This window comes from Clostridium sp. CF012 (genome assembly GCF_018861755.1).
GTDB lineage: Bacteria > Bacillota > Clostridia > Clostridiales > Clostridiaceae > Clostridium_AD.
In genome coordinates, this window is sequence record NZ_JAHLEF010000032.1 from 1 (window position 1) to 55,921 (window position 55,921).

Annotated in this window: 55 protein-coding genes, 2 tRNA genes, 1 rRNA gene, 1 pseudogene and 1 other annotated feature; of the genes and pseudogenes, 14 read left to right on the top strand and 45 right to left on the bottom strand. The window is 29.9% G+C overall.

Annotated features, from left to right (window positions below):
- Window positions 1-309 (bottom strand): ATP cone domain-containing protein (locus KPL50_RS20590; RefSeq protein ID WP_253200739.1); only part of this gene is annotated, 309 nt, incomplete at its 3' end.
- A 539-nt stretch (window positions 310-848) separates the two neighbouring features.
- Here KPL50_RS20590 and KPL50_RS20595 point away from each other — a divergent pair.
- Both KPL50_RS20595 and KPL50_RS20600 read left to right on the top strand, forming a co-directional pair.
- On the top strand, window positions 849-1,049 hold the full coding sequence (locus tag KPL50_RS20595) for a cold-shock protein (RefSeq protein WP_071611001.1): 201 nt from the start codon (window positions 849-851) through the stop codon (window positions 1,047-1,049).
- Between the two features lie 227 nt (window positions 1,050-1,276).
- Window positions 1,277-1,453 carry a hypothetical protein gene (locus KPL50_RS20600; RefSeq protein ID WP_216300416.1) on the top strand — a complete coding sequence of 59 codons (177 nt, stop codon included), beginning with the start codon at window positions 1,277-1,279 and terminating at the stop codon, window positions 1,451-1,453.
- Window positions 1,454-1,517: 64 nt separating this feature from the next.
- On the opposite strand, the gene KPL50_RS20605 is transcribed toward KPL50_RS20600, so the two are convergent.
- From KPL50_RS20605 to KPL50_RS20665, 13 genes are all read right to left on the bottom strand, one after another.
- A complete protein-coding gene (locus tag KPL50_RS20605; RefSeq protein ID WP_216300417.1) occupies window positions 1,518-2,351 on the bottom strand; it encodes a hypothetical protein in 834 nt (277 codons plus the stop codon).
- Between the two features lie 274 nt (window positions 2,352-2,625).
- A complete protein-coding gene (locus tag KPL50_RS20610) occupies window positions 2,626-3,210 on the bottom strand; it encodes a hypothetical protein (RefSeq protein WP_216300418.1) in 585 nt (194 codons plus the stop codon).
- Window positions 3,211-3,321: 111 nt separating this feature from the next.
- Window positions 3,322-4,599: a hypothetical protein gene (locus KPL50_RS20615; protein ID WP_216300419.1), complete on the bottom strand. Its 1,278-nt coding sequence runs from the start codon at window positions 4,597-4,599 to the stop codon at window positions 3,322-3,324.
- 77 nt (window positions 4,600-4,676) lie between these two features.
- Window positions 4,677-5,513 carry a 16S rRNA (adenine(1518)-N(6)/adenine(1519)-N(6))-dimethyltransferase RsmA gene (gene rsmA, locus KPL50_RS20620; protein ID WP_216300420.1) on the bottom strand — a complete coding sequence of 279 codons (837 nt, stop codon included), beginning with the start codon at window positions 5,511-5,513 and terminating at the stop codon, window positions 4,677-4,679.
- Window positions 5,494-6,057, bottom strand: a complete 564-nt coding sequence (gene rnmV / locus KPL50_RS20625; protein WP_216300464.1) for a ribonuclease M5 — start codon at window positions 6,055-6,057, stop codon at window positions 5,494-5,496. Before rnmV ends, rsmA begins: the two co-directional genes overlap by 20 nt.
- A 161-nt stretch (window positions 6,058-6,218) precedes the next feature.
- Window positions 6,219-7,259, bottom strand: a complete 1,041-nt coding sequence (locus KPL50_RS20630; RefSeq protein WP_216300421.1) for a 3D domain-containing protein — start codon at window positions 7,257-7,259, stop codon at window positions 6,219-6,221.
- A 293-nt stretch (window positions 7,260-7,552) separates the two neighbouring features.
- Entirely contained in the window at window positions 7,553-8,320 is a 768-nt protein-coding gene (locus KPL50_RS20635; RefSeq protein ID WP_216300422.1) for a TatD family hydrolase, read from the bottom strand.
- 68 nt (window positions 8,321-8,388) lie between these two features.
- Window positions 8,389-9,909 (bottom strand): DUF445 family protein, encoded by a 1,521-nt coding sequence (locus KPL50_RS20640; protein ID WP_216300423.1) that lies wholly within the window; start codon window positions 9,907-9,909, stop codon window positions 8,389-8,391.
- A gap of 185 nt (window positions 9,910-10,094) precedes the next feature.
- On the bottom strand, window positions 10,095-12,035 hold the full coding sequence (gene metG, locus KPL50_RS20645) for a methionine--tRNA ligase (RefSeq protein ID WP_216300424.1): 1,941 nt from the start codon (window positions 12,033-12,035) through the stop codon (window positions 10,095-10,097).
- Between the two features lie 149 nt (window positions 12,036-12,184).
- Window positions 12,185-12,419, bottom strand: a binding site (T-box leader).
- A gap of 86 nt (window positions 12,420-12,505) precedes the next feature.
- Window positions 12,506-14,170, bottom strand: coding sequence for an ABC transporter permease (locus tag KPL50_RS20650; RefSeq protein WP_216300425.1), 1,665 nt, complete (start codon window positions 14,168-14,170; stop codon window positions 12,506-12,508).
- Window positions 14,163-14,888, bottom strand: a complete 726-nt coding sequence (locus KPL50_RS20655; RefSeq protein ID WP_216300465.1) for an ABC transporter ATP-binding protein — start codon at window positions 14,886-14,888, stop codon at window positions 14,163-14,165. The genes KPL50_RS20650 and KPL50_RS20655 overlap by 8 nt, the downstream gene beginning before the upstream one ends.
- A 240-nt stretch (window positions 14,889-15,128) precedes the next feature.
- The gene (locus KPL50_RS20660; protein WP_309245202.1) at window positions 15,129-15,665 is read right to left on the bottom strand and encodes a spore maturation protein; all 537 of its coding nucleotides are present in this window, start codon (window positions 15,663-15,665) and stop codon (window positions 15,129-15,131) included.
- 57 nt (window positions 15,666-15,722) lie between these two features.
- The gene (locus KPL50_RS20665) at window positions 15,723-16,298 is read right to left on the bottom strand and encodes a nucleoside recognition domain-containing protein (RefSeq protein WP_216300426.1); all 576 of its coding nucleotides are present in this window, start codon (window positions 16,296-16,298) and stop codon (window positions 15,723-15,725) included.
- 211 nt (window positions 16,299-16,509) lie between these two features.
- Between KPL50_RS20665 and KPL50_RS20670 the strand changes: the two genes are divergently transcribed.
- Both KPL50_RS20670 and KPL50_RS20675 read left to right on the top strand, forming a co-directional pair.
- Window positions 16,510-17,370: a putative ABC transporter permease gene (locus KPL50_RS20670; protein ID WP_216300427.1), complete on the top strand. Its 861-nt coding sequence runs from the start codon at window positions 16,510-16,512 to the stop codon at window positions 17,368-17,370.
- 106 nt (window positions 17,371-17,476) lie between these two features.
- Window positions 17,477-17,662 carry a hypothetical protein gene (locus KPL50_RS20675; protein ID WP_216300428.1) on the top strand — a complete coding sequence of 62 codons (186 nt, stop codon included), beginning with the start codon at window positions 17,477-17,479 and terminating at the stop codon, window positions 17,660-17,662.
- 93 nt (window positions 17,663-17,755) lie between these two features.
- Here the strand turns inward: KPL50_RS20675 and KPL50_RS20680 are convergent, their stop codons facing one another.
- The 3 genes from KPL50_RS20680 to KPL50_RS20690 form a co-directional block, all read right to left on the bottom strand.
- On the bottom strand, window positions 17,756-19,435 hold the full coding sequence (locus KPL50_RS20680) for a PAS domain-containing sensor histidine kinase (protein ID WP_216300429.1): 1,680 nt from the start codon (window positions 19,433-19,435) through the stop codon (window positions 17,756-17,758).
- Between the two features lie 249 nt (window positions 19,436-19,684).
- Window positions 19,685-20,422: a tRNA pseudouridine(38-40) synthase TruA gene (gene truA / locus KPL50_RS20685; RefSeq protein WP_216300430.1), complete on the bottom strand. Its 738-nt coding sequence runs from the start codon at window positions 20,420-20,422 to the stop codon at window positions 19,685-19,687.
- Window positions 20,423-20,517: 95 nt separating this feature from the next.
- On the bottom strand, window positions 20,518-22,050 hold the full coding sequence (locus tag KPL50_RS20690) for a YiiX/YebB-like N1pC/P60 family cysteine hydrolase (protein ID WP_216300431.1): 1,533 nt from the start codon (window positions 22,048-22,050) through the stop codon (window positions 20,518-20,520).
- 213 nt (window positions 22,051-22,263) lie between these two features.
- Here KPL50_RS20690 and cls point away from each other — a divergent pair, with 213 nt between their 5' ends.
- A complete protein-coding gene (gene cls, locus KPL50_RS20695) occupies window positions 22,264-23,718 on the top strand; it encodes a cardiolipin synthase (protein WP_216300432.1) in 1,455 nt (484 codons plus the stop codon).
- A gap of 109 nt (window positions 23,719-23,827) precedes the next feature.
- On the opposite strand, the gene KPL50_RS20700 is transcribed toward cls, so the two are convergent.
- Complete coding sequence (locus tag KPL50_RS20700) at window positions 23,828-25,387, bottom strand: hypothetical protein (RefSeq protein ID WP_216300433.1); 1,560 nt, start codon at window positions 25,385-25,387, stop codon at window positions 23,828-23,830.
- A 111-nt stretch (window positions 25,388-25,498) separates the two neighbouring features.
- Entirely contained in the window at window positions 25,499-26,845 is a 1,347-nt protein-coding gene (locus tag KPL50_RS20705; RefSeq protein ID WP_216300434.1) for an ATP-binding protein, read from the bottom strand.
- 187 nt (window positions 26,846-27,032) lie between these two features.
- On the opposite strand from KPL50_RS20705, the gene KPL50_RS20710 reads away from it, so the two are divergent.
- The gene (locus tag KPL50_RS20710; RefSeq protein WP_216300435.1) at window positions 27,033-27,605 is read left to right on the top strand and encodes a hypothetical protein; all 573 of its coding nucleotides are present in this window, start codon (window positions 27,033-27,035) and stop codon (window positions 27,603-27,605) included.
- 28 nt (window positions 27,606-27,633) lie between these two features.
- On the opposite strand, the gene KPL50_RS20715 is transcribed toward KPL50_RS20710, so the two are convergent.
- A complete protein-coding gene (locus KPL50_RS20715) occupies window positions 27,634-28,803 on the bottom strand; it encodes an N-acetylglucosaminidase (protein WP_216300436.1) in 1,170 nt (389 codons plus the stop codon).
- Window positions 28,804-29,078: 275 nt separating this feature from the next.
- Here KPL50_RS20715 and rluF point away from each other — a divergent pair, with 275 nt between their 5' ends.
- Window positions 29,079-29,864 carry a 23S rRNA pseudouridine(2604) synthase RluF gene (rluF, locus tag KPL50_RS20720; protein ID WP_216300437.1) on the top strand — a complete coding sequence of 262 codons (786 nt, stop codon included), beginning with the start codon at window positions 29,079-29,081 and terminating at the stop codon, window positions 29,862-29,864.
- Window positions 29,865-29,995: 131 nt separating this feature from the next.
- On the opposite strand, the gene KPL50_RS20725 is transcribed toward rluF, so the two are convergent.
- Window positions 29,996-30,541, bottom strand: coding sequence for a hypothetical protein (locus KPL50_RS20725; protein WP_216300438.1), 546 nt, complete (start codon window positions 30,539-30,541; stop codon window positions 29,996-29,998).
- 804 nt (window positions 30,542-31,345) lie between these two features.
- Here KPL50_RS20725 and ispF point away from each other — a divergent pair.
- Window positions 31,346-31,813: a 2-C-methyl-D-erythritol 2,4-cyclodiphosphate synthase gene (ispF, locus tag KPL50_RS20730; RefSeq protein WP_216300439.1), complete on the top strand. Its 468-nt coding sequence runs from the start codon at window positions 31,346-31,348 to the stop codon at window positions 31,811-31,813.
- Window positions 31,814-31,884: 71 nt separating this feature from the next.
- Here ispF and KPL50_RS20735 read toward each other — a convergent pair whose 3' ends face one another.
- From KPL50_RS20735 to arcC, 5 genes are all read right to left on the bottom strand, one after another.
- A complete protein-coding gene (locus tag KPL50_RS20735) occupies window positions 31,885-33,798 on the bottom strand; it encodes an EAL domain-containing protein (RefSeq protein ID WP_216300440.1) in 1,914 nt (637 codons plus the stop codon).
- Window positions 33,799-34,167: 369 nt separating this feature from the next.
- Window positions 34,168-34,374 (bottom strand): hypothetical protein, encoded by a 207-nt coding sequence (locus KPL50_RS20740; protein WP_216300441.1) that lies wholly within the window; start codon window positions 34,372-34,374, stop codon window positions 34,168-34,170.
- A gap of 227 nt (window positions 34,375-34,601) precedes the next feature.
- Window positions 34,602-35,603 (bottom strand): ornithine carbamoyltransferase, encoded by a 1,002-nt coding sequence (gene argF, locus KPL50_RS20745; protein ID WP_216300467.1) that lies wholly within the window; start codon window positions 35,601-35,603, stop codon window positions 34,602-34,604.
- A gap of 36 nt (window positions 35,604-35,639) precedes the next feature.
- Window positions 35,640-36,848, bottom strand: coding sequence for an arginine deiminase (gene arcA / locus KPL50_RS20750; protein ID WP_216300442.1), 1,209 nt, complete (start codon window positions 36,846-36,848; stop codon window positions 35,640-35,642).
- A gap of 27 nt (window positions 36,849-36,875) precedes the next feature.
- Window positions 36,876-37,820: a carbamate kinase gene (gene arcC / locus KPL50_RS20755; RefSeq protein WP_216300443.1), complete on the bottom strand. Its 945-nt coding sequence runs from the start codon at window positions 37,818-37,820 to the stop codon at window positions 36,876-36,878.
- Window positions 37,821-38,262: 442 nt separating this feature from the next.
- On the opposite strand from arcC, the gene KPL50_RS20760 reads away from it, so the two are divergent.
- On the top strand, window positions 38,263-38,445 hold the full coding sequence (locus KPL50_RS20760; RefSeq protein ID WP_216300444.1) for a hypothetical protein: 183 nt from the start codon (window positions 38,263-38,265) through the stop codon (window positions 38,443-38,445).
- 94 nt (window positions 38,446-38,539) lie between these two features.
- Here the strand turns inward: KPL50_RS20760 and KPL50_RS20765 are convergent, their stop codons facing one another.
- Entirely contained in the window at window positions 38,540-39,130 is a 591-nt protein-coding gene (locus KPL50_RS20765) for a DUF1836 domain-containing protein (protein WP_216300445.1), read from the bottom strand.
- Between the two features lie 325 nt (window positions 39,131-39,455).
- Here KPL50_RS20765 and KPL50_RS20770 point away from each other — a divergent pair, with 325 nt between their 5' ends.
- Window positions 39,456-40,100: a PspA/IM30 family protein gene (locus KPL50_RS20770; protein WP_216300446.1), complete on the top strand. Its 645-nt coding sequence runs from the start codon at window positions 39,456-39,458 to the stop codon at window positions 40,098-40,100.
- A gap of 279 nt (window positions 40,101-40,379) precedes the next feature.
- Here the strand turns inward: KPL50_RS20770 and fsa are convergent, their stop codons facing one another.
- On the bottom strand, window positions 40,380-41,024 hold the full coding sequence (gene fsa, locus KPL50_RS20775) for a fructose-6-phosphate aldolase (protein ID WP_216300447.1): 645 nt from the start codon (window positions 41,022-41,024) through the stop codon (window positions 40,380-40,382).
- A 681-nt stretch (window positions 41,025-41,705) separates the two neighbouring features.
- Between fsa and KPL50_RS20780 the strand changes: the two genes are divergently transcribed.
- Entirely contained in the window at window positions 41,706-41,951 is a 246-nt protein-coding gene (locus tag KPL50_RS20780; protein WP_124996827.1) for an AbrB/MazE/SpoVT family DNA-binding domain-containing protein, read from the top strand.
- Window positions 41,952-42,115: 164 nt separating this feature from the next.
- Here KPL50_RS20780 and KPL50_RS20785 read toward each other — a convergent pair whose 3' ends face one another.
- From KPL50_RS20785 to KPL50_RS20795, 3 genes are all read right to left on the bottom strand, one after another.
- Window positions 42,116-43,216, bottom strand: coding sequence for an NlpC/P60 family protein (locus tag KPL50_RS20785; protein ID WP_216300448.1), 1,101 nt, complete (start codon window positions 43,214-43,216; stop codon window positions 42,116-42,118).
- A 237-nt stretch (window positions 43,217-43,453) separates the two neighbouring features.
- Window positions 43,454-44,296 (bottom strand): 16S rRNA (cytidine(1402)-2'-O)-methyltransferase, encoded by an 843-nt coding sequence (gene rsmI, locus KPL50_RS20790; protein ID WP_216300449.1) that lies wholly within the window; start codon window positions 44,294-44,296, stop codon window positions 43,454-43,456.
- Window positions 44,297-44,477: 181 nt separating this feature from the next.
- Window positions 44,478-45,221, bottom strand: a complete 744-nt coding sequence (locus tag KPL50_RS20795; protein WP_216300450.1) for a tRNA1(Val) (adenine(37)-N6)-methyltransferase — start codon at window positions 45,219-45,221, stop codon at window positions 44,478-44,480.
- A gap of 363 nt (window positions 45,222-45,584) precedes the next feature.
- On the opposite strand from KPL50_RS20795, the pseudogene KPL50_RS28020 reads away from it, so the two are divergent.
- Together KPL50_RS28020 and KPL50_RS20805 are read left to right on the top strand one after the other, a co-directional pair.
- Window positions 45,585-45,761: pseudogene (locus KPL50_RS28020) on the top strand (LrgB family protein); the annotation flags it as partial.
- Window positions 45,762-45,926: 165 nt separating this feature from the next.
- Entirely contained in the window at window positions 45,927-46,583 is a 657-nt protein-coding gene (locus KPL50_RS20805; RefSeq protein WP_216300452.1) for a PIN domain-containing protein, read from the top strand.
- A gap of 71 nt (window positions 46,584-46,654) precedes the next feature.
- On the opposite strand, the gene KPL50_RS20810 is transcribed toward KPL50_RS20805, so the two are convergent.
- From KPL50_RS20810 to KPL50_RS20850, 9 genes are all read right to left on the bottom strand, one after another.
- Window positions 46,655-47,308 carry a LysM peptidoglycan-binding domain-containing protein gene (locus KPL50_RS20810; RefSeq protein ID WP_216300453.1) on the bottom strand — a complete coding sequence of 218 codons (654 nt, stop codon included), beginning with the start codon at window positions 47,306-47,308 and terminating at the stop codon, window positions 46,655-46,657.
- A gap of 194 nt (window positions 47,309-47,502) precedes the next feature.
- The gene (locus KPL50_RS20815) at window positions 47,503-47,754 is read right to left on the bottom strand and encodes a YkuS family protein (RefSeq protein ID WP_216300454.1); all 252 of its coding nucleotides are present in this window, start codon (window positions 47,752-47,754) and stop codon (window positions 47,503-47,505) included.
- A 166-nt stretch (window positions 47,755-47,920) separates the two neighbouring features.
- Window positions 47,921-48,124: a heavy-metal-associated domain-containing protein gene (locus KPL50_RS20820; RefSeq protein WP_216300455.1), complete on the bottom strand. Its 204-nt coding sequence runs from the start codon at window positions 48,122-48,124 to the stop codon at window positions 47,921-47,923.
- Window positions 48,125-48,134: 10 nt separating this feature from the next.
- Window positions 48,135-49,046 carry a stage 0 sporulation family protein gene (locus KPL50_RS20825; protein ID WP_216300456.1) on the bottom strand — a complete coding sequence of 304 codons (912 nt, stop codon included), beginning with the start codon at window positions 49,044-49,046 and terminating at the stop codon, window positions 48,135-48,137.
- Between the two features lies 1 nt (window position 49,047).
- Window positions 49,048-49,992 carry a DNA polymerase III subunit delta' gene (locus KPL50_RS20830; protein WP_216300457.1) on the bottom strand — a complete coding sequence of 315 codons (945 nt, stop codon included), beginning with the start codon at window positions 49,990-49,992 and terminating at the stop codon, window positions 49,048-49,050.
- 57 nt (window positions 49,993-50,049) lie between these two features.
- A complete protein-coding gene (locus KPL50_RS20835; protein ID WP_216300458.1) occupies window positions 50,050-50,379 on the bottom strand; it encodes a cyclic-di-AMP receptor in 330 nt (109 codons plus the stop codon).
- A 14-nt stretch (window positions 50,380-50,393) separates the two neighbouring features.
- Window positions 50,394-51,014, bottom strand: coding sequence for a dTMP kinase (gene tmk / locus KPL50_RS20840; RefSeq protein ID WP_216300459.1), 621 nt, complete (start codon window positions 51,012-51,014; stop codon window positions 50,394-50,396).
- Between the two features lie 52 nt (window positions 51,015-51,066).
- On the bottom strand, window positions 51,067-52,515 hold the full coding sequence (locus tag KPL50_RS20845; protein ID WP_216300460.1) for an aminotransferase class I/II-fold pyridoxal phosphate-dependent enzyme: 1,449 nt from the start codon (window positions 52,513-52,515) through the stop codon (window positions 51,067-51,069).
- A complete protein-coding gene (locus KPL50_RS20850; RefSeq protein ID WP_164960105.1) occupies window positions 52,494-52,706 on the bottom strand; it encodes a sigma factor G inhibitor Gin in 213 nt (70 codons plus the stop codon). Before KPL50_RS20850 ends, KPL50_RS20845 begins: the two co-directional genes overlap by 22 nt.
- 328 nt (window positions 52,707-53,034) lie before the next feature.
- On the opposite strand from KPL50_RS20850, the gene KPL50_RS20855 reads away from it, so the two are divergent.
- Window positions 53,035-54,180 (top strand): M20 family peptidase, encoded by a 1,146-nt coding sequence (locus KPL50_RS20855; RefSeq protein WP_216300461.1) that lies wholly within the window; start codon window positions 53,035-53,037, stop codon window positions 54,178-54,180.
- 80 nt (window positions 54,181-54,260) lie between these two features.
- Here KPL50_RS20855 and KPL50_RS20860 read toward each other — a convergent pair whose 3' ends face one another.
- From KPL50_RS20860 to rrf, 5 genes are all read right to left on the bottom strand, one after another.
- Window positions 54,261-54,752 carry a hypothetical protein gene (locus tag KPL50_RS20860; protein WP_216300462.1) on the bottom strand — a complete coding sequence of 164 codons (492 nt, stop codon included), beginning with the start codon at window positions 54,750-54,752 and terminating at the stop codon, window positions 54,261-54,263.
- 442 nt (window positions 54,753-55,194) lie between these two features.
- On the bottom strand, window positions 55,195-55,407 hold the full coding sequence (locus KPL50_RS20865) for a hypothetical protein (RefSeq protein WP_216300463.1): 213 nt from the start codon (window positions 55,405-55,407) through the stop codon (window positions 55,195-55,197).
- Between the two features lie 113 nt (window positions 55,408-55,520).
- Window positions 55,521-55,595, bottom strand: a tRNA-Cys gene (locus KPL50_RS20870).
- Window positions 55,596-55,600: 5 nt separating this feature from the next.
- A tRNA-Phe gene (locus KPL50_RS20875) sits at window positions 55,601-55,676 on the bottom strand.
- Between the two features lie 5 nt (window positions 55,677-55,681).
- Window positions 55,682-55,798, bottom strand: a 5S ribosomal RNA gene (gene rrf / locus KPL50_RS20880).
- Window positions 55,799-55,921: the final 123 nt, after the last annotated feature.

Genomic DNA, 55,921 nt, shown 5'->3' on the forward strand with positions numbered 1-55,921 from the left:
AGCTTTCATAAGGTCTGATTTTATTTCTCTAATCTTGTTACGTTCACGCCTATAATTAGAATAAGCCACTCCAATAGGCTTATGTCCATTTTCTAAAAGTTTATCTTCAACTATATTTTGTATTTCCTCCACAGAAAGTTGCTGCTTGTCCAAATCCTCAATTCTTTCTAACACCTTTTGAGTTAGCTCTATAATTTCACTTTCTTTTAAATTAAAAGCTATCTCATCCGCAGCTCCTCTTATGGCATTTGTAATTTTTATCGAATCAAATTGAACCTCTCGTCCATCTCTTTTGACTACATGTAGCATAACTAGGCCTCCCTAAACACAATATCTTGTACTTTGCTTATTATACCCTAGTAAAAATTTTATATCAATTTCAGAATTAACTTCTATCATATAATACGCCCATTTAGGTTTGGGTTATCTCAATATCCTTTGATTTTTTATCCTTATTCTCCTGTTGACATTATATTTTAACCTCTAAACTTATTTTTATTAATATCTGCATCAAAAAAATTAAAAAATAAAATAGTATAAAAAAAACATTAAAAGCCAAACTATATTTAGAACATAAAACAACCATTATTAAAATTATTATAAATAATATACTGTCTTAAGTTAAAATAGTTTTATAAAAATAGCTAAACTATACGCATTTTAAATTATGCTATAATGTAATTAAGTTTAGAGAAATTTTTAGTAAATAACTAAAAAGATACACAATTTTTTATTTTATTTTTGAAAAACTATTTAAAAATTCAGCAAAGTGTAGTATCATAGTACTTATGTTACAAATGTTTTATGTTACAAATGTTACAAATTTTTTTATTCAGGAGGAAAGTTATATGAAAACAGGTACAGTTAAATGGTTTAACTCAGAAAAAGGGTTTGGATTCTTATCCGTAGAGGGAGAAGAAGATGTATTCGTACATTTTTCAGCTATTCAAGGAGACGGATATAAATCTTTAGAAGAAGGACAACAAGTTCAATTCGAAATAACTACTGGAGCTAGAGGACCTCAAGCTTCTAACGTTACTAGATTATAATTCAAAATCTAAAGTAATCTATAATATACATCAATTATAGATAAGCCACCTATCACTTTGTGATAGGTGGTTTTTAGTTTATATCTATTGTCCGCGATAAAACGAATTACTGCTCTGTACTTTGTTTTATTATTGCATAAAAACATTATCGTCTCATGAATATAATAGTGATTTTTGCTAAAACTATACAAGAACTAGTTTATAAACCATGAAAGGATGTTTTCATAATGTTTGGAAAAATAATAGATATGGACAATACGGATGCTTTTATAAATTTTTTAGATGGAACTACTATGGATGTAAGTATTGCTCGTTTACCTAAAGATTCAAAAATAGGAGATTCTGTTGATATTAATATTGGGACCACTAGTTTTCTTAACGATAAAATGGAAAGTTTTTTCTAATAAACTTAAAATAATAAAAGACTGTATTTGTACAACAAATACAGTCTTTTATTATTTAGGCATCTTAAAATTTATCAGGTTTTTTGTCTTCATAAGTTGCAATATTCCATAGCCCCTTGTCATATTTAGCAATCACGTAATATACCTTCTCTTTCTCACTAAGTTTAGTCCTAATTGTAACAGATGACTTGTATATAGTAGCTTTATAACCTTCTGTTTTAATCTTTATTAACACATCGTAATCTGTGTTTTCACCTTTTATTAGTACAGCATTATAGTCATTTAGCAATTTACTTTTAAAGGACCCTAAATCAGTTGATAATACAAATTTAGCTACACTACTATCTTCGCTTACATCAACGCCTATTTTTTTACCTTTACCCTCACCCTTTACATACTTATCCAGTACATTTGATATTGAATCATAATACACGGTTTTAAAATCTATGGGCTTTCTAATATTCCAAAAATTTTGTATTATGTCATTATCAATTCTTTTAGATACAATATAGCTCTTATCTGCACTGTACAAATTAGCTCCATCTTTTTCATCCAGGCCTGCTATATAATTAAATTTGTGAACTTTATCTATGCCCTCATACATTTCAAATATATAATCAGACTCTAATGTTGACTTTTCACTAACTTCCTTAGACGCCGATAAAATTTCATACAAGTCTTTTATGGCTATTTCATCTGTAACCACAAACCTAAAACTTTTATCCCTAGTACTTTGTATTATTATCTTTTTTATTCTGCCCTGCTTAATATATTCAAAATCATTATTCTTCACTCCAAGCTTTACTTTAATTCCATCAAGGCTTTTACATCCTGTAAATATAAATGCGGCCATTATTATAAATGAAAATATAAGGAGCTTATTTTTATTTTTATGCATTTGTTATCCTCCTCACTACTCTCTGCTGGAAATAACAATAATCAATTGTTATCCTAACTCTCAGACGTAATTTTATATTTATTAGTTAATTCTCTAAATAGCCTTAATCTCATTATTTAAGCTGCCAACCACAAATAAATTTTTAAGAGAAGATAATACTCCTCCCAACTAAAGACTCGTTAAAAACGCTTTATGCGCTCATAATGCACCTATGGATTGCACTTTTAAAATCACATTAACTAAATTATAATACTTTAAAAAGGTTTAAGCAACTTTAATTAATTTTAAAGGTCTCCACTATACTTTCGTAAATAGCCCCATAAGCTTCTTTAAAATTAACATTTCTTGCGAAAAATGAAAATCTATAAAATTCACTTCCATCATCAATAAAATATTCATATACCTTGTACCAATTATTATCAGTTACATTAATTAAGTATTGCACTAAATATGTTTTTTTACCATTTATACTAATACTGTCTAATTTATAATTTTTAATTACGTTTTGCTCCTGAGATATCTTTTTACTATTATCTAAAAATGTTTTCAAATCCTGTTTACTCCTCCACACTTCCACAAATCCATGGATTATTGCATCCGATGATTGAAAATCATTGTGATATATAATCTCCCCACCAGTAAATTTTTTTTCTTTAGTTGTCCATCCTTCTGGTAACTTATAGCTTACTTTTCCATTTAAAGCTTGGAAATCATTTAGTAAACTAATATTATGCTCTACAAGAATGGTGGTTTTTATCTGTTTATCGAATCCTTTTGATATCCCCAAAAGTGTTATCATAAGGCCCATTAATATCACTATGATTCCAACTTTTTTTCTATTTATAAATATAACCCTCAATGTACCCCTCCATTTATTAATATTAATATACTATATGATATATATTAAAAGAATATTAAAAAATTAAATGTGCGACTAAATTATATAGTCGCACATTTAATTTCATACATATTATTTTTTTAAAGGGACAACAATTGTAGATTTTTTGAAATCATAAAACATCAGCCAATGTCCCATTTCGTCATTTTCACTATCCGCAATCCAAGTTACAAAACCAGTTTTGCCTCCATAGGGCTGGTGAACTTTAGCTTTGCTTCCTGGTATTCCATAAACGATATATTTCATTTTACCAGTGGAGTCACATTTATATCCTAGCATAAAAGAACCGTAGTTCCTAATATATGGATAGTAACAGATCATAGGATAAAATGCTATTGTATATTTATTATAGTCACTGAGGTCATACATATTCTCTAAACTACTCACAGGTACTTTATACCATTTGCACCATTTGATCTCTTTAGAAAAAATAGGTACTTCATCAAAACCTATTGCTACTGTTTTAAAGAAATCTCCCATAGCACCTTTAGGATATTCACCTTTATCATAATCATCTTTCTTATCATGGCACTTATACTCTTCATCTTGTTTTTTATCCTTATTTCTATTCCCACCTAAAATATCTTCAGGTTCTTTGGTTTCAGGCTCTCTAGCTTCTGGTTCTTTCGCTTCAGGTTCTTTAGCTTCAGGTCCTCTAGCTTCTGGTTCTTTAGCTTCTGGCTCTTTAGCTTCAGGTCCTCTAGCTTCAGGTCCTCTAGCTTCTGGCTCTTTGGCTTCTGGCTCTTTGGTTTCTGGCTCTTTGGCTTTAAGCTCCCTCGCTTCTAATACACCTGCCGTTTTAATTAATCCATCAGCATCCAATTCATCGCTTTTAATTTTAATTAATTCAATATTTTGTTCATATTCATCAAATTCATTAATTATATCATCTGTTCTTGTTTCACTCTTTCCTTTATTGAAATCCGCTAACTTATAGTTTCTCCATTCATTGGGTTTGTCTGTTGTTGAAAATCCGCTCATTATCGAAACCACATTGGTATCGAGAAATTTTACAATTGCAGCCCCAACGATCTTTTCAGCTGATATTCCAGTGTCTGCTATATTTTCCATGTCATATTCATTAGAAATGTCTACCCTACCATAATCGTCTATGTTCAATTTACCCAGTTTTATTATTTTATTTACATCTTTCTTACCACATATTAAAATCATGTAATAAGGTTGTTTTTCTTTCCTTAGGTTCTGCACGTAGTATGAAATCTTGCATTTATTATTTTTCATTTCTAGCTTTGCATATCCAGAAGGAATTTTATCAGAGTCTAAAGAATAGCCTTTTTCATCTTCTTGTAATATAATAAAGTACCTACTATAACTTTTTTTAGGTGTCACCTTCTTTTACCTCCATATAAAACTTATTCATTATACTATATGAAGTATATAATAAAAAGTGAACAACATTCGAAAATTTATTTTATAGACCACATTTCATCTGAAAGCTTTGCGAACTCTTGAAGAGATAGTGTTTCCCCTCTTCTTTTAGGATCAATGTTCGCTCTTTCAAAACATTTTAGAAGCTCTTCTTTATCAATACCCAAATCCTTGACCCCATTCCACAAGGTTTTTCTTCTCATATTAAAAGATTTCCTTACTAAAGAAAAGAAGAAGGCCTCGTCTTTAACCTTAACTTTAGGCTCCTTTAATCTATCCAATCTAATAACAATAGATTCTACCTTAGGCTGTGGTATAAATGCTGACGGTGGCACTAATCGTATAATTTTCGTATCACAATAGTATTGAACTAATATTGAAAAAGCTCCATAAGCCTTGCAATTGGGCTCAGAATCTATCCTTATCCCAACTTCCTTTTGTATCATTATAGTTAATGATTTAAAATCGTAGCCTTTAGTAAGTAAGTTAACGATTATAGGAGTTGTGAGATAATAAGGTAAGTTAGCTACTAGTTTTACGGATTTCTCCTCACCCATTAACTCATTAAAATCTACTTTAAGAGCATCCTTATGAATAAGCTCAAAATTATTGAAATCTTTAAGCTCTTCTTCTAAAATAGGAAAAAGTTTTTCATCTAATTCTATGGCACAAACTTTTTTAGCTCTTTTTAAAAGTGCTCTAGTTAATGTTCCGAACCCTGGTCCTATTTCAATAATAAAATCCTCTTCATTAACCTCTGCTCCATCAACTACATCTTCAAGCACAGAGTCGTCTATCAAGAAATTTTGGCCGAGCCCCTTTTTAAATTTAAAATCATATTTCTTTGCAACCTCACTAATTGTCAAATTTTCCATAGTTCATCTCCTTATCTACCTTTTTCAAGGCTTCTATAAATTCTTCCTTTATAATTCCGTAATTGTTTAACCTAGTTATAAATTGTGAGGAATTGCCGTATCCTATACCTAATTCTTTTCCTAGCGCATCCCGTCTTTCTTTTGCACGACTATCAGCTGTTAACTTGAAAAATATCATGTCCTGTATATTAAATTCACTTCTTTTCTCTTGAACTTCAAACTTTGCCGTTTCCAGAGCTCTTAATATTGTTTCAGGGGATGCATTTTCAACGCCTATATCTCCATCTTTAGTACCTTCCTTTTGAGATATATATGCATGCTTTACATCAGCTACTCTTTTGGAAATAATTCTTCTTATTTTTTCTCCAGCAAAGTCTGGATCAGTAAAGATTATTACACCTTTTCGCTTTTGAGCTTCTCTTATTTTGTTAATTATCTTTTCGTTGATTCCAAAACCTCCTACAGAGATCAGCTCAGCATCTACTGCTCTTTTAACTGCTGTAACATCGTCTCTTCCTTCAACTACTATTACTTCTTTAATCATAATATTATCCATATTTTCCTCCATACTTATACTAATCTAAGACACTTACTATTAATGAAAAAGAAAGATATCCTTTAGTATTTCTTTTTATTACTGTATCTATAATATCATTTTACTTATTATTAGTGAACTGTAAAGCAAAAAAAAAGGAGCTAATGCTCCTACTTTAAAATATAAATATCTACACTCCGTGATCCCCAATCCCACATTTCATTACTTGAATCGAAATATAAATCTATATGATTACCTTTTATTGCTCCACCAATGTCTTCTGCGATGGCAAGTCCATATCCATCTACCCACAGCTTGGTTCCCAGTGGAATAACTCTAGGATCCACAGCTATAGTGCTATAGCCCTTAGTGTTTCTTTTTGCACGTGCTCCAGTTGAAGTTATACCATAGTAAGGATCACCAGGGCTTTTACCAGTGCTATCAAAATCAGCATTATATGCTGTTGCCCTAACCCTTAGCTTCTCAGTATAACGAATGTCTCCTCCACGCGATGGTGAATATACACCAACAGTACCTAGTGCAACTATTTGTTTAACTGGCTTCGATTTAAGCTTTTCACTTACTAAATTTCTAGCTACCTCTTTGCCATTTTCATAGACAACAGATGAAGTAATAACCTTCTGGCCCACTTTTCCTGTTTGAATAACTTTTTTTACACCTTTGTCCAGTTCATTGCTGTTTTTAAATTCAGTTGCAAAGTCAATCGTTTTAATTTCTTGAAGAACATCAGTGTTTACTCTTGTTATTTGTACTTGTAACCCTGATTTTAACGAATCACTTTTTAATGGGGTAATCTTATCCTCACTACTTAATACAATACTTTCTGCTTTTAGCATATCCGCTACTGTATTTTCAGCAGTTTGAATATTCAATTCTTTCCCATCAACTTTTACTTTAACATTAACAGCCTTTTTTATATATATTTTGTCTCCGTCTTTTACTTCACTGTCTAAACTAACTGTTATTTGATCTTTTGCCCCTAGTGCTATATTATTAGTTTTTAGTATTTGATTAACATTGCTTTTTAAAGTTATAACTTGTATGGATTTACCATCAACAATAACCGATATAACTTTTTTCATGTTAAATATAGTCACCGTAATACATGTTAATATGAGCATTGCTATAAAAACTGTCTTGGGGCCGTTTGAAAAATAGTACTTCAAATTATTTTTCGCGCTTTTCATCATAAAAATTCCCTCCCTTAGTCAAGAGTACTTGGGTATTATACCTTGAAGCAAGAAATATGTCAAATTTTAAGCCCATTACTCTTAGTTTTGACTGCTAATGCATCATTGTGCATACAATTATAATATTAAATTATAATTTTAAAATAAAATAATCATTCAGCCTTTCAGGGTAAATTAGTAAATTAGTAAATTAGTATTTACCATTAAAATTATATGTGCTCTACATACTTTTAATTCCAAAAAATTTTTTTTGTATTTTTTTTCCAGCAAGTAGAACTATTAATTATTTTACACTATTTGTTTATTTTTAGCAAACTTTTTATGTTAAGTATTGTTATATTTTCAATTTCCTCAATGGTTTTGCACTTGATTTCTGCTATCTTTTCTATTATGTACGCAATATAATCAGATTGATTTCTTTTGCCCCTATTCGGTTCTGGCGCCATGTACGGGCAATCTGTTTCTACTAGTATCCTATCCATTGGTACAACTTTTGCTACTTCTGCGATTTTTTTTGCATTTTTAAAGGTTATAACTCCAGTAAATCCTATATAATATCCGAGTTTTAAGCATTCCAAAGCAAATTCAACACTTCCCGAGAAGCAGTGAACGGTGCCTATAACCTCTGGAAATTCTTTTAATATATCTAAAGTATCACCATGAGCATCCCTATCGTGGATAACCACTGGCAATTTAAGTTCTTTTGCTAGCTTCATTTGAAGTCTAAACGCCGCCTTTTGAATATCTCTAGGTGGGTTTTCACCATAATAATAATCTAATCCTATTTCTCCTATAGCTCTAACCTTTGAATTTTTTGCTAAATTCCTTAGTTCCTCAATAATATCCTCATTAACAATATCTGCATGTTCCGGGTGAATCCCTACTGCCGAATATATAAAATCATATTTTTCGGACAATTCTACTGACATTCTTGCGCCTTCCAATGACGCACCACAGTTTAAAACCCCTATTACTCCTTTATCCTTTAATCCCAAAATCACTTCTTCTCTATCTTCATTAAAAGCCTCATCATCATAATGTGAATGCGAATCAAATATCATAATAAATACTGTATTAAACCCAATAATTCCAAGGGTTTAATTGCAGTTCTCACCTTCCTCTCATTGTATTAAAGTGAACCTAATATAGGAGATAGTAATCCCATAATAGCACCTAATAATGCTCCAAGCCAAGTTATGGCGCTTAACTCTTTACTAGCAATTTCTAATATGATTTTCTCTGAAAAGGCTACATCAAATTCATTGATTTTATCTTCAGCTATTTTAGCTACATCTAACACTTCTATTACGTCAGCAGCCTTATTCTCTATAAATTTATTGTATAGCTCTTTAACTACTTTAGAAATAGACTTAGATACTTTATCTCCTTCTCCCACAAATATTGATTTCATCTCCACATTTAATAATCTATTAATCAATACTGAAACTATTTCTGCAATTTTTATTTTCACAGAATTGCTTTCCGCAATAGCTTCTACTCTACTCTTTATAATTTTCTCTATCTCATTTTTATAATCTACGCCTGTTTTTTCTAACATCGCTTCAATAGATACATAATTATTAAACTTATCCTCAAGCTTATCGAAGGTATCTCTAATGATTTTTTCATCTATAATCTTCGTTGTAAATAAATGGATTAAAGGCTTTATACCATCCTTGATTCCTTCTTTAGAAAACTCAGAAAACACGGTAGATATTGAACTCTTCAAAAATTTGTCTATTATATCATTTATAATTAGTGCAATATCATTATGGTTTTCGTCTTCATCTAAGAATTCATTTATACCTGTAACAACTTTTTCATAAGTACTGTCAGCATTTACAAACATTGCTATCATAGGATTTAGTTTAGTCGTTATTGTTTCCCCTACAATTTGTCTCAATTTCTTCCTGTTTTTTTCTTCTTTCATTATTTTCTTTATAGCCATGGCAATATCATATCTTTTGCCATAAACATATACTTTCACATTATCTGTTATTTCTTTAGGTATAACTTCCTCAAAATTCTTATCTAAAGACTTTAGATCATTCACCTTATCTTCTAATATATTTTGAATCTCTCCATAAAAATTTTCTGTATCTTTATACTCAATTGCAACACTTAGTATCTTATTTTTCATTGAATTATATAATTCACTTTCACAAATTGCCTGTGGCGACACACTTAGTTCTAACATTATTTGGGTGCTTGCATATTTGACAATAGCATTTTTAACATCTTTTTCATTTATATAATCAATAAATAATTTTGAAAGATTACTGTTAGTATTCCCTACAAAACTAGAATACTCATCACCTAATAATCCTTTTATCTCATTTTCTACCGTAACCTCGCTATTTTCTATAGAACCAATCTTACTTTTCACCCAAGAATCCAATTGTTCATTCATATTTTCACTACATAGTGACTGTATAATTGTTTCCTTTGTCAAAAGATTCTGACCTATACTTTCTCCAACACTTTTAGCAATCCTAGACTTTTCCTTTGGGATAAGTCCTGGAGTAAATGGCACTTTAAATTTACCGATCTTAATCTCTTTGTGTGGTTTAAACAACATTTTTATAGCTAACCAATTGGTTATGTACCCGATAACCGCTCCAACTAAGGAACCAATAAGAAATTTCGTCATATTATTTTTCCTCCTCGCTATTCTCTAAAATAGTTACAATTACTAATTATAAATCTATCCTTATTAAAATTCAATAGACTATGTTGTTTAAATAATGCTCTAATCATCACCTTAGATGCTAAGTTATGATTAAATACAAAAGCATGAAGTCTAATTTACTAGCACTTCATGCTTTCTCACTGGATTTAGCTTACTGTACTTCCAGTAGGCAATTCCCCCGGTATTGATATTGTAAATACCTTGCTATCGTCCTGGGTTGCTGCTGCAATTATCATTCCCTGTGATAATTCACCTCTAAGCGTAACTGGCTTTAAATTAGCTACTAGCACTACATACTTTCCAATTAAATCTTCCGGTTTATAGTTTTGAGCTATTCCTGAAATTACCTGCCTTATTTCTCCACCTAAATCTACTTTTAGCTTAAGAAGCTTTTTAGATTTTTTCATAGGCACGCATTCTAGTACTTTAACAACTCTCATATCTATTTTTTCAAAATCTTCTATTGTTATTTCTTCTTTTATTGGCTCCATTGTAGGTTTTTGTGTTGCTTTTATATTTTCTTCTACAAGTTTGTTAAGCTCCTCTATTTTAGCTTCCACATCTATTCTTGGGAACATTACTTCTCCCTTATTAACTTTTGTTCCAGCACTTGTTCCATCAAAGGATGCTAAACTGTCCCAGGTAGATACTTCTACATTTAATTGAGCATTTATTTTGCCACTTGTAGTTGGTAAAAAGGCTGATATTAGCACTGATGTTATCCTTAAGGATTCTGCTAAATTGTACAATACTGTACCTAGCCTTCCCTTTTGAGCATCATCCTTTCCAAGTATCCATGGAGTTGTTTCATCGACATACTTGTTAGTTCGTCTAATAAGAGCCCAAACATGATCCAATGCTTCTGGAATTTTAAGTTCATCAATTGCTTTTTCTACTTTTCCCGGTGCTGCAAGCGCTAGTTCTATAAGTTCATTATCAACATCTGCACCTTCTTGTGGTACTGGAATAACTCCATCAAAATATTTTTCTATCATTGTTACAGTTCTTGATAATAAGTTTCCTAAATCATTAGCCAGGTCAGAATTTGTTTTTTTTATGAATATTTCATTAGTAAATATTCCATCTGAACCAAATGGTATTTCATGAAGTAAATAATACCTTACTGCATCCACTCCAAAATGATTAACTAGGATTACTGGGTCTACTACATTTCCTTTAGATTTCGACATTTTCACTCCACCATCGAAAAGAAGCCAGCCATGACCAAATACCTGTTTAGGAAGAGGGAGTTCTAATGCCATTAACATAATTGGCCAATAAATTGTATGGAATCTCAGTATATCTTTACCTATTAAGTGAACATCTGCTGGCCAGTATTTTTCATAAAGGGAAGTATCTTCTCCATTATATCCAAGAGCCGTTATATAGTTAGACAGGGCATCTACCCATACATATATAACATGGCCTGGATCAAATTCTACTGGTATTCCCCAGTTAAATGTTGTTCTTGAAACGCATAAATCTTGAAGACCTGGCCTTAAGAAGTTATTTAACATTTCATTTTTCCTTGATTCTGGCTGAATAAACTCAGGATGAGCTTCGATGTAATCTATAAGTCTACCCGCATATTTTGACATTTTGAAGAAATATGCTTCTTCCTTTGCTTTTTCTACTGGCCTTCCACAATCAGGGCATTTTCCATCTACTGCCTGCGTCTCTGTCCAGAAAGATTCACAGGGAGTGCAGTACCATCCTTCATATGCACTTTTATATATGTCTCCTTGATCGTATAGCTGCTTAAATAGTTTTTGAACGGCCTTTTTATGATAATCATCTGTAGTTCTTATAAACTTGTCATAACTTATATCCATCATTTTCCACAATTCTTGTATACCTGCTACTATTTCATCTACATACGCTTTTGGGGTAACTCCTTTTTCTTCTGCTATTCTTTGAATCTTTTGACCATGCTCATCTGTTCCAGCTAAGAACATTACATCATAGCCTGTGAGCCTCTTAAATCTAGCAATTGCATCAGCAGATACTGTTGTATATGTATTGCCGATGTGTAAATTTGCCGATGGATAATAAATTGGTGTAGTAATGTAATAAGTTTTTTTAGTCATAATTTTCTCCTACCTTTCAAATTAAAATTATTTGTCGTTTTAAATCTTTAGGAAAATAATGTATAAATATGTTAATTAACTTATAATAACCCTAAAATATTATAATTTCCCGGAAAATAAAAAAATCTCTAAACAGAAAAACCTTTCTGTTTAGAGACGTATTAACGTTTTACCACTCTAATTCATCTTTATATCGCTATAAAGAACTCATTTGGTGACCATCATCACCTGTCAATATAACGGTTGCACCCGTATTATCCTAATAATTAAATTCAGATAATCTGCTTAGAGACCATGTTCATAAGATTCCACGCTACTGATTTTCACCTATCTCAGCTCTCTTTTAACATTTAAGCTTATTACTCTTCTCATCATCGCATTTGTTTATGATAATTATATTGCAAATAAATCACTATGTCAATATTTTTTCCTAAAATTCTAAAAGTATACTTAATAATATTACTTTATATTTAAGATTCTATTTTTCTTAACATTTTTACGCCTTTAGTACCTAATAGATAATATAGAAGTAAATCCACAATCGTAAATACTGCTAATATTAAAGCAAATACAGCCCATTTAGTTAATTGTAATTTGATAACCATAAATGCTGTAAGCCCACCTAAAGCTACACAAATAATCATGCTAATAAGCACATTAAGGTTTTGCTTAACCGCCTTCTGCTCTGTATCCCACTGAAGTTTAGGGAAATTCAAATCAATAAATATTCCTATAAAGGATGTAAATAATATCCCCAAAATGCCAACTATAATCATTAATAAAACTAAATCGAAGGGTACTTTAAGCAATACTATCGCAACTATACACACCATAAGCATACCCGCTACGCCTAGAACTACTGCTGATAATACCTTTGCCATAAGCTGATCTTTATATTTCATAGGTATATATTTTAATATATAGAGGTTTTTACCCTCTCTTGATATTGCTGTAGTAGCTATTGCATTGCTACAAGATACAAACATCATAAATGCAAAGAAGCCACCTAATGCTATACCTGAACTTTTGCTGTTTTGTAAAAACTCAGTTAACATCTTAAGTTGCGCTGAACCACCCTTTTGTGAAAAAATAGGTATAAGTAAAAATACTGGCCATAAAAAATTCATAATAACACAATTTATAAAATAAATTGGCGTCCTAAATAATAATTTTAATTCTTTAAATATATATACCTTTAGAGAAGAATTTTGTGTTGTATTTTTTATAAGTTCACTACTAGTAAGGATTTTCCTCTTTGAAGATGTTTCAGATACTCCCATAACCCCTTTAAAATACAATGTTTGACCTAATATTATAAATATCATTAATGCAGCTACTGTTATTATTATAAATAAAATTAAATTGATAAAACCTTGAATATTAGTAGTATTAATTAGACTATTTACAGCTATCTTAGTACTAGGGAACATTTTTGTTGCCAAATCAACCAGTGAATTATTCCCCTCTGCAAACATTTTAGTAATTTCTGATCCATTTATATCTTGTGAAAACCTTTGAGTATAGATATTAATTCCTACTGCAAAACCCATTGCTATAAGTCCACCTACTAGTCTAAACCTGTCCTTGTTTTTTGCAATATTAGTAAATCTCATTATAACCATATTAATTACAGATGCAATCACTAGTGGAAGTATAGGCAATAATAAAAATATAATAACTGCATAAGTATAATACAATACGCCTCCACTACTCTTTATGCCATAAGCAATTATTGTAGGCAGAAAAAATATAAGTTCTGTAAGATATTCATAAATTAATACTACGGCAAATTTAGCCCCCATAATGTGCCAAGGCTTAAAAGGTAGTGGTAATAAATTTTCTACATCCATAGAAAAATAAAATATACCCATTGCATAAAATATTCCAAAGAAAAAAATCACCACACATACAATAGACAATCCAAAACCCAATATAACTGCTTCTTGTCCCATAGCATGTAATCCGTCATAGGCAACAGATACAAACTTTCCGAACTCTATTGCCATAGGTGTGAGCGCTAGGACTAAAATTAGCCCCAGCAGTATCCCTTTTATTTGTTTTTTATTTTTCTTGCCACCGGAGGATCCAGTTCCAGTTTTTAATAGCACCCTAGTTAAAGCTATAAATTTACTCATTTTCAGTCATCTCCAAGAAGATTTTTTCAAGTGATCCACTAGCTTTGAAGTGTTCCCTTAGTTCATCTAGTGTACCACAGAACAACATTTTCCCCTTGTTTATTACTGCAACCCTATCGCATATTTTTTCAGCTACTTCTAAAACATGAGTAGAGAAAAATACACTTTTACCGTTATTTGCATGTTCTCGCATCATTTCTTTCAAAACATATGAGGATTTAGGATCAAGCCCCGTCATTGGTTCATCTAGAATCCAAACTTCGGGCTCGTGAACAAGGGCACCCATAATAATTATTTTTTGTCTCATGCCATGAGAATAACTTTGAATCCCATCTGAAAGTGCATTACTCATTTCAAATCTATTTGCTAAGGCTTCAATTCTTTCTTTTCTAAGTTTGCCAGGCACATCATAAATATCTGCCATAAAGTTTAAATATTCGATACCTTTAAGTCTTAAGAACATGTCAGGATTATCTGGCACAAAGCCAAATTGTTTTTTAGCCTCTAAATCATTGTTTTCTATATCAATTCCATTGATAGTGATTTTTCCACTATCAGCACTTAATATTCCTGTAATCATCTTTATGGTAGTAGTTTTACCTGCTCCATTCGGACCTAGAAATCCAAATATTTCTCCATCTCTTATAGTTAAACTTATGTTGTCTACAGCTTTATCCTTGCCATTATAACTCTTGTTCACATCAATTATTTCAATCATTGTTGACCCCCTAGCCATTCTTTGTAGTAGATAACAATTAATCATTGTTATCCCCCTTTATTCCTATACTATATTTTTAAGAAACTGATTTTTTAACAAACTAATATATACATAGCTATACTAGCATACTTTTTATTTTTTTACAATATATGTTATAACTTCGCCATTAAGTGCTTATTAACCTTTCTTAAATGTCATTAGATCATCAGCACGCAGCTGTTCATCATCTTCTAATTGTGATTAAAAGAAAAACTTGGCCAAATTAACCGCCATTATAATTGCTGTAATATCTGCTAGTATGGCTGCAAATAGTGTGTGCCTAATATTTTTTATATTTACTGCCCCAAAATATACTGTCAAGGTATAAAAGATGGTTTCTGTTGAACCCATTATTATAGATGCCACATTTCCTATGTAACTATCTGCTCCATATTGTTTTATTATGTCAGTAAATACTCCCAGGGCTCCGCTTCCTGAAAGGGGCTTTATTAAAACTAAGGGAACAACCTCTGGTGGGAGTCCAATAAACACAACAACTGGTTTTACTAGATAAATAAAAAAGTCTAAAGCCCCGGAAGCTCTAAATACATTAACAGCTATAATCATAGCTAGAAGGTATGGAAAAATTTTCAGGCAAATAGTTATTCCATCCTTTGCGCCTTCAACAAAGCACTCGTATACCTTAACTTTTTTAATAACTCCATAAATTACTACAAATCCAATAATAATTGGAATTATTCCCTTTAAAATATATGATACTAAATTACCAACAATCACACTATTTCACCTACCCATTTAAATTTTAATATCAATATTTACTATTCTAAAATGTGGTTAAAAATAACGTTGCAAAATTTTACAATAAACTACGCCTAAGATTGCTGCAGTACCTGTTGCAATTATGGCCGGCAGTATAATAATTGCTGGATTTCGTGAATTATAAGCAGCTCTTATAGATATCACCGTTGTAGGCAAAAACTGAATACATGCAGCATTTAAAACTAAAAATAATGCCATATCATTACTAGCTGTATCCTTCGCATTATTTGTTCTCTGCATCTCTTCCATAGCTTTTATACCAAAGGGAGTTGCAGCATTAGATAACCCCATCATATTTGCTGTTAAATTCATAGTAATACTAGACATTGCTTTTTGGTTTTTTCCAGCTTCTTTAAATATAATTTTTAAAATTGGCTTAAGTACACTTGCCAATTTATCAGTTAGTCCACTTTTTTCAGCAATTTTCATTATGCCACACCAAAGACACATCATTCCAACCAGGCCCATTACGAGTTCAACCGCACCACCTGCTCCTAAAACAACTGCCTTTGATAAAACTTCTCCTTTACCTGTAATAATTCCAATAACTATTCCTAAGGATAAAATTAAAAACCAAATGATATTTATCATATATTTTCCTCCCAGCATTCAAATTAATTTAACAGTGTTTCATTAATATATATGTAACTATTCCTATATAATTGCATATGTTATTATTTTATTCATTCCATTTACTATAAAAAAAACAGTTTTTGTGTTATTATTTTCTTGTTGAATATACAATTAATCATCATCTTTGAAGCTGAAATATGACATTAACAATGAAAAAAGGAGTTACTATATGATTAATACACCCTTATTAAATTCTAGTGTATTTACACTTTTTTATTATTTTGTTATCTATTCCTTTATGGGTTGGTGTATTGAAACAGTATACGCTACTATAAACAAAAGAGAATTTGTTAATAGAGGTTTCCTCCATGGTCCCTTTTGCCCAATCTATGGCTTTGGTACACTGTCCATAATTGTTTTGCTAAAACCCATAGAGACTAATTACATTTTTCTTTTTTTAGGTTCAGTATTCTTAACTTCTTTTATAGAATACATAACAGGTTATATTCTAGAAACTGCATTTAATAGTACTTGGTGGGATTACAGTGATAATTCCTATAATCTTCATGGAAGAATTTGCTTATCCTTTTCAATAATATGGGGGCTTGTTTCCATGTTTATTTTGAAGGTAGTTCATCCCTATATTGTTTATATAGTTAATTTGATACCACCTTACACCGGTAGAATAATTTTTTATATTACGCTTGTATATTTCATAATTGATTTTACAATTACTGTAATAACAATATTTAAATTAAGATCCCTCTTAACCCAATTAAATACAGCTTATTCAGATCTAACTGATAAACTTTCTGATTTTAAATTAAATTTAGGGAATACTAGAGATATATTTGAACTTAAAATTAGGTTGGATAGTTTAATAGAAAGTGCCGAAATGAAAGTAAGTAAGAAAAAGTCTGAAATTGAAAATATTATAAAAGATTTGAAATTTAAATATGATTCCTTGTTTATTAAAAAATGCCCTGATTATTTAAGACTTATAAAAGCCTTTCCTAACTTAAGCTTCAAGGGGCTGGATTCTATCTTAAAAGATGTTAAAAATAAGGTTCATAAAAATAAGAAAATCTAATTTCTTGGTTTATTATAAAATAGAACCCTTATTCATTTGAAATTAGTAATTACTAATGTTAGAATTTGATTATACAAAAACAACAAAAGTTAAAGGAGATTAAAAAATGAAAGAGAACAACATAAAACTAGCACAAAAAGGAATTGATGATGCACTAGAAACTATAGAAGCCTTAGAGAAAACTATAAAAGAAACTCCTCTTCCCAAAAATGTATTAAAAGAAAGTTTTTATATTCTTTCTAAAAAAGTTGATGAAATAGAAGATATATTAAAAAATGAAGGTATACTGTAATTTTTCACATGCAATTGTTAAAGGTAGATTGAAATAAATATCTATATATACTCATAAAAGCCATTAAGGGACTTAGTAGTCCCTTAATGGCTTTTATGAGTATATATCAGAAAACTCGATTTTTATTCTTTCGATATCATTTTCAGCTGAGTTGTAAATTTCATTACTTGTTTTTATATTATCTAAAATTTTAACTGGCAGTTCAATGACAAATTCAGTACCATCTGTTATTTCTTTATTGATGTAAATTTTCCCTTCATGCATTTCAACTAATGATTTAACTAGTGATAACCCTATACCACTACCTTCTTGTTTCCTAGATAGTGATTTATCTACCTGAATAAATCTCTCGAAAATTTCCTTTTGTTTTTCTACTGGAACACCGATGCCTGTATCTCTAACAGATATTACTATTACTCCCTTGTTGTCCTTAATGCTAACATATATCTTACCGGAAGGTTTAGTAAATTTAATAGCATTGGATATTAAATTTAACATAATTCTCTCAATTTTATCTGAATCAAAGGCCATATATTTTTCTTCAATATCCGTGTCAAAAATAAGTTCTAGCCCCTTACTCTCAACATATTCTACTACAGATAACGCTATGTCCTCTACTACTTTTACAATATCTCCATTTTGCATACTAATCTCTAAGTAGCCTGCATCAATTTTCGTAATGTCTATGAGATTATCTACTAGCCTCACTAATCTGTAACAATTTTGCTTTATGATGGACATATATTTTTCAACCTTAATTTCAGGGTTTATTATGTCCTTATCATTAGTTGTAATATTTACGAGTTGAATAGATCCGAGTATCATATTTAGCGGTGTTCGTAATTCATGGGATATATTAGCGAAAAATTCTGTTCTTAGTTTATTATATTCAATAGTTTTATTTAATAAAAGTGTCTTTTGCCTAACCTTTTGTTTTAAAAATTCTATCCTTTTACGTTCAGATATGTCTCTTGTAATACTTAAAATTGTTTTTTCACTGTCAGATGTTATTACAGTGGCTGTAGTCTCTACTTCCAAACATTTGCCATCACTTTTTCTGAAATATTTTCTTTCAACGGGAGATAAATAGCCACTTCTCATGGTAATATCATCTTGCTGTTGTATTAGCGTTTTATTATAATCGTCTATTTCTAACAATTCATAGGATGATTTTCCTAATATTTCTTCCGGCTCTAAGTATCCCATTAGCTTAGCACCAGCTTTATTTGTATAAGCTATCTTGCCATGGTCATGAACATACATAGCATCTGGCATAACTTCTATAAGCTTTTTATATCGGTCTTCACTTTCTCTTAACGCATCTTCCGTTTTTTTTACTTTTCCAATGAACAATTCTTCACTACAAGCCCCTATTTCTAACTCATCAAAAAGTCTCTCTATATAATTAGTAATTCTCAGCTTACTTTTATTATGACAATTTTCTTCTAAAACAACATCAATATATGATTTTCTATAGCACTTAAATGTGGCCATAATCAATCCAATATTAAGCTTTTCAATATCGTGCACTTCAATATATTTAAGCATAGTACTAATAATTATAGATGATATTTCAGTATATTCTGCGTTCTTTTCTAAGCCATGGGTACCTTCAATATGGTCAAGAATAGATTTAGATATTTTTTTTATAGCAGGAACTGAAATAAAATCTTCCCCAAAATAATTACTCCTATAGCCACTATTTTTTATATTATCCATTACTTTAAATTTTAGATATTCAGTATTATCAATGTTAATATACAACTTTTCCACGACCTACCACCTTCATACTATAATTAGATATTTGCTAACATTATCATACAACAATACAATATTATAGTAAAGCACGTCTTTATAAATCCTACACAATATATTTTATGTTTGATAATTGTTTAACAATAATAAAAAAACACCTCACCTCTAAATATTCAACATATTTGGAGACAAGGTATTAAAATTATATTTGTTTCTTATAACCCTTTAATGTATTTCGAAAATTGTGACCACGCAATTACTAAGTTTTTAATAATTAACTTCTTCTAAAAATAATCCTTTTGCTGGTGCAATATGACCTGAATATTTTCTTTCCTTTTTATCTAAAATATCATTGATTCCGTCTGCGGGTCTTTCACCTAAGCCTACTTCAACAAGAGTTCCAATTATAAGCCTTACCATATTTTTCATAAATCCATTTCCTTGAATACTAATTTCTATATTTCCGTCTTCATTCACAATATTTATTGTATAAATGTCTCTTATAGTAGATTTTTTCTTTGTTTTAAGTGTTGTAAAACTTTGAAAATCATGTTCTCCTATTAAGTATTCTGATGCTTTTCTCATCTTTTCAACATTTAGAGGTTGTGGTATATGATATTCATATTTTCTATTAAATACATTATGCGCCTTATTATTACATATATTATATACGTATTTTTTAGCCTTAGCATTATATCTAGCATGGAAATTCAAATCTACTTCTTCTACTGATTTAACCACAATGTCCTCAGGCAAATATTCATAGCAATAACTACGCATTTTATGTGTGGGCATTGTACTTTCTGTTCTAAAGTTTGCTACTTGGTTTGTTGCATGAACTCCTGCATCGGTTCTACCTGATGCAGTAATTTCAATGTTTTCCCCCGCCATTTTGCTTAAAACGGTTTCTATTTTGTGTTGAATTGTATTGTCACTATCTCCAAGTCTTTGCCATCCTTTATACTTAGTACCATCATATTCTATTACAATTTTTATATTTCTCATATTTATTATTTATCCTACTTTCTATTTTAGAGTTTAATCTAATATTTTAACTGTGTTTTTTAATACATACCTTATATTATATACATATATCTAGATTAATAAAACATACCATATAAAATAATTCTTAACTTTGATACTGCTGAATGAAATTTCACTACAGGATATTTTGTTTCTGTATTTAAAATAATCCTGCGCTTTACCATCTTCCACTTGTTCAACTTCCAAGTTCCTTTTAATTCATTTGCACTTTTCCTTATAGCTTTTCTTTCTCTTTCACTACCATCATAAAATAGTACAAACTCAAATTCTGCATTTTCACTATTGAATTCTGCATCAAATTTTTTAATAATACTATTAGGTGAAAGCAATAGTCTACCTGCTTTTGGCTCTAATATGAATGTAATCCCCTTCTTATTGTTTGAACATAAATAGGACTTATATACTAGTTCGGTACAAAACAAAGCGTTATCTGTCATAATGTCAAAATTATAATCATATGCCTTTCCTAGATATTCAAAAGCTACAAATAGTGCTTTTAATTTATCTTCCTTAGATAATTTAGGTCGTAATGCAGAAAAATAATCAACTTTTGCAATAGCGTCTAGAGGATTTATTACCACACCAGGGGCAATAACTTCTATAATATATTGTCTATTGTTCTTTTCACATAAACTATCGTATACTTTAGGATAAACTACTTTTAAATACTCCGAAACACACAAATAGTCTCCTAGTGGCATGTCCACAAAATACTTATCTAATTCTTCTAGGCAACCTATATAAATGGCAGAATGAGTCCAAAATCCAGGTAATCCTATGTTGGTTAATTGATAATTATTTCTCTTTAAAAGTACATCACCTGGTAGCAATTCACCTTTAATAATATTAATATCCTCATTACTAACATACTTTTCTTTTCTACTAGAATAATCAACTCCAGTAATACTTATTGCAATCCATTTTTGCAATGGGAACCAAAAATCAAAAACATTTTTTCCAAAAAAATCAATCATATTATTAAAAACAATACCTCTATGATTTCTAACAAGCTTTATTACATTTAGATAATTACAACTTGCATAATCTAATAATTCACCTTCAATTTTATCTCCCACGTAACCAGAAACTTCGTAGTAATTTACCATAAAATCAAAGTAATGTTTATTTCTAAACAGTGATATCATATAAGAGATCTCTGTGATTTCTTGCATAATGTAGTAATATTGTTTTTTATTAATATTGTATTCAGGCCTACTTTCATTTAACATTGACTCCAGATACTTGTTTTTGTCTATGATGCTCGCCAATAATACAGAGTTTTTACGTATTGCTATGGTGGATGCATAAATTAATAACATATTTTTAAATTTGGTGTGCGAATCTTCTTCACTTTTTAATAAGAGTTCATTTTTATATTTTTGCCTGATTTCATTTAATCCATTATAACATCCTACGTAACTAACCCATTTATCTAATATGCACAGCTTGCTCTCTAAGGACATATCTTGAATGTAAGAACTAAACAAAACTTCGTTTTTCTGAATCTCATTCACCACATGCTCTAATTCTTTTATAAGCTCTAAGGACTGGCTTATTTCCTCATTACCTTTTCTTTGAACAACGCCCATACCCCTATCCCCCATAAACTGACTTTTGCAATTTACTATTATTATACCATATAACTCACTATTCCTTTACTAATATAAGTTATAAACTTGAAATTTTTATTATTTCTAAAAATTTTTAATGATATCATAGATTTTTTATTTTTTACATGTTTTTATATACACTTTATATGTATACTATAGTTATAATATATAATGAAATTTTTGGAGGCTCATATGTTTACAAATGAATTATTACTACGTTTTTTCAATTTGTTATTTTTTATAAATATCCTCTTTGCCCTAACAGTTGTCTTTATTGAGCGAAAAAATCCTGCGAGCACATGGACTTGGCTCATGGTGCTACTATTTTTACCTAGCATAGGGTTTATATTATACTTATTTCTTGGTCAAAATTTGAAAAGAAAAAGAATGTTTTTGCTAAAAAAAGAAGAAAAAGAAAATCTCACCTCAATTATTGATAAACAAAAGGAATTTTTAAACAATGAATCACTAATTAAAACTAATCCTTTTTTAAGTAAATACTCTGATATGATGAAGCTTAATCTTTGCAGCGATAATGCCTTTTACACTAATAATAACCAGGTAACTATATTCATTGATGGCAAATCAAAGTTTGATCAACTTAAAAGAAATCTTGAAGATGCAAAATTATATATTCATATGGAGTATTATATAATCCAAAATGATAATTTAGGAAATATTATTCTTGATATTCTATGTAGAAAAGCTAAAGAAGGAGTAGAGGTAAAGTTGCTGTATGATGGGATGGGATGCCTAAAAGTTCCTAAATCTTTTTTTGCTTCTTTAACTAAGGCTGGCGGAAAAGTTGCATGTTTCTTTCCACCCTTTCTGCCTTATATAAATCTTAGAGTTAACTTTAGAAATCATCGTAAAATTTGCACTATTGACGGAAAGTATGCTTATATCGGTGGTTTTAATATTGGTGATGAATATTTAGGACTTTCTAAAAGATTTGGGTTTTGGAGAGATACCCATTTATTCATACAAGGGGATGCAATAGATGCATTGGAACTTCACTTCCTAATGGATTGGAGATTTGCGTCCAATGAGGATTCTGTTTTTGATACCAAATATTTCCCTCACAGAACCCACCTTGGTAAAACAGGTCTTCAAATGGTTTCAAGTGGCCCTGATTCCACTTTCACTTCTATTAAAAATGGATATTTAAAAATGATTAGTAAAGCTGAAACAAATATTTATATAGAAACTCCTTATTTTATTCCTGATGACAGTATATTGGAGGCTTTAAGGATAGCATCCTTATCTGGAGTAGACGTACGCATTATTATACCTAGTAAACCAGATCACCCCTTCGTGTATTGGGCTTCTACATCATACATGGGAGAGCTACTAGAATCTGGCGTCAAATGCTATACCTACACTAAGGGCTTTCTCCATAGTAAATTTCTTTCTATTGATGGTTCTATAAGTTCTGTAGGTACAGCTAACTTAGATATTAGAAGCTTTACTTTGAACTTTGAAATTAATGCTTTTATATATGATAAAGATATAACTTCTAAATTAGATGGCTTTTTTAATGATGATTTAAAGTTTTGTGATGAGTTAACTATTGAAAAATATACAAATAGAAGTTTTATTGTTAAATTCAAGGAATCTGTATCAAGATTACTTTCTCCTATACTATAATGAAAATTTATTGCACCATTAATTTAGATACAATATGACAAAGCCCCACAAGCATTAAATATGTTGTGGGGCTTTTAATTTAAATGAGCTTAATATATTTTAGTATTTTTTATAATGTAAGAAAGAAAGGTACAAATATCATCATAGTTAGCATTGAGTCCAATACTAAAGCTATACCAAATTTGCTAATTGGCATTGATTCTAAATCTTTCTTATATAGATTATATCCAAAGGAATAGCATAATGTGCTAATAATAATGCCAATCAGTATTGCCACCCATTTGTGTGCTAAAATTTGAGGAAGTAAATAGAACTTGTCTCCATATGAATTACTTAATACAACTGACATTTTCAATGCAAAGCTTACAATTGAAATTATTATGAAATATAATTTCTTTTTTTTATCTGATAAACTATAAGAAAAAAAAGTCATAATAGATATTAAAAGTGCTATGGGCATTATCCATTTAATGGGATATATTATATAGACTAAGCTATATACAAAGCCCTGCAGAGTATTTGTGGTTGCTTGCTTTGTTTCTATTGGTAAATGGATGTTGTTAGCACTCTTAAAATCTTCATTTTGTGATGCTATGTAAATCCCATATTCATCTTCTTTATTATAACTAGCATATGCAACTGTATCTCCACTTATTGCCGGATAAGTAGTAAGACCTTCTAATCTTGTTACGTAGCTATAGCTAGCTACCTTATTATCCTTTAAAATAAAATCAACTATACTCTGTTGAATGTCTTTAGTTCCAAAAATTCTATCGGTTGTGGCAAAAAATCTAGCACCGTCCTTAGAATAAGTACCAACCACGTTATATATATATTTATTTTCGTTAATATACAATTCACTAGAGTTTTTAGCGCTTCCATCTAGTGCAAATTCTAAAATTCTAGTCCCTACGATTTCTCCTTGAATACTGTATTCAATTAATAAATATCCATTTTTGCTATCGCTAGAGGTTGCGGTGTGCATGAATGTCATAGCTGCACTTTTGTTAAGTACACCTGCTACTTTAGGCGATGATGCCTCTCCGCCCTGCACTGTTATATAACTAAACCCTTCTTCTCCATTAGAATATGTAAACATATATCCACTTTCAGTTTTTACACCTGAAAATAAGGTCGCGCCTTTTATATTAAAATTCATTATAGAATTTTTACCCATATCTAAAACTTGAATTTTTTCCTTATAACCCACTACTAAAATTTCTTCACCTATTTGATAGGTCTCCGTTATATTTTCTATTCTACTTCTCTCTAGCTCCTTTAGTTCACTATCCAATTTTATGATCTTCAAGCTATTGGCACCATTCTCATAAGAATTGTAACTAAGATAAAAAAATTCCCGTACCTTTAAGAAATTGACTTCTTTAAGTAAAGTATCCTTAGTATCAACGGTTTTCTGCACAATTTTTTTTCCTAAATCATCAGTTACTACAAGTTGTACCTTCCCACCATCATTAAAAGCTATAAAGTTTTTTTTATCACTCTTTAATATTTTAGGATAGGTTTTAACATCACCTTTAGATATGGCAACCTCTTTACTCCATTTAGCCGAAGGTGGTTGCGACCTTATATCATATTCCACTTTGTACTGAAATCCTATTATTGCGAAAAACAATAATATAAAACTTACTATAAACATTTTATTTTTCATTTTGTTGCCCCCCAATGAATGTTTTATTGTAAACCTTTAGATTTTTACCCCAAAAATTAATCACTAATGAAGTGGTTAATTTTTTTATTCTCTATATAAAAACTTTGATATTTATTTTTCCCTTGAAATAGGTATGCTAAATGAAAAATCACTTCCTTTATCTATTTCACTTTCAACCCATATTTTCCCACTATGTTCTTCAATAATGTACTTACATATAGCTAGTCCAAGTCCTGTGCCTCCAGTTTTCTTTGTGAGGGTATCGCCAACCTGGTTGAATTTTTCAAATATGTATTTTTTATCTTCCGCCCTAATACCAACCCCTGTGTCACTAATACTTACTATTATATTTCCCTCCACTGCTCTAGCTGTGCATACTACGCACCCCTGCTGCGTGAATTTTATGGCATTAGAAATAAGATTAATTATTACCTGAATTAATTTATCTTTATCCGCCATAATTTTAGGAAGTGATTCTCTTATGTTTAGTATAACTTGAACCGATTTGTCTCTAATAATTGGATTAGTTAAGGTTATTACTTGGGTTATAATTTCTTCTATATCAATTTCTCTCATATTCAAACTAACTTTTCCCGCTTCCATTCTTGATATATCTAATAAATCATTTATAAGGCAGGATAATCTCTCGCCTTCTGATAAAATTATATTTATATCTCTCTTTATATTAACAACAGCTCTTTTGTTTTTTTCATTTTCAAGATCTATTTCTTTCACTATATACCCTTCAAATTTCCGCTTAACCATTTCTGCAAATCCGATAATTGAAGTTAATGGCGTTCTAAGTTCATGAGAAACAGTAGATAAAAAATCTGTTTTCATTTTATCCATATCCTTTAGCTTTTGAAAAAGCGTAGCATTTTCTATAGCCACAGCCACTTGATCAACAAGGAAAGAAGCATTAGATACCGCCTCTACATTGTATGCTGACTTCTTATGATCAAACATTATAACTAATCCACATATATTTTTTTTATATGTTATCGGAATTATAAGTAAACTCCTCATGTGATATAATAACAATTGAAACTCAGTATTATAATTTGTATATTCCTTTTTTTTTAAATCTTTAATATAGAAGGGCTTATCAAACTCAATAATTTTTTTCATTAGTTCAATACATTTATTTTCCTGTAAATAGCTACTTAAGTTTGTTCCATATCCATGACAAGCCATAAGTTTAAAATCATTTCCATTTTTAAATATACTTATAGCTGCATCACAAGCTGTAATTTCGTACAGATTTTTTATTAATGCATCAAATACATCATTAATATCCCTTGTAGATTTAAATATATTAATAGTAGCATTAATTTTTTTATCAAATTCTCTAGACTTTTTAATCATTAATATTTTAATTATTACATTAAAGGCTATAATGTTTGCTATAATTATTATGTGTATCTCTAAGTAAACACTATTTGATAATATCTCTGTCATAATATACCTCTATTTGTTATTAATCATCTTCGATGTTATTCATCTTCGATGCTCTTAAATATTTTATATGTTTCTACATTTATGAAATATACATTACTTTACTATAATGAAAATACCAATTTTTTCACGTTATGTCAAGCATTATAAATATTTAGTATACATATTACCATATGAAAGAGGTGCCCTTATGCGTAAAGCTGGTAAAATAATCAATGTTGAAAAAAATAAAGTGTATATCATAACCGCAAATAATGAATTTGCAACTCTTGAAAAACACACACCTGACCCCAAAATAGGTGAACTATATGCAGGTGAAGAATATCAAAGTGTTGCCATTTGGAAATATTTATTAGTAATTGCTTTTATGCTAGTACTCTTATTTTCAATAAAAAAATTGTATTTAGATAATAGATATAATTATTCCGTTATAATAGACATGAATTGTTCTTTAAAGCTGGAAATAGACGCTACAAATAAAATTAAAAAAGTTGAAGGCATAAGCTCTGGAGGCTATAAAATTAAGCAACTTATTTCACTCGAGCATAAGTCCTTGGAGGAAGCCTTAAAATTGATTCTAGATGAATCTATTAAACAAAAATACCTAACTAAAGCACATGCAGATGATGGTTTTAAAATTTCTATATTTATTTCCGGAAATAAAAGCAATACTCAAATTAACTTAGCTGAGTTTATAAAATATGCTGGTGCTCATAATTTCAAGGTATTAATAAATAATGATGGACAAGTTAAAATTGACTAAGGGTATCCTTTGCAGGATACCCTTAGTTCTATTTGTATTGCGGTATTTCAAATACTAAATTTGCATTTGTACATTTATCAATAATTTCTTTTATTCTATAACTTTGCTTATACGCCCAAGATATGTCTGTAGCATATTGATGACGGTAAGTTCCATTTGCCGGAATGGCTGGGTTCCATTTCATTTTATATATTGTATTCTGTTTATAAATAGTACTATTTATATAATTATCAGAAATCCATTTAATTCCACCTTCAATAGCAGCCTCTGGGGTAAACCACCCCTCGTTGTAAGCTCTTTCTGACCCTAGTTTAAGTGCAGCTACATCATACGCTCCAATACCGAACATATTAAATGTAATTTTACTATCTACGGGAACTCCCTTAACATCACTTACCAACACTCCATTGGCGAGTATTGAGCTACCATTACCACTTTCTAACAGCGTATGGGCAATAATATATGCTGGGTTAACATCATATTTAAAGCAAGCATCTAAAAATGTTTTTCCCTGCCCCTCTAGTATTCCCTTTCCCTTTAATATAACGTCGAGCTCTTCTGCAGTAATTCCTTCAATATAATTTAATTTTAAAAATTGATATACAGCATAATCATGGTTTACAAAATTTTTAGGATTCAAATATTCAGAAATATCTATATTACTAGCAACTAATGTGTATTTAGGTACAAGATAACCCGGTGCAAGTTTAGTTTGTATAACTGCCATTTGATCTAATGTGGTATCATATGGCATATAAACATATTTCTTATTAACCGTGTTTATTAATGGTCCATTATTTGGTACCGCTATAGTAAAATTCATAATTACAGCTGTCTTGAGTGGGTTACTATCTAAGTCAGTTATAGTTTCATAAATTTGCAAACAATAAGTTTGTCCCGCTATATAACCATCAACTGGTGGTTCTACTATTATGGCATTATTTTTAGAGTCATAAGATATCTTTACAATTGCTGCACTTGAACCATTATATACCTTAACCCTTTCATTGAGCTTGTCCCCACTAATAGGTTTATTAAAGTTAATCTTCCACACTTTATTTGCTGGTACATTTGACTTATGTTCCATTTGAATAGGACTTGTAGCTGCTCTAGCAGTGCTTGGTATGAATAGAAATAAACTACATATTAGCATTATTAGGAATAAACCTACCTTGTTTAAAGAATTTTTATTTGCCAATTTATCTTCCCCCTATACTTTTTATTAAAAATCCACTAAAGTGGCATAATCAAAAATTTCGTTCAAAAAAAATAATTAAATTAGGATTTTCCTTTATGTTTTGATGATTGTTTAATATAATTATATAAAATACAACTTTATTAATGAAACAACTTGTCCAATAACTAATTCATAGTTTATACTTATATGTTATCTTACCATAAAAAATCATGTTTTTACCATATAATATTAATTATTCAACTTAATTTTATTTATTTTCCAAAGGATGGTGTAAAATGAAAAGCCTACATAATGAAAAAGATAAAAATATTATTCAGCACTCTGAAAATAATGCTTCAAAAACTAGATTAAATAAATTTATAAGTGAAACGGGTTTTTGCTCTAGGCGAGCCGCAGATAAAATGATTGATGAAGGCAAGGTCAAAGTAAATGGTAAAATACCAGAAATGGGTACTCAGGTGTCTACAACAGATTACATTGAAATAAATGGTAAACCATTAAAAACTAAAGAAGAATTCGTTTATTTAGCTTTCAATAAACCCGTTGGAATAACCTGTACTACAGAACATAAGATTAAGGGTAATATTATAGATTTTATAAATTTTCCGAAAAGAATTTTCCCCATAGGACGTCTTGATAAACCTTCTCAAGGTCTTATATTTCTAACAAGCGACGGAGATATTGTAAATAAGATCCTACGTTCAGGTAATAACCACGAAAAAGAGTATGTCGTTACTGTGGATAAACCTATATCCACAGATTTTATAAAAAATATGTCAAATGGTATACCTATACTTAATACCGTAACTAAAAATTGCTCTGTAAAAAAAGAAAGCAAATATGTTTTTAGAATAATTCTAACAGAAGGACTTAACCGTCAAATACGAAGAATGTGTGAGTATCTAGGATACGAGGTGGTACGACTTGAGAGGCTTAGAATTATGAATGTTTCTATAGATAAGCTACCAATTGGAAAATGGAGATACTTAACACAAAACGAATTGTTAGGTATTAATGATTTAATTTCTGATTCCACTAAAACTGAGAATTCTTCAAAATAATATTCCCGATAGCTTTCTTCTATATTAAAAAAGCACACAAAATTGTGTGCTTTTTGATTTATGTAGAGTTATCAACATTATCCACAACTGTGTTGTGGATAACTTGTTATTCTTAGCTAACAATAACTATTTTATTTAACCTCTAATTCTTTTGGAAATAAGGCTTTAAATTCATCAGTTATTATTGCTTTATTTTCTTTAACTTCTTTTAAGGTTGGTTCATCTTTATCTGATACTGCTATTACTACTTCATATACTGTTGTAGGCACTTTACTTGCATCATATACTACTATGTAGTCCTTTTCAAGGCGTAGGCCATTAATATTGTTATAGTACTTATAAACCTTTGCACTCTTTGCATCAATTTTATTGTCTGCCATTGCTTTTTCAGTTATAACACTTGCCTTAGTCTCGTAAGCTGCTAGTGGAGCCTTTTTTAAAATTTTCAAATTATAGTGATCTGAATAATAAGACTCTTTCTCTGAAGTGCTATCCATAATTTCACCTACTGACTCAAACTTAATAGCCTCACTGGCAGGCTCTGCCGTTTCGATCTTTTTTGTCTCTTCTTGCTTTGTAGTTGTATCATCTTTAATTACATTTTTGTTGCTTGAACAAGCCACTAAAGAACCTGCCATCACTAATACTAAAATACTCGATAAAACTTTTTTAACCATTTAAAATTCCCCCTAAGTAATGTTATTAATATTTGCTATTGTTTTTATGATTTAATTCTAATAACGAAATATTAATTTGTATTTACGTAGCTTTTTTTAATGTATTAATTTGCCACAAAACATATTATACCATTAAAAAGAATTTAAACAATCATTATGATGGTAAACTTTCTTAATTTTATATATATAAATGATAAATTTCATATTTTATACAAATATTTTTTATTTATATATTTGATTATTTTTATATATTTGTTGATAATTTAATTTTTTTATTGTTTTTTATTTAGACTAACAAATTATACACATTAAAATTTACTAGTCCACAAATGTATTAAAAGTATGTAGCTTTTTTAAAGATTATTATATACAATTCAAGACTTATGCACATTATCCACAATTTATCTGTTGATAACTTGTGGAATTGATGCTATGTACTGATTATTAGTATTAATTAAACATATTTTTAAAATTCAATTGTATTTTTTTTCATTATAAATAAAATATTTGAAAAATCTATTTTTAAGTTATGCACATTATCCACAGTTTTGTTGATAACATGTTAATAACTTTTTGCCTATTTCCCTACAATTTTACCTTTTATTATAAGCAGTCTTTATATTTTCACTAATATCTGCTCCTATAATTATATACTTGTTATTATTTAAATTTCCGTACCATAATAAAATTTCTTGATTACCGCCCTATAAAATGCTATATTAGGCACATGAAAATAATTAATAAGCTAAATCTGACAGGTCTATTTAAATTATTTATAAATTAAATTGAAAAGAGGTAATTTGATTGAGAATTGGAATGGGCTACGATGTTCATAAATTAGTTAAAGATAGAAATTTAATACTTGGCGGAGTAAACATACCCCATGAAACTGGATTATTAGGTCATTCAGATGCAGACGTTCTTATTCATGCTATTATGGATGCTCTTTTAGGTGCTGCAGCTCTAGGTGACATTGGGAAGCATTTCCCTGATACTGATGCCAAATATAAGGGTGCCAGTAGCATTGTTCTTCTTAAACAGGTAGGTACTTTAGTAAAAGCTAAGGATTATGTAATTGAGAATATCGATGCCACAATTATTGCACAAAGACCTAAAATGGCTCCTCACATCCCTTATATGGTAGAAAATATTGCATTGGCACTACAATTACCTATAGATAAAATCAACATTAAAGCTACTACTGAGGAAGGCCTTGGGTTTACTGGTAGCTGCGAGGGAATTTCTTCTAATGCTATATGCCTTTTAAAATAGATTTTTATAATTTCTCTAAAATAAAAAAACTAAGGACATTTCTTATAAAAGAAACGTCCTTAAATCATCAATTAAAATCCACTTTCCCAAATTTCATAATCTGCATGATCAATAAGCATAGCAGAAGAAAAATGTGTTCCTTGTCCGTATTCAACGCCTAACTCTATTAGCTTTTCCTTTTCTTCTAAATTACGTATTCCCTCAGCTATAATTTTCATATCAGTTTTTATAGCCATTTTAACCATGTGCTCTACCATTAGTGCTTTTATTTCATCTTTATGAATATCTCTAACAATTTGTGGAGAAATTTTTATAAAATGTGGCTTCATCTTTATTATTTCCACCATATTAGAATTACCTTCCCCGAAGTTTTCCATAGCTAGTTTGAATTTTAGCTCATGAGCAAAATTACGCCAAAATGCACTTCTTGGTATACGTTGAGTAATTTCTAAAACTAAGTTTATACCTTGTAATTTATTTATAACTTTTTTGATTGTATGCCTCGTTGTATCAGATTGAAGTTTGAAAAATAAGCCCTCTTCAATAAAGGGTTTGAGTTTATCTATATAATTGCACAATTTATCACAAGCAAGCAATGTAAGCTTTTCTAAGTCCCCAGTAAGCCTAGCCTTTTCAAACATTTCATCCGGAAAAAATTCTAATCTGGAATCCCTCACTAGTATTTCCAAGGACTTAACCTTTCCACTTTTTAGATTTATAATAGGCTCCACCGTAAGCTCTATTGACTTATTCTTTATTATACCTGAAATATGATATGCCTTTTGATCAATCTTATATATAGAATCCTTATCTAAATATTCACTTATTGAAGTTTCATCTAAAAACCATTGAACACTAGTGCAGGATGATAGGCTAGGATTATATAGGTCAATAAGTTCATGCTTTAAAACTGCTCTTAAATTATACATTGTGTATATCATAGCTGCCATTCTTTTATTTTCATCCTTAGCTTTCCGGATGAAATTAAATCCCGCAGCAACTCCAGCTAAATAAAAAGCTGGCTCATATAGTCTATTTCTAGAATCAGAAAGCAAATAGTCTATACCATGTCTTAATTCTGGTATTATATCCCTAAGTATACTAGCCCCATCACCATCTGGGATATCAACGTACTTTACATTTTTGGTTAATTCCTCACATAAACTAATCCAAAATTTTCTTTGCTTATTACTATCAAATTTTAAATAGTCCATTAGTGAATGTAACTCTAAGTACCTTGTATCATAAAAAATATTACTATGAGTTTGGTAACTTCCAAAATCAATAATAGATGGTTTCTTCACTGAAACAATAATATTTCCTCCATGAAAATCTCCGTGTATGCAGGAATGTAAATATTTCACCTCCCTACCACCCCAAACCTCTTCATCTGTAAAGAATCTATAGGGATTCGGGAAGAATTTATCCACTCCATCAATAACTAACCATTTTTTATCTTCATCGATCATTAAGGTCTCAAAAGCCCTTATAAGTTTTTCATCCATAAATCTATAACCTAAGGAGGTTTTCACTATATCAATAGGAGAGCTAATTTCGGACGTATGCGGTTTATTCCATGTATATAAAAATTTAGCTACTTGTTCTGAAGTTTGCTTAACTATGGCTAATTCATTTTCCAATGAATATTTTAGGGTTTTAATTCCTAGTACGTTATCTCCCCCTAGTTCATATAACACGCCAAATCTTTTTAAATTATCTTTACATTGTATTTCCACTTCGTCAATAATTTTAGGTATATATCCTTCAATTGCATTCTCAGTTGATTGTACAAAGGCTTTATTATGTAATCCACTTTCATTCATTTCTTGAATCTTTAAAACTCCAAGTTTTCGAGATTCACCAAATTCCACAGTATATACTGCTGCACCAGATTCTCCATCATTTAATTCATTTATAATCTCTATAGGTTGATTTTCTTCTTTAAAATTTTCTAAAACCATTATCTTTTCTTGCTGGCTTAGCATATTTTACCCCCTGTATCAGTTATTGTGATTATGCTATTATTTATAATCTAGATAAAAATACCTCTCTCCAGACTTATCTAATTTTCACATGCTAATGTTATAAAATTATAAACCATTTCTATTGAATTTAACAGTGTATAAACTGTTAATTCAACTAGAAATTTATGACTTTCACTAATTGTAGGTTAATTCACACTTATATTTAAAGACAATACCTTTTATTAGATAAGAAAAATATAGTCCTCTTTATTTGATTATACTACAACTATATTATATTGCTATAAATACAAAAAATCACACAAGGTTTATAATTAATAAATCCTGTATGATTTTAAAATTTTCATCTTAAAAACCTTGTTTAATCTTTAGTTAACTAAACAACTTCCTAGTACAATAATACTTATCTTCTCTTTTCTCTAAGTCAAACTCACTTATAGATGTAATTCTATCATGTTGCTCTACATGAAGTACATAACCTTCCACATTTTTATTTTGGAAATAAACTTTTGTATAATTCATAACTTCTACTTTATCCCCAAAAAGATCATAAATTAATAACGGTATCTTACCCAGCATATATATCTACCCCTTTTATATTTATTAACTATAAATTAATAAGTATTATGGTATACCAATATTTATGCTTAAATCTTTAATAACCTCCATTTATTCACTTATATATTTTATTAAAAGCCAATAAACAGAAATATCGCATTACAAATCAAAAAACTTTCAGAATGAATCTGAAAGTTTTTTGAGAATAAAATGTATCCTTAATTAAATATAACTAAGGTGATATTTAATTAATTTCCTAATGTTGCCACCATAACTGCTTTTATAGTATGCATTCTATTTTCAGCCTCATCAAATACTATTGAAGCCTCGCTTTCAAATACTTCATCTGTAACTTCAACGCCGTTCATTCCAAATTTTTCAAATACTTCTCTACCAACTCCAGTTTTTAAATCATGATATGCTGGCAGACAGTGCATAAATTTAGTATCTTTATTATGTGTAAGTTCCATCATTTCTTTATTAACCTGATATGGTTTTAATACACTAATCCTTTGTTCCCAAACTTCATCTGCTTCTCCCATGGACACCCAAACGTCTGTGTATATGACATCTGCACCTTCTACACCTCGTGCTACATCATCAGTAATAGTGATTTTAGCTCCTGTGTCCACAGCTACTTCTCTACATTTATTAACTAGTGCATCTTCAGGGAATAATGAATTTGGAGCAACTATTCTAAAGTCCATACCCATCTTCGCAGCTCCTATCATAAGAGCATTTGCCATGTTATTTCTTCCATCACCAGCATAAACAAATTTGATTTCGTTTAGTGGTTTTGTAAAATGTTCTTGCACGGTTAAAAAGTCAGCAAGGATTTGAGTAGGGTGATCTTCAGTAGTTAATCCATTCCATACTGGCACTCCTGCATATTTTGCTAGTTCCTCTACTACCTCTTGGCCGTATCCTCTATATTCTATTCCATCATACATTCTTCCAAGAACTCTAGCTGTATCCGCTACAGATTCCTTTTTACCAATTTGAGTCCCTGTAGGTCCAAGGTAAGTTACATGCGCTCCTTGGTCTAGTGCTCCTACTTCAAACGCACACCTTGTTCTTGTGGAACTCTTTTCAAATATTAATGCAATGTTTTTACCTTTTAATTTCTGTTGTTCTGTACCTGCATATTTAGCTCTTTTTAAATCCCTCGCTAAATCGAGAAAATAATTAATCTCTTTTGGTGAAAAATCCATAAGCGTTAAAAAGTTTCTGTTTCTTAAGTTAAACATAATAAATTCCCCTCTCGTATCTTTACTAGATTTTTATTGTTATATTAAATCTTCTCTATAGAATGGCATAGACATGCATCTAGGACCACCTCTACCTCTTGATAATTCACCAGAAGGCATTTGAAGTACTTTAATATTGTTTTTATCTAAAATCTCATTAGTAACATAATTTCTCTCATAAGTTATTACGGTACCAGGAGATATAGCTAGTGTATTTGATCCATCATTCCATTGTTCCCTTCCGGATATAACTTTATCTCCGCCGCCACAGCGTATCAAAGTAATATCTTTTTTTAAATGAGTAGAAAGAATTTTTTCTAAACTACCCTCTTCTTCTCTAGTTATTAATTCTTTATTCTTATGATCATAGGTTATCGCTGTTACCTTTAAGGTACCTTCGATTCCTGGATGGACAGTGAATTTATCATAGTCAATCATTGTAAATACAGTATCTAGATGCATGAATGCTCTGGTTTTTGGGATATCAAAAATTAAAATTGTTTTAAAAGACTCACCTTTTTCAAATATATTTTTAGCCATGCTTATCACTGCTTCTTTATCAGTTCTCTCACTATGACCAATGGCAATAACTTCTTTTGATAAAATTAATTCATCGCCACCTTCAATATTATATACCTCATTTCTATCATACCACAATGGAATACCTGAATCTTTAAGCTCTGGATGATACTTGAAAATATATTTTCCAAACACTGTTTCGCGTCTTCTAGTTTTAGTTTTCATAGAATTTAAGCTTATTCCGTTGCCTATACATGCAAATGGATCTCTTGTAAAATATAAATTAGGCATAGGATCCATTATAAATGGATATTCATCATAATGTTCTTTAATCTCAATTTCTTTTTTTCTTATTCCCGACATCACCTTATCTATCATCTGTTTTTCTGACAATGAATATAAATAATCCTTTAGGGATGTTATGATCTTAGTTTCGTTTATTCCACATTCCTCTATAACTTCATCTAAAAATAGTTCCTTAACTTTTGGATCTTTTACTGCTTCTACAGCTAAATCTTCAAGGTACAAGGTTTCTACACCATTTCCTTGCAATATCTTAGCAAAATTATCATGTTCTTCCCTGGCTACCTTTAGAAATGGAATATCATCAAATAAAAGTCTTTCTAGATACTCCGGTATAAGATTTTCAATTTCTTCTCCAGGTCTATGTATAAGAACAGTCTTTAAATTGCCTATTTCTGAATATATATTGATTTTTCTCTTAACCATCTTCTTTTATCCTCCTATCTGAAATAATTAATATACAATTTTTGTGCCAGACAAACCTTTTAAAGCCTCTTTAGCTTTTGACAGTGATGCTATAATCGCTGTTTTCTCTCTATTATTCATTATGAATTTTTTACAAGCCTCTACTTTGGGTAGCATACTCCCTGGCGCAAATTGTCCTTCGGTAATATAGTTGTTAAGCTCATCAAGATTGATTTGCTTTAATTCCTTTTGATCAGGCTTATTATAATTTACACAAACTCTATCTACTCCTGTTAATATTAAAAGCACATCTGCATCTAGTATTTCTGCAAGTTTCTCAGCAGCAAAATCCTTATCTATAACTGCTGCAACTCCTTTAACCATTCCGCCTTCGCGAATAACAGGTATTCCCCCGCCACCACAAGATATAACCACATTTCCCATATCCACTAATTCTTTTATTAAATCCTTTTCTATAACATCAATAGGCTTTGGAGATGCAACTACTCTTCTATATCCTCTACCCGCGTCTTCTTTCATTATATAGCCATGTTCCACTTCTAACTTTTCAGCTTCCTCCTTTGTATAAAAAGAACCAATTGGTTTAGTTGGATTTTGAAAGCCTTGGTCATCTTTATCAACTACTACTTGAGTTACTATAGTTCCTACAGTCTTATCTATACTTCTATTTCTTAACTCCTCACCTATAGCATTTTGAAGATGATATCCTATATATCCCTGTGAAAAGGCTCCACATACATCAAAGGGGAATAATACATTTCCCTCATCGAATTTTTGGGCGGCTTCTACTGCTGCAACAATTTGTCCTACTTGAGGACCATTTCCATGAACTATCGATACCCTGTGCCCTTCTTCTATAAGATCCACTATTGATTTTGCTGTTTCCTTACAAGTCTTAAGCTGTGCCCCTGGGCTTTTATCTTTAGGATCTGATTGAAGTGCATTTCCGCCTAATGCTAATACTATTTTCATTACTAAACCCCCAAAATATTTTTTTATTTTTACAGTAATAATATATTATCTATATTTTTATACTATCCTCTTATACAACCCTTGTCAACCACTGTGATTTCATAATATTTGCATAAGTATTCTGCCCATATTCCACTGAATTATTATAATTCTTTATAACCTTAGATAATATAAAAAAAACTGGTCTATTAGATGTATAAATATATACATTTAATGAATATATTTTATAAAATTTATTTTATATTTTTATGTTTTATTTGACATAATATTATTAAACGCATATAATAATATTATTACATACCCCTGGTGGGTACAAGGAGGGTAAAACATGAATATTTCTTTTGATGAGGTCACTAAAGATGCTTTAAACAAACAACTTTTGCAAAAGGGTAAATCCTCAGTTAGGTTGCTTATAAAAGGCTTTGGTTGAGGAGGCCCGATATTGGGTGTTGTTCTGGATGAACAGCAAGAAGATGACATTCTAGAGTCAGTAAAAGGAATAAATTTTATAGTAGATAACGAATCTTCATTTGTTTTCGAAGATACTAGAATCATGTACTCTAAAAGTATATTCGGAGAATCCTTTAAAATAGAAACTTCGGATACTCCAAATAGTACTTGTTGATAATAATTATTCTATAAAGAAATAAAAGACCTATATTATATTTAAAGTATATAATAATAGGATCTTTTATTTTTTTTATAGAATAATTAAATCTTTAAGTTTCATAATCTCTTACAATTTTTTGAACTAATTTTTTTATGGCACTAGCTTGAGATACTAAAGTCATTACAACCAAAAAAACTGATATTCTTTCCTTGTCACTTTCTCTTAATTCTAGTGCGTCAATTGTTTTTTCTAACTTTTCTTCATCACAAAATTTTTTCCCTGAAAAATCATCATAACTTTCCTTTTGCATATCCGAAAAAATTTTATAAGCACTTTCCCATGAAATAATATCATCATCTCTATCATTAATTTCATTAAAGGCTAATCTAAAAACTTTTTTGATCTCTTCTGCTGTAAGTACAGGCCTCATATGACTAAGCAATACCAACTGCGCAAGATGTAATTTTGTATATCCTCTTTTTTTACTATCTTCTGGTTTTGATATAACTTCACTTTTTATATAATTCTGTACTATATTATTAGTGTACTTGTCAGCCTCAAATTTATCATTTAAATAATCAATAACTTGAGATAAAAACAAGTCATATTGAGGTAATTCCTCATAGGGAATTATACTACTTTCTGATATTGATTTTGATAATGTGTTTATAGTTTCTAGGGTAAATTTGGCCTTATCCAATTTTTATCACCTTCCAAAAATTAATATCCCAAATAAAATATTCTTTCAAATCTGTCAAATACAAATAGATTTATATTTGTATTATAAGGTAAATAAAACCCTATTACAAGTTAATTCCTAAATGCTATTATTTTTTGTGTTTTCCTTTATCCTATAAGAATAAATTACCATATTTCCCTTATGTAAATGTATTTATAAAACATAGTATATATAAATAAAAATATTACAATAATAATAGTAATACTAATAAATTTTTTATCTATAAGCTACTAATTTCATTAAAATATTTTGCTAATTTATAAATATGAACAATAAGGAGATCACTATGACAATATTTAATAGATTATTTTATCTTATAAAATCTAAAGTAAGCAGTACTTTAGATGATTTTGAGAACCCCTTAGAACTACTAGATCAAAAAATAAGAGATATGGAGTGCATCTTAAATGATGCTAGACTTTCGTCTGCTAAAATTTTAGGTAATATATATGAAATTGAAAGAAGACTAGAAAGTTTATCTAAAGAATCTGATGATTATGTCCAAACAATTAAGCTTGCATTAAATAAAGGTAATGAACCGTTAGCTAAAAAAATCCTTGAAAAGAAATTAGATAATGACAAATATTTTGACTCATTAAACACAAGTTATAATAATGCAAATGCTAAAGGTGAAGCTTTAAAGTTACAACTAAGGCAATTGCAGCAAAATATATATGATACAAAAATATATAGAAATGAAGCGTTTGTAAGGTACAATGTAGCTGAAGCTCATAAAAATATAAATGAAATCTTTGGTAATATATCAACTAGCAATAACTCTATATGTATTTCAAATATTAAAGATAGTTTGCAAAGAAAAGAATGCTATATATTAGCTTTGACAGAATTGAATTTTGATAATGAATTAAAAAACGAACTAGCTAGCCTTACTAACTTAGATTTAAATTTAGAACTAAAAAAATTGATGTGATTTAACTCATAGTTAATATTGCAAATAGCTAAATTCTAAATATTATAATTAAGTTGTCCACAGTTTTTAACATTTTATCAACAGAAGTTGTGGACAACTTAATTTATTTTAAAAGCACTATTCAAGGGCTTTTACATATTAAAAGTAATTCTGACAAGTTTTTTATCCACATTGGACCTTATTGGCTGTGCATAACTTGTTAATCCTTGTGTGGAATAAACAGTAGGATATTATTTATTTACCTTCAATTTTTATCTTTTTCTGCTATTTGTTTTAGTATTATTTCAATGAGTTATCGTAGTCCGATAAAAATTTTGCTATTCCTTTATCAGTCAGAGGGTGATTAATCATATCTATTATTAATTTGTACGGAATTGTAGCTATATTAGCACCAGCTTTTGCACAATCTAAAATGTGTATAGGATTTCTAATGCTAGCAGCTATAATTTCCGTACTTATGTTATACACTTTAAAAATTTGAGCTATATCAGAAATCACCTGAGCACTAGAAGTGCCTATATCATCTAACCTTCCCATAAAAGGACTTACGTAATTTGCACCTGCTTTTGAAGCTAGTAATGCTTGTTGAGGTGAAAAGATTAACGTAACATTTGTTTTTATATTTTCTTTTGAAAGAATATTAACAGCTTTCAGTCCTTCTTCGCACATAGGTATTTTAACAACTACATTTTTATGAAGTTTAGAAAGTTTTCTACCTTCCTCCACCATCTTACTTGCAGTCATATTTATAACCTCTGCACTTATTGGTCCATCAACAATAGCGCAAATTTCTTCTATTACTTCACTTATATTTCTTCCTTCTTTCGCTATTAAAGAAGGATTTGTGGTTACTCCATCAATTATTCCTAATTCTGCTGCTTTTACGATTTCGTTTACATTTGCAGTATCAATAAAAATTTTCATGTTATCCTCTCCTTCATTTTAAAAACCTATACCCCCTAACTATAGCACTTTATTTACAAAAACACATTAAAATTACAAAATATTTCTTAATAGAATATACTTTTTATGCTTTTTCAAATTAGCTTTATATCGAAGCTTATTTTTAAATGTTTATCTACAATAAATTTTCTTTTTTTTTACAATCTAATAGTTTAAAATAATTTTCTTGTTTATTTTTAATTTTTCTTTCATATTTGCATCGACCAATGTTAAAATAGTATTTTTTTTTGTTGATTTATATTTTATTTTGATTTTTATAATCAATATATTATTATGTAGGGAATTTGTAGTACAACCCTTCGACATATATTAATATATATATCCATAAACTTACTATTTTACTTGTGATATATTTCCACATTAAAAAAACCATTTCTTCATTTAAATCTGCGACTTAACAAGGTTTTCCCAATCATATTTATTGAGTTTAAAGACCTGACGAGCATAGTAAAAATTTGTATTTTTTTTAAAAAATATATTGACATTTGTATTATATGGTAGTATATTAACTTTAGATGGAAGTAAATATTAATTTTGTAATATTAACTAAATTAATCAAGTGAAATTTTGACTTTATGCGTCATATTTATTAATATTTCAATATTAATATGTCGGAAATTGCTAACCTAAGGAGGAATTATTATGAAATCAACAGGTGTTGTAAGAAGAGTAGATGAACTTGGAAGAATTGTTATCCCAATAGAACTTAGAAGAACTCTAGATATTGCTGAAAAAGATGCTTTAGAAATTTACGTTGATGGCGAGCTAATTATTTTAAAAAAATATCAACCTGCTTGCATTTTCTGTGGCGATGCCAGAGATGTAGTTAACTACAGAGGCAAAAACATTTGCAAACCTTGCCTTGAACAACTTAAACAAGAAAAATAAATTATTTGTCTAATAACTAAATAAAAATGGAATCCTATAATTTATAGGATTCCATTTTTATTTAGTTATTTTTGCTAGTTTATGTATAGCTAACAAGTAAAATTTGTATGATTTTCTTTCAAAGAAAAAACAGACTAATTGAGATAGCCTGTCCTGTTCCAAATTTATTTAATTCTTCTTGCAGTAAGATAATCACTTCTCGTCAATGCTGATATTTTAACAACATCGCCAGTACGAGGCGCATGAAGATATGAATTATTACCTACATACATTCCCACGTGATGTGGATCTGAGTTTGTGCCAAAGAAAACTAAATCTCCTGCTTGTAAATTTTCTCTAGGTACATATGACCCTTCATTTATCTGTGTAAATGTAGTTCTACTTAATGAAACACCAAAATGAGCATATACGTATTGCATAAGACCAGAGCAATCAAAATTTGTAGGACCTGCAGCACCCCAAACATATGATACCCCTAAAAAATTACTTGCATAAGCAACTACCGAGCTAGAGTCAAGTGATGATGGTCCTCTAGATGGAGTATACTTAGGCGCGTTATTTCTTATTTCCTGTATTTGTTTCATAGTAGTATTTACTATTGCCTGTGCATCACCTATTTTGTTAGAATATAATTGTTGTTGCTTTGTAGCCTCTACAATTAAAACATTTTGTTCACTCTTTTTTACTTTAAGCTTGTCTATTTTATTTTCATTTTCAGTTTTTAAAAGTACTAGCTTAGTCTTTACCGTTTCAAGTGTAACCTTTTGAGTTTCTATTTTACTCTTTTTTTCTGTTAATTCTCCGATAATTTTATTATCATATTCAACAATCTTTTTAATGTTCTCAACTCTTGAAATAAGATCTTCTATTCCCTCTGAGTCCAATAAAACTTCCACATAGCTATCCACACCGTTCATATACATGCTTCGCATTCTCTTATTAAATAAATCTTCCTCTTCTTTAATATTTTCTTCTGCAACTTGTATATCTTTAGTGGTTTTCTCTATTTGACTTTCAGTTTCGCCTATTTTAGCTTTTGCTTTACCTACCTCTGCATAAATTTTCTCTATGTCTGCATCCATTTTTTCAATAGAAGCTTCTATTTCATCAACCTTGCTTTGAGCTTGCTTATATGCGCTCTTTTGCTCTTCGAGCTGAGTCCTTTGATTCTTAAGCTTGTCTGATAATGGATTTGCCAATATTGGCATACTTATTGTAGTAACAAGTCCGATTGTTACTATCAATGATAACATCCTTTTACGCAATGTAATTCCCCCTATATGTAAATATATATTCATATGTATTTATATAATTTAAGACTTATTAAATCAACAAGTTTATTATAACACTACTTTATGCCAACCTCAATGAAAAGCATAGATTAAAATGTAAACTTTTTGACACTTTTTAAATTTAAACAGATATTTTCAGAATTATTGTGAAAATATCTTCTTTTTTCTATGTTCATAGGGTAAGTTATACCCTTTGGTAATGAAATGTCGTTAAATGTTCAATGAATGTTTATATGTTTCAGATTTAGACATTCCTCTATCCTTTGCAACCTTTTTCATGGCATCTTTTTTATTTATTCCTTCAGCCATATATTTTTCTATATGTTCTTCTATAGTTAATGTATCCCATTTTGCCTTTTCATCTTTATCTATATCTTCCTGACTCTTACCTTCAATTACCAATACATATTCTCCTCTTGGAGCTTTCTCTTTATAATATTCTATAGCTTGTTCTAACGTCAGTCTAATTATTTCTTCATACATTTTTGTAAGTTCTCTGCACATTGATATTTTTCTATTACCAATATTTTCATACAAGAATTCTAAAGTGCTTAAAAGTCTGTGTGGAGCCTCATAGAAAATTAACGTTTCACTCCTATTTAGTAAATCATCAATAATAGGCTTTCTTTCTTTATTCTCTCTAGGTAAAAACCCTCTAAATATAAATTTTGTAGTATCTAGGCCTGAGTATACAAGTGCAGTAGTAATGGCTGTTGCTCCAGGTAGCACCTCGAATTTTATATTCTGCTCTATGCACTTCTGAACTATAACGCTTCCTGGGTCTGATATTCCTGGTGTACCAGCGTCACTAATTATAGCTATATTTTTGCCTTCTTTTAGCTGCTCAATTAAATTTACACTTTTCCCTTGTTCATTATGCTGATGATAACTTATAAGTGTTTTTTTTATATTAAAATGATTTAAGAGTTTTAAGCTTTGCCTTGTATCTTCTGCTGCTATTATATCTACACTTTGTAGCACTTCTAATGCTCTAAGTGTAATATCCTTTAGATTCCCTATAGGGGTTGGGACTAAGTATAATTTTCCTATCATTATTATCACCCTTTATTTAGATATTTTCATTTATTTGAATGTAACTACTATTAAATCATCTTCTTCGAAGCTACAACATTAACGACTTCAGAAGGACATTTAGACTACAACTGAAGTTCTTCTTTGCCATAGTATGTGACCCCCACTTATAGATGTGGGAAACTTTCCTTCTGAACTATCGTTAAATTGTATCCGAATCGTACATGTCAGTAATTTCCTTCGTATATCCACCGTCTGAACTGTGAACGTAAAGAGGTGTCTCCCATTTTAAAAAGGTTCCCCCATCTCTTTGACCCTCAATGAGTACAATATTTGGTGCCTTATTCACACTAGGATGTACCATCCTTATACGCTTAGGTTCAATTCTATGCTTCCTCATAGTGCATAAGATATCAACTAATCTATCAGGTCTATGTACCATGTAGACCCTTCCATTATCCTTCAGTAATATTCTACATGCAATAATTACATCTTCTAAGGTGCAACAAATCTCATGTCGCGCTATAGCATTTTTATCGTTTAGATTTATTAAGCCAGAGTTCTGAAGTTTATAGGGTGGATTGACTGTAACAATGTCTACCTTGGAGATACTTTTAATAAGTTTTACATCCTTTAAGTCACCATGTATAAATTTAATTTTATGTTCTAAATTATTAAACCTTACGGAGCGATTTGCCATATCAACAAGTTCTTCTTGAATCTCTACACCAACTACATTGCTTGCAGTGGTTTTACCAGCTAATATGAATGGAATTATGCCCGTACCGCTGCACAAATCAACAACTTTAGCATCTTTTCTTACTTTAGCAAAATTAGCAAGCAGCACTGCGTCCACACCAAAGCGAAAAGCATCTTTTTTCTGAATAACCTGAATGCCCTTTAGCTGAAGATCATCTAAAGTTTCATCATTTCTTAAAAACTCCATTATGCATCTCCTTTCTATGAAATTTAAGTTAACTATATAAATAGCATTAAAAGAAGTATACCTCAAATTTTATTGCTAAATCAAGGGGATACTATTTATAAAATAATAAATTCATAATTCATAACTCATAAATTCTATAAGCGTTTTCTAAATAATTAGTTTACTTTCTTGTTTTAAAATATTAGATGGCAAATGGATGCCCCTTCTCTATATTTGTTTAATATCAACAGTTATCGTCATTGTGGTGACAGGATGGTCAGTACAAATATTAATTAATATACAAGAAAAGAATACCAGTAAAAAATAAATTAATTCGAGGCGTTTTTTGTGAAAGAACTTTTAGCTACTCCCATATTTGGAATAATGCTCTCTTTAATAGCTTTTGAAATCGGGTATTTTATATATAATAAAACTAAATTTTCTCTATTAAACCCATTGCTTATTGCCATAACACTCGTAATTGTATTTTTATTAAAGTTTAATATAAAACTAGAAGATTATAATAATGGTGCACAACTTATCTCTTTTTTTCTAGGACCTTTTAATAAAAATTATAGCTTTACTATATTAATATCAATTTATTATTCACTTGCAAGTATCTAGATATTTTTTTTGGTCCAAATGTAATTAATTATAAAACTACTATTACCAAACTTTGTTGAATATATATTAATTATAGAATAATTGATTTTAATGAGGTTTAAAATGGAATTAATATTATACCCTTTTAAAAATATAATTTTCAATAAAAATTCTGTACTATTAGATGCCTCTTTCGTGCTTAGCCTGATATATGATGATGATATTAAGCATAGTGATTGTCTATCATGCTTAAAGCTACTTTCTGAAGGAGGCTCCGAATTTTACACTACCAGTATCATATCTGCGGAAGTTTTGAATCAAATACTTTATAAATTATTTATTAGTGACATTGAATCTAAAATAAATAATAGTAGCCCCTATAACTCAATTGACAACATTAGGTCTATAACAAATAGCTTTAGTCGCCATGATACAAAAATTTTAAAGCAAAGGAAAGAAGACAGACTTATTCATATTCCATATAAAAGATATTTTGATAATATCTCCAAAAATTCTATGAGAAGAAATTTATTGAATATCTATTATAATAAGTCCGTAGAAATAATTTCAGAATTCGAAAAAATTATAAATATAAAATATCTTAACATTTCTGAAGAATGTATATCTTTAGTAAAAAACTTTATGTGTGATAACTTATTATCTGTAAATGATGCTTTCCACCTAGCTACTGCTGAGTACAATAATATAGATTTTTTACTGACTTTGGATGGTGATTTTATTTTTGCTGAAAGCAGCAAAATGAAGATACTTAAGATTTAACCCCTTTTAATTAATTAAGCTAAAAAAGAAGCATATTTTGATTTTCTCAAAATATGCTTCTTTTTTAGCTATTATTTCGGGATATAAATATGTGCTCCCTCTTTAATATCATTCCCATCTGTAATTTTATTTGTTTCTTTTATCATCTCTATAGCTTGTTTTACAGCATAAGAAGACATATTATTTTTAGCAATAGAAGTTAAGGTATCTTGCTTTTTAATAATGTATTCACTAGTATTAACGTCCGTTCCTACAACCTTTGATGTTTCCATTGATGTTTCCATTGCTTTTTCATATGGTATTACTAACTTCTGACCCTCTGAAATATTAGAAGATTCATCTATACTATTTCTAATTTTAATAAATTCAAGCACTTTACTTTTATCTTGATTAGGCATATAAGCCTTTGCTATACTAAACAGCGTATCATTCTTTTTAACAGTATATATTCCAACATTAGTTTTGTCATTTATATAAGCAGAGTCCATTTCATTTGTACTTTGTCCCTCACTATTTTCAATTCGCGTCTCTACTTCATTAGTACTTAGGTTACTTTCTTCTTTTTCCTTTGTTAATACCTCATTACTCTTTTGCACTATACTATCATCTGGTGTTTTTACATTAGTTGCAGTTTCTCTTCCTCCAATAAACCTTAAAGCAAAAAATACTCCTAAAATTACTACAACAATAGTAGATACACTAATTATTCCCTTTTTCATTCTCATATTTATAACCCCTTTCATATTTATTAGTAAATTATTTACATTTTAATTATTGACATAATTTAAAAATCTCATACATAATTTTTTTATCTAAAGTTATATTATTAATATCTATTTAAATAAGCCTAGAAAATAAAAATAGGTTGTCAACTTTACTTATAAGTTAACAACCTCTATATTTCCTTTTTTATTATCTATTACTTTGCTTCTATTCGCTGCACAACTTCCTCTGCTGTCATTCCAGTTGCATCAATAATTGGGGTACTTGAGATAGTATCCTCTATTCCCATAAAATTTTGATTTTCACCTGTAACAACAACTGCATCATACTTATCCAAAAAATTACCTGCATTTTTTTTTCTGTTATCAAATTCTCTTACTTTATATCCTTCTTTGCATAAATAATCACTAATTGCTGTCAATCCATTTTGTACTGCCACTTTCTTCATATTACACGCCTCCCTTTAAAATTATTATCTCCAATTTTAAAAAGTGTATTCAAATGTCGCCTTTATTCTTAATATAGTTAAACCCTATATAAAAAAACGAGTAAATAGTTATTTAAACTATTTACTCGTTATATTTAATAATCTATTTAATTTTAAATGTGTTTTTTTATATAACTGCATATCCAGCGTCTTCAATGGCCTCAATTAAATTATCCAACGAAACAAAATAATCATCATATATTATTTCTATTTCTTTACTTTCACCATTTATTTGGCAAGCAATAACTCCTTGATTATTTGATATTGCTACATTAACGTTACTAATATCATTTGAAGTATTCATATTGCATACTCTTATAACTGACTTCATCTCTATCCTCCTAGTTTTCTTTAAATAATTCTTTTATTATATATGAATCTTCTTCATTTCCAGCCAATTCCAATTTAATATCCTCTACAATTACAGCATCTTCATAGCTTCCTGAAATTAATGTTAGGTCTTCAATTTTAACCTCCACTATTTCTTCATCGCTACCATTAAGTTTTATCTTAATTTTCACAGATTCTTTTACCACGCTATTTCCAATAACTTGTGATCTACCATAAGGAGTATCAACTATGGATCCTATAGTAGGTAGTGTTTTTCTTATCTTTTCATAAGTATCTTGCTCATAGTTTAAGCAACACATAAGTCTCCCACAAATACCAGAAATTTTTGTAGGGTTTAATGATAAGTTTTGCTCTTTAGCCATTTTTATAGAAACTGGTGCAAATTCTCCTAAAAAGGTTGAACAACACATTGATCTACCACATGGTCCAAGCCCACCTATCATCTTTGCTTCATCCCTAACGCCTATTTGTCTAAGTTCTATTCTTGTTCTAAATACAGCAGCAAGATCCTTTACGAGCTCTCGAAAATCCACTCTTCCATCTGCCGTAAAGTAAAATATAACTTTATTATTGTCAAAAGTATACTCTACATCTATGAGTTTCATATCAAGTTCATGTTTATGGATTTTATCTAAGCAAGCCTCATAGGCTTCCTTTTCTTTTCTTTTATTTTCCGAATCTTTTTCTGCATCTGCATCTGTAGCCTTTCTAATAACGCATTTAAGAGGAGACACTATAGCGTCTTCTTTTATTTCCTTTATTCCAATAACACATTCTCCAAATTCTATGCCTCTTACTGTTTCAACAATAACCTTATTTCCTTTTTGAATATCTATATCGTTTGGGCTAAAATAATATATTTTACCAGCTTTCTTAAATCTTACTCCTATAACTGTAACCATGTTAAACCTCCTGCATTTTAAGTAGCATTACCTGAAACGTAAGCCCTGGGTTAACGTTCCTATCTAAATTCTCTCTAGTATCGTTTATTATATTTATAATACCATTTAATTTGTTAAATGAAAATATATTAGCTAATTCTTTTATACTTAATAACTTATCTATGTTAATAATTATATTTTCTTCTTCAATTTCTTTATATATTATGGTGTCCCTAATATACGAAAGAAATGCAGTTAATATTTCTTTAAAGTTTTCTTTTTGTTTGGATAATCTCTTTTCATATTTCATTAATTCTTCAGTTCCAACTTTATTAAGCTGAAGCAATATTTCCAAGGTAATATTTCTAATATCTTTAAAATTATTATCTCCAATAAATTTTTCTGCTTTCCCAGGTATTCCATCGCTAAAAGCCACGATAACTTTTATTTCCTCTAAAGGTAAATCCGAATAATTTAATTTCAAGTAATTTTCCATTTCTTCTACAGTTAAGCTTTTTAGTTTGTGTATTTGACATCTTGATTTTATTGTGTCTAGTATAACTTCGAGATTTTCACATAATAAAAATATAGTAACATTCACAGGTGGCTCTTCAATTGTTTTTAAGAAAGCGTTTTGAGCTTGAGTTGTCATTTTATCAGCTTCGTAAATAATTATAACTTTCTTATTCCCTTCATAGGGTTTTTTATTAATTTCTTCAATTAACGTCCTTATAGACCCTACACCTATTGTACTTTTGTTTTTTTCTATGTGCCATTCCACTAAATCCACGTATTGCATTTCTTTATTCTTTCCTAAAATCTTAAACCCTATGTTTCTCGCGAGTTTACTTTTTCCTATCCCATCCTCTCCAGATAAAAGATGAGCATGTGATAGCTTATCTAAACTTATAGATTTACTTATTTGATTTTTTATATTATTATGACCTATTATGCTCTCAAAACTCATTTTAGTCCTCCATATATATATAAGCAAGTATAGATTTATATACTTGCTTATAAATAGTTATACCTTTATATACTTATCTACATCAACTACAAATACATTTGCTCCACCTGCGTCCACTTCAATAGGAAATGGCATATATACTCCAGTTGAACCAGCTACAGGTGATGGTGATGTTACAATTTGCTTTCTTGACTTGCATACATCCTTTATAATACCTAAAACTTCATCTACTTTTTCTTTGTCTACACCTATTAGCAAAGTTGTATTTCCTGATTTTAAAAATCCACCTGTAGTGGCGAGTTTTGTAACCCTAAAGTCTTTATCTGTTATTACCTCAATTAAATCACTTGCATCATCATCTTGTACTATTGCAATAACTAATTTCATATTATCCCATCCTTTTATAATTTTATTTTTTTAATAGCTTTTATTATATCTTTATGTATTTCATCTACATTCCTATTTCCATTGATTACTTCTATTTTATCATATTTTTTACAAATATCTAAGTAACCATGAAAAACTTTTTTGTGAAACTCATCTCCACTGTTTTCTAAACGATCTAACATCCTTTGCATTTTTTTCCTCTTTAACCCTTCTTCATAAGGGATGGTAATCATAAAAGTTAAATCTGCCTCTAGTCCATCTAAGGCGGCTTCATTAATGATTCTTATTCGCTCCATTCCAAGCCCCCTACCGATTCCCTGATATACCATTGAAGAATAAACAAAACGATCACATATAACCATTTTTCCAGATTTTAAAGCCGGCTTTATAACCTCATTAACCAACTGTGCACGAGACGCGGCGTAGAGTAACGCTTCACACATATAGCTCATATTAGAATTATCATTGTCTAATATTATTTCTCTGATTTTCTCGCTAATTTCTGTCCCTCCTGGTTCTCTAGTTCTTACTACCTCATATCCCGATTGTTTTAGGTACCCTTCCAATAATTCTATTTGAGTAGTTTTCCCAGCACCATCTGGACCCTCTAATACTATTAGACGACCTATTTCCATGCAATCCCCTCCACCAAAATGTATATATTTTAATAGATATACATTATAATATCTATTTTTCTACTGTTGATACTTTTCCATCATTAATTCCAAGCACTGTTACATTACACTTCAAGTAATATTCTATGGCAGCTATAGTTTTGTCATCCAGTCTTTCTCCAGGCATTACAATTGGTATTCCTGGCGGATATGGAACTATTGCTACTGCACTTATTTTACCAGCTGAATCCTTAACCTCTATCATAGTTTTTTCTCTATCCATTACTTCATATGGGTACATAAGGGAAGTTGGAATATCGTATTCTATTAAGTCTACATATTCCTGCTTTAAGATGTCCATATCACAATCTTTAAGAACCCTATATAATGATTTAAAATCTTGTTCCGAATTAAAGGGAGAAAATATTAAAACTACATTTCTACTATCACTCATTTCAGCTTGGATTTTGTTTACTCTTAAATAGTCTAATAACTTATGCCCACTGTAACCTTTAGGTACATTTAGTATATACCTAGTTAAGTCCATAGTATACTTATTAGTATCTTCATCATGATTTTCTGATACCTCGTGTAGATCTTCTGGGCCTAAAACATAAAATTTACCCAAACTATTAATTTCATCTCTATAAAATTGGCAGAATTCAATTAACTTTTCATAGTCATTTTCACCATATTCCTCCAGATAAAATCTTGCATAATCCATAGAGCATAAAAGCATATAAGAGGGACTTGTACTTAAAAAAGCACTTACATAAAAATCTACTTTATTAATATCAATATCTTCTCCTACATGTAAAAAAGCTGTTTGTGTTAAGCTAGATAGTGTTTTATGTGCACTCATTACTGCCATATCCGCCCCCATTTTCAAAGGATTCTCAGGTAATAACACAGATGCCCCAAAATGAGCACCATGTGCAGCATCTACTAATACCTTCATGTCATATTTTTTAGCTATCTCAATGACATATGGTAAATCGAAGCATATGCCATAATAATTAGGGTAGGTAACAATAATCCCTTTAGCATCTTTATTTTTATTAATTAAATACAAAAAATGCTCCTTATCTAAAGGAAAAGGAGCATCATATTTAGAATTAATTTTATTTTTAATGTATACAGGTTTTAATTTCCGCATAATAATGGCATTAAATATGGAACGATGACAATTTCTCTCTACAATAATTTTGTCACCCTCATTAAAACATGAAAAAATCATAGCTAGATTCCCACTAGTACTCCCATTCACTAGAAAATAAGATTTAATACTTCCATAGTATTCACTCAACAAATTTTGAGATTGTTTTATTATTCCATCTGAACAATGAAGATTGTCTAGTCCGGAAACCTCAGTAATGTCTACTTTTATAAGATTTTCATAAAGCTCCTTGCCTTTTGATGTTTTTAAAAATCCAAGCCCACCTTTATGTCCTGGCGTAGAAAATGGGATATTCTTTTCTTTTATATATTTTAACACTCCGTCTACAAGTGGTAGTCTTGACAATCTTTAGTCACTCCTCTTGGTATAAACTGTACCAAAGTCTTTCTTATACAGTTCTTATAATATTCATAGAAATCCGTATTAGCCTTTGCTTCTATAATTCTTCCTTCGCAATTAACACAAATTCCTCTTCCATTTATTATTATACCATCATTTAGAGGCTTTCTACATATAATACATTTTTCTTTTTTCATAATTTCCCCCTTAAACTTGCTCACTTAATTAATCACTTTCAGTGTGGTTAAATCGTCACCTTTGGTGCCATTAAATTGTCACCGTTATTGGCGTTAAAACTACCTAAAGTATAGCCTCTTAATATATATTTTATTCAAGTAAGTACGCTTTCTTATTTTGTCCACATAATTATTTGAAATATATTTATCTACATTTTAAGCCAAAACAAGCTATTAAAAATTGTTATGTGACCTTATAAAACTTTATTTGTTATTATCAATATATTTATGTACCTTAGGTTATACTAACTGTGTTAATAATAACGAAAATTTGAGAGGAGATTATTCCATGAAACAAGAAGTCATAAGTTATTTAAGCACTATAAAAGAAGATATATATAATTTATCTAACTACCTTTATGATAATCCAGAAACAAGTTATAAAGAATATAAAGGTTGTTCTTATATAGTAAATATGTTAAAAAACCATGATTTTGAAATACAAGAAAACTATTGTAATATCCCTACTTCCTTTTACGCTCAATATGGAAGTGGTCACCCTAAGATATGTTATATATGCAAATATACATCTACAGAAAATATAGGGCATGTTTTTGGTAACAACGTGAATGCCAGCATTTCTACTGCAGCAGCACTGGGTTTATCAAAGGTAATATCTAAAAGTGGTGGGAGTGTAATTCTATTAGGTTGTCCCGGTGGTTACTCCAATGGTTCAGAATTGACTTTAACAAAAGAAAAATGTTTTGATGACATGGACGTTATCATTGCACCACACTCTGATATAAGCAATGCAGAAAGCGGTACTTCCATGGCTACAATCCCAATTAAAATTCTGTGCAAACAAGCTATTGGTACTAAAAATGAAGGGCCTTCTAATTTTTCATCTTTAGACTCTTATTTATTTATACTTAATACATTAAATCAATTGTTAAGAGGGTTAAACAACAGTTGTTCTATTGATGCTGTCTCTTTAAAGAATGTCTCTTCCTGTACTAACTCAAGTTCCGAATCAGAGGCTAAACTTCATTTGACAGCTACTAAACTAAGTGAAGCTAAAGCATTAGAAAAAACTTTGGTGGATTTTACCCAGTCAATGTCTGGAATAATGAATATGACTGCAGACATTAGCCTATTTGAATTACCTTCTGAGGAACTTTTGACTAATAAATCACTATCACGTATATTTACACATAATTTAAAAGAAAGTGGGATTATAAATATAACGCCTTGTAAAAATGCAAAATACGCCCTAGGAATAGGATCTATAAGCCATATTACGCCATGCATATACCCATCAATAGCTATTACAGAGAAGTCCCTAATAAGTTGCCCCTCACCTGCATTTGCTCTAGAAACTCAAACGGACTTCTGTAAAGATATTATTATAAAAGCTGCAGTAGCTCTTGCCATAACTGGCCTAGATATTATTGAAAAACAAGATTTATTAAAAGAAATTACCGTTGAATTAAAATAGCATATTATTAATATTTGCAATAAAAAAAGAAGTATAATTTTAAAGTAATTATACTTCTTATATATATCTATTATTTGTTTTTAAAATACTGATTTTGCTTTTATTGATTTAATCTTATTCATAAGCTCTTCACTAGGTTCAAAATAAAACTTTTTGAATTTATTTCCTGCTTTATATACACAACAAAACTTACCTCCATTAAATGTAGAACAGATATACTTTTTACTGCTATCAATATGAATGTCAGTATTACAATTGCTATATTTACCAATAAACTCTATATCCTTTAATTTAATATCCTCTAGTATTTTAACCTCTTCACCTCTTATTTTATGAATGATGAATTGATCTGCTACAATAGAATACTTATACTTTACCTTACATTTTGAAAACTCAATATAGCAAAGAGCTATCATTAGTGTATTAAAAAACATCTTTATAAAGGTTTTTAAATTTATGCTACCTATACCTACCTTATGTAATAAGTCTGATAGGCATATAAATGTAATTAGTGTAATAAACAACAATACCACAGCTGGAAATTTTTTTCTTTGAACCATTTCTCTATACATTAAATTTTAGACCCCCTGAAGACATTTAAAATGTTAGGCATAAATAGTTTTGTGTCCAACATATGTGATTATACTAGCATTTCATATATAAATCTACTTGTACTAAGTTCCCTATAGTGTGTATAGCCTTAGTATATCAGCATATATACTGTTTATGCTGATTTGCATGCATCAACATAGGTATTTCTAAGTTTATCTCTATATTACTACTTTTCATAAAATTTTATATGTATTTCATTATTTATATATCCTAAAGAATATGATATTGCTATAAGTGTATCAACATAAATGTAAACTTATACATTTTAGCTTATAAAATTATCTGTTTTCTACTCAGTAACCCATCATAATATTCCATATGCTTACTCCGTACATTTGCAGTAAAATGTTACTCCTATTATATACTGTCCCTTACACTAGCTACAATTTCTTAATTTGTTTATCAAGTAACCATAAAGTTAATGCTGAAAAAAAACAACTTATGGTAATCGCCTGTAGCAATCTTGTAACCATATAGTTCTCTCCCACTATCTAGTCTTATTCTCTTACTATTAATTTCTATTGATTTATGAACTTGCTCTTCAAATTTCTCACCTACAACAACATTAATACTATCAATAACTTTATTATTCTCATAATCATATATAATTACCAAATCATCCTCAAGGATTATATCTTCAACTTGATTACCTGTTAAAAATGTGTATAAAATAAAAAAAGTAGCCTACCTACTGAAATATCAGCATTTAGACTACTTTTCTTCTGCTTTGGAGGCGCCACCCGGATTTGAACCGGGGAATAAAGGTTTTGCAGACCTTGACCTTACCGCTTGGCTATAGCGCCATAACTGGTGGCTAGACCAGGAATCGAACCAGGGACACGAGGATTTTCAGTCCTCTGCTCTACCGACTGAGCTATCCAGCCACATTACCTAGCGACGACCTACTCTCCCACAAGGTCACCCCTGCAGTACCATCAGCGCATTGAAGCTTAACCTTCGTGTTCGGTATGGGAACGGGTGTTACCTTCATGCCATAATCACTAGATTGAGAAAATATATATTCTCTCAAAATTGCACAGTGAAATTTTTCGCTTCATATATATTAAGGTCAAGCCCTCGACTTATTAGTATTAGTCAGCTGAACATGTTACCATGCTTACACCTCTAA

Bases quoted from the DNA above. Each gene is read 5' to 3' on its own strand.
- KPL50_RS20595 (WP_071611001.1), top strand. From the start codon at position 849: ATGAAAACAGGTACAGTTAAATGGTTTAACTCAGAAAAAGGGTTTGGA.
- KPL50_RS20600 (WP_216300416.1), top strand. From the start codon at position 1,277: ATGTTTGGAAAAATAATAGATATGGACAATACGGATGCTTTTATAAAT.
- KPL50_RS20605 (WP_216300417.1), bottom strand. From the start codon at position 2,351: ATGCATAAAAATAAAAATAAGCTCCTTATATTTTCATTTATAATAATG.
- rsmA (WP_216300420.1), bottom strand. From the start codon at position 5,513: ATGGAAAATTTGACAATTAGTGAGGTTGCAAAGAAATATGATTTTAAA.
- rnmV (WP_216300464.1), bottom strand. From the start codon at position 6,057: ATGATTAAAGAAGTAATAGTAGTTGAAGGAAGAGACGATGTTACAGCA.
- KPL50_RS20630 (WP_216300421.1), bottom strand. From the start codon at position 7,259: ATGATGAAAAGCGCGAAAAATAATTTGAAGTACTATTTTTCAAACGGC.
- KPL50_RS20635 (WP_216300422.1), bottom strand. From the start codon at position 8,320: ATGATATTTGATTCGCATTCACATTATGATGATGAGGCTTTTAATGAA.
- KPL50_RS20640 (WP_216300423.1), bottom strand. From the start codon at position 9,909: ATGACGAAATTTCTTATTGGTTCCTTAGTTGGAGCGGTTATCGGGTAC.
- metG (WP_216300424.1), bottom strand. From the start codon at position 12,035: ATGACTAAAAAAACTTATTACATTACTACACCAATTTATTATCCATCG.
- KPL50_RS20650 (WP_216300425.1), bottom strand. From the start codon at position 14,170: ATGAGTAAATTTATAGCTTTAACTAGGGTGCTATTAAAAACTGGAACT.
- KPL50_RS20655 (WP_216300465.1), bottom strand. From the start codon at position 14,888: ATGATTGAAATAATTGATGTGAACAAGAGTTATAATGGCAAGGATAAA.
- KPL50_RS20665 (WP_216300426.1), bottom strand. From the start codon at position 16,298: ATGATAAATATCATTTGGTTTTTAATTTTATCCTTAGGAATAGTTATT.
- KPL50_RS20670 (WP_216300427.1), top strand. From the start codon at position 16,510: ATGATTAATACACCCTTATTAAATTCTAGTGTATTTACACTTTTTTAT.
- KPL50_RS20675 (WP_216300428.1), top strand. From the start codon at position 17,477: ATGAAAGAGAACAACATAAAACTAGCACAAAAAGGAATTGATGATGCA.
- truA (WP_216300430.1), bottom strand. From the start codon at position 20,422: ATGAGAAATATAAAAATTGTAATAGAATATGATGGTACTAAGTATAAA.
- KPL50_RS20690 (WP_216300431.1), bottom strand. From the start codon at position 22,050: ATGGGCGTTGTTCAAAGAAAAGGTAATGAGGAAATAAGCCAGTCCTTA.
- cls (WP_216300432.1), top strand. From the start codon at position 22,264: ATGTTTACAAATGAATTATTACTACGTTTTTTCAATTTGTTATTTTTT.
- KPL50_RS20700 (WP_216300433.1), bottom strand. From the start codon at position 25,387: ATGAAAAATAAAATGTTTATAGTAAGTTTTATATTATTGTTTTTCGCA.
- KPL50_RS20705 (WP_216300434.1), bottom strand. From the start codon at position 26,845: ATGACAGAGATATTATCAAATAGTGTTTACTTAGAGATACACATAATA.
- KPL50_RS20710 (WP_216300435.1), top strand. From the start codon at position 27,033: ATGCGTAAAGCTGGTAAAATAATCAATGTTGAAAAAAATAAAGTGTAT.
- rluF (WP_216300437.1), top strand. From the start codon at position 29,079: ATGAAAAGCCTACATAATGAAAAAGATAAAAATATTATTCAGCACTCT.
- KPL50_RS20725 (WP_216300438.1), bottom strand. From the start codon at position 30,541: ATGGTTAAAAAAGTTTTATCGAGTATTTTAGTATTAGTGATGGCAGGT.
- KPL50_RS20735 (WP_216300440.1), bottom strand. From the start codon at position 33,798: ATGCTAAGCCAGCAAGAAAAGATAATGGTTTTAGAAAATTTTAAAGAA.
- KPL50_RS20740 (WP_216300441.1), bottom strand. From the start codon at position 34,374: ATGCTGGGTAAGATACCGTTATTAATTTATGATCTTTTTGGGGATAAA.
- arcA (WP_216300442.1), bottom strand. From the start codon at position 36,848: ATGGTTAAGAGAAAAATCAATATATATTCAGAAATAGGCAATTTAAAG.
- arcC (WP_216300443.1), bottom strand. From the start codon at position 37,820: ATGAAAATAGTATTAGCATTAGGCGGAAATGCACTTCAATCAGATCCT.
- KPL50_RS20770 (WP_216300446.1), top strand. From the start codon at position 39,456: ATGACAATATTTAATAGATTATTTTATCTTATAAAATCTAAAGTAAGC.
- fsa (WP_216300447.1), bottom strand. From the start codon at position 41,024: ATGAAAATTTTTATTGATACTGCAAATGTAAACGAAATCGTAAAAGCA.
- KPL50_RS20780 (WP_124996827.1), top strand. From the start codon at position 41,706: ATGAAATCAACAGGTGTTGTAAGAAGAGTAGATGAACTTGGAAGAATT.
- rsmI (WP_216300449.1), bottom strand. From the start codon at position 44,296: ATGATAGGAAAATTATACTTAGTCCCAACCCCTATAGGGAATCTAAAG.
- KPL50_RS20795 (WP_216300450.1), bottom strand. From the start codon at position 45,221: ATGGAGTTTTTAAGAAATGATGAAACTTTAGATGATCTTCAGCTAAAG.
- KPL50_RS20805 (WP_216300452.1), top strand. From the start codon at position 45,927: ATGGAATTAATATTATACCCTTTTAAAAATATAATTTTCAATAAAAAT.
- KPL50_RS20810 (WP_216300453.1), bottom strand. From the start codon at position 47,308: ATGAGAATGAAAAAGGGAATAATTAGTGTATCTACTATTGTTGTAGTA.
- KPL50_RS20815 (WP_216300454.1), bottom strand. From the start codon at position 47,754: ATGAAGAAAGTGGCAGTACAAAATGGATTGACAGCAATTAGTGATTAT.
- KPL50_RS20820 (WP_216300455.1), bottom strand. From the start codon at position 48,124: ATGAAGTCAGTTATAAGAGTATGCAATATGAATACTTCAAATGATATT.
- KPL50_RS20825 (WP_216300456.1), bottom strand. From the start codon at position 49,046: ATGGTTACAGTTATAGGAGTAAGATTTAAGAAAGCTGGTAAAATATAT.
- KPL50_RS20830 (WP_216300457.1), bottom strand. From the start codon at position 49,992: ATGAGTTTTGAGAGCATAATAGGTCATAATAATATAAAAAATCAAATA.
- KPL50_RS20835 (WP_216300458.1), bottom strand. From the start codon at position 50,379: ATGAAATTAGTTATTGCAATAGTACAAGATGATGATGCAAGTGATTTA.
- tmk (WP_216300459.1), bottom strand. From the start codon at position 51,014: ATGGAAATAGGTCGTCTAATAGTATTAGAGGGTCCAGATGGTGCTGGG.
- KPL50_RS20850 (WP_164960105.1), bottom strand. From the start codon at position 52,706: ATGAAAAAAGAAAAATGTATTATATGTAGAAAGCCTCTAAATGATGGT.
- KPL50_RS20855 (WP_216300461.1), top strand. From the start codon at position 53,035: ATGAAACAAGAAGTCATAAGTTATTTAAGCACTATAAAAGAAGATATA.
- KPL50_RS20860 (WP_216300462.1), bottom strand. From the start codon at position 54,752: ATGTATAGAGAAATGGTTCAAAGAAAAAAATTTCCAGCTGTGGTATTG.